This is a genomic window from Streptomyces sp. NPDC056347 (assembly GCF_042262625.1).
Classification (GTDB): domain Bacteria; phylum Actinomycetota; class Actinomycetes; order Streptomycetales; family Streptomycetaceae; genus Streptomyces.
The window spans coordinates 1-53,572 of the sequence record NZ_JBHJQP010000027.1 but is presented as its reverse complement, the minus strand read 5'-3'; the positions used below and the strand labels follow the sequence as shown (position 1 = coordinate 53,572).

Annotated in this window: 47 protein-coding genes; 12 read left to right on the top strand and 35 right to left on the bottom strand. The window is 72.6% G+C overall.

The annotated features are described in order from the left end of the window. Positions 1-370: 370 nt before the first annotated feature. A complete protein-coding gene (locus ACFCV8_RS09685; RefSeq protein WP_376684741.1) occupies positions 371-1,174 on the top strand; it encodes an SGNH/GDSL hydrolase family protein in 804 nt (267 codons plus the stop codon). Between the two features lie 142 nt (positions 1,175-1,316). Here ACFCV8_RS09685 and ACFCV8_RS09680 read toward each other — a convergent pair whose 3' ends face one another. Together ACFCV8_RS09680 and ACFCV8_RS09675 are read right to left on the bottom strand one after the other, a co-directional pair. Further along, on the bottom strand, positions 1,317-1,745 hold the full coding sequence (locus tag ACFCV8_RS09680; protein ID WP_376684740.1) for a nuclear transport factor 2 family protein: 429 nt from the start codon (positions 1,743-1,745) through the stop codon (positions 1,317-1,319). A 41-nt stretch (positions 1,746-1,786) separates the two neighbouring features. Continuing rightward, positions 1,787-2,623, bottom strand: coding sequence for a class I SAM-dependent methyltransferase (locus ACFCV8_RS09675; RefSeq protein WP_376684739.1), 837 nt, complete (start codon positions 2,621-2,623; stop codon positions 1,787-1,789). A 70-nt stretch (positions 2,624-2,693) separates the two neighbouring features. Between ACFCV8_RS09675 and ACFCV8_RS09670 the strand changes: the two genes are divergently transcribed. Both ACFCV8_RS09670 and ACFCV8_RS09665 read left to right on the top strand, forming a co-directional pair. Further along, positions 2,694-4,592, top strand: coding sequence for a S9 family peptidase (locus ACFCV8_RS09670; RefSeq protein ID WP_376684738.1), 1,899 nt, complete (start codon positions 2,694-2,696; stop codon positions 4,590-4,592). A gap of 90 nt (positions 4,593-4,682) precedes the next feature. Further along, positions 4,683-5,519, top strand: a complete 837-nt coding sequence (locus ACFCV8_RS09665; RefSeq protein ID WP_376684737.1) for an SURF1 family protein — start codon at positions 4,683-4,685, stop codon at positions 5,517-5,519. Between the two features lie 34 nt (positions 5,520-5,553). On the opposite strand, the gene ACFCV8_RS09660 is transcribed toward ACFCV8_RS09665, so the two are convergent. The 7 genes from ACFCV8_RS09660 to ACFCV8_RS09630 all read right to left on the bottom strand — a co-directional run bounded on the left by ACFCV8_RS09660 (position 5,554) and on the right by ACFCV8_RS09630 (position 12,223). After that, positions 5,554-6,888, bottom strand: coding sequence for a hypothetical protein (locus tag ACFCV8_RS09660; RefSeq protein ID WP_376684736.1), 1,335 nt, complete (start codon positions 6,886-6,888; stop codon positions 5,554-5,556). Then, positions 6,885-7,460, bottom strand: a complete 576-nt coding sequence (locus tag ACFCV8_RS09655; protein WP_376684748.1) for a SigE family RNA polymerase sigma factor — start codon at positions 7,458-7,460, stop codon at positions 6,885-6,887. Before ACFCV8_RS09655 ends, ACFCV8_RS09660 begins: the two co-directional genes overlap by 4 nt. Positions 7,461-7,827: 367 nt before the next feature. Further along, the gene (locus ACFCV8_RS09650) at positions 7,828-8,892 is read right to left on the bottom strand and encodes an aspartate-semialdehyde dehydrogenase (RefSeq protein ID WP_376684735.1); all 1,065 of its coding nucleotides are present in this window, start codon (positions 8,890-8,892) and stop codon (positions 7,828-7,830) included. Next, positions 8,889-10,160, bottom strand: a complete 1,272-nt coding sequence (locus ACFCV8_RS09645; RefSeq protein ID WP_376684734.1) for an aspartate kinase — start codon at positions 10,158-10,160, stop codon at positions 8,889-8,891. Before ACFCV8_RS09645 ends, ACFCV8_RS09650 begins: the two co-directional genes overlap by 4 nt. A gap of 259 nt (positions 10,161-10,419) precedes the next feature. Next, entirely contained in the window at positions 10,420-11,079 is a 660-nt protein-coding gene (locus ACFCV8_RS09640; RefSeq protein WP_376684733.1) for a DUF5063 domain-containing protein, read from the bottom strand. Between the two features lie 153 nt (positions 11,080-11,232). Further along, the gene (recR, locus tag ACFCV8_RS09635; RefSeq protein WP_266417409.1) at positions 11,233-11,832 is read right to left on the bottom strand and encodes a recombination mediator RecR; all 600 of its coding nucleotides are present in this window, start codon (positions 11,830-11,832) and stop codon (positions 11,233-11,235) included. A 55-nt stretch (positions 11,833-11,887) separates the two neighbouring features. After that, entirely contained in the window at positions 11,888-12,223 is a 336-nt protein-coding gene (locus ACFCV8_RS09630) for a YbaB/EbfC family nucleoid-associated protein (RefSeq protein WP_376684747.1), read from the bottom strand. A gap of 346 nt (positions 12,224-12,569) precedes the next feature. Between ACFCV8_RS09630 and ACFCV8_RS09625 the strand changes: the two genes are divergently transcribed. Beyond that, positions 12,570-13,421, top strand: a complete 852-nt coding sequence (locus tag ACFCV8_RS09625) for an SLATT domain-containing protein (RefSeq protein ID WP_376684732.1) — start codon at positions 12,570-12,572, stop codon at positions 13,419-13,421. Between the two features lie 22 nt (positions 13,422-13,443). Here the strand turns inward: ACFCV8_RS09625 and ACFCV8_RS09620 are convergent, their stop codons facing one another. The 3 genes from ACFCV8_RS09620 to ACFCV8_RS09610 all read right to left on the bottom strand — a co-directional run bounded on the left by ACFCV8_RS09620 (position 13,444) and on the right by ACFCV8_RS09610 (position 16,362). After that, positions 13,444-14,094, bottom strand: coding sequence for a hypothetical protein (locus tag ACFCV8_RS09620; protein ID WP_376684746.1), 651 nt, complete (start codon positions 14,092-14,094; stop codon positions 13,444-13,446). Positions 14,095-14,190: 96 nt separating this feature from the next. Further along, on the bottom strand, positions 14,191-14,889 hold the full coding sequence (locus tag ACFCV8_RS09615; RefSeq protein ID WP_376684731.1) for a GntR family transcriptional regulator: 699 nt from the start codon (positions 14,887-14,889) through the stop codon (positions 14,191-14,193). A gap of 117 nt (positions 14,890-15,006) precedes the next feature. Next, positions 15,007-16,362, bottom strand: coding sequence for an aspartate aminotransferase family protein (locus ACFCV8_RS09610; protein ID WP_376684730.1), 1,356 nt, complete (start codon positions 16,360-16,362; stop codon positions 15,007-15,009). A 232-nt stretch (positions 16,363-16,594) separates the two neighbouring features. Here ACFCV8_RS09610 and ACFCV8_RS09605 point away from each other — a divergent pair, with 232 nt between their 5' ends. Both ACFCV8_RS09605 and ACFCV8_RS09600 read left to right on the top strand, forming a co-directional pair. Next, positions 16,595-18,520, top strand: coding sequence for a protein kinase (locus ACFCV8_RS09605; RefSeq protein ID WP_376684729.1), 1,926 nt, complete (start codon positions 16,595-16,597; stop codon positions 18,518-18,520). Between the two features lie 271 nt (positions 18,521-18,791). Beyond that, positions 18,792-20,780: an Ig-like domain repeat protein gene (locus ACFCV8_RS09600; protein ID WP_376684728.1), complete on the top strand. Its 1,989-nt coding sequence runs from the start codon at positions 18,792-18,794 to the stop codon at positions 20,778-20,780. 146 nt (positions 20,781-20,926) lie between these two features. Here the strand turns inward: ACFCV8_RS09600 and dnaN are convergent, their stop codons facing one another. Further along, positions 20,927-22,078 carry a DNA polymerase III subunit beta gene (dnaN, locus tag ACFCV8_RS09595; protein ID WP_376684727.1) on the bottom strand — a complete coding sequence of 384 codons (1,152 nt, stop codon included), beginning with the start codon at positions 22,076-22,078 and terminating at the stop codon, positions 20,927-20,929. Positions 22,079-22,414: 336 nt separating this feature from the next. On the opposite strand from dnaN, the gene ACFCV8_RS09590 reads away from it, so the two are divergent. After that, positions 22,415-23,893 carry a helix-turn-helix domain-containing protein gene (locus ACFCV8_RS09590; protein ID WP_376684745.1) on the top strand — a complete coding sequence of 493 codons (1,479 nt, stop codon included), beginning with the start codon at positions 22,415-22,417 and terminating at the stop codon, positions 23,891-23,893. A gap of 97 nt (positions 23,894-23,990) precedes the next feature. Here ACFCV8_RS09590 and ACFCV8_RS09585 read toward each other — a convergent pair whose 3' ends face one another. The 6 genes from ACFCV8_RS09585 to ACFCV8_RS09560 form a co-directional block, all read right to left on the bottom strand. Beyond that, positions 23,991-24,881 (bottom strand): glycoside hydrolase family 19 protein, encoded by an 891-nt coding sequence (locus tag ACFCV8_RS09585; protein WP_376684726.1) that lies wholly within the window; start codon positions 24,879-24,881, stop codon positions 23,991-23,993. Positions 24,882-25,177: 296 nt separating this feature from the next. Then, complete coding sequence (locus ACFCV8_RS09580; protein ID WP_376684725.1) at positions 25,178-26,050, bottom strand: glycoside hydrolase family 19 protein; 873 nt, start codon at positions 26,048-26,050, stop codon at positions 25,178-25,180. A 159-nt stretch (positions 26,051-26,209) separates the two neighbouring features. Further along, positions 26,210-26,662 (bottom strand): hypothetical protein, encoded by a 453-nt coding sequence (locus ACFCV8_RS09575; RefSeq protein WP_376684724.1) that lies wholly within the window; start codon positions 26,660-26,662, stop codon positions 26,210-26,212. A gap of 110 nt (positions 26,663-26,772) precedes the next feature. Next, on the bottom strand, positions 26,773-28,194 hold the full coding sequence (locus ACFCV8_RS09570; protein WP_376684723.1) for an ATP-binding protein: 1,422 nt from the start codon (positions 28,192-28,194) through the stop codon (positions 26,773-26,775). Positions 28,195-28,200: 6 nt separating this feature from the next. Continuing rightward, on the bottom strand, positions 28,201-28,887 hold the full coding sequence (locus ACFCV8_RS09565; RefSeq protein WP_376684722.1) for a response regulator transcription factor: 687 nt from the start codon (positions 28,885-28,887) through the stop codon (positions 28,201-28,203). A gap of 129 nt (positions 28,888-29,016) precedes the next feature. Beyond that, positions 29,017-30,300, bottom strand: coding sequence for an adenylosuccinate synthase (locus ACFCV8_RS09560; protein ID WP_376684721.1), 1,284 nt, complete (start codon positions 30,298-30,300; stop codon positions 29,017-29,019). A gap of 186 nt (positions 30,301-30,486) precedes the next feature. Between ACFCV8_RS09560 and ACFCV8_RS09555 the strand changes: the two genes are divergently transcribed. Beyond that, positions 30,487-31,341 (top strand): diacylglycerol kinase, encoded by an 855-nt coding sequence (locus ACFCV8_RS09555; RefSeq protein WP_376684720.1) that lies wholly within the window; start codon positions 30,487-30,489, stop codon positions 31,339-31,341. A gap of 153 nt (positions 31,342-31,494) precedes the next feature. On the opposite strand, the gene ACFCV8_RS09550 is transcribed toward ACFCV8_RS09555, so the two are convergent. Continuing rightward, positions 31,495-31,941 carry a GbsR/MarR family transcriptional regulator gene (locus ACFCV8_RS09550; RefSeq protein ID WP_376684744.1) on the bottom strand — a complete coding sequence of 149 codons (447 nt, stop codon included), beginning with the start codon at positions 31,939-31,941 and terminating at the stop codon, positions 31,495-31,497. A 245-nt stretch (positions 31,942-32,186) separates the two neighbouring features. Here ACFCV8_RS09550 and ACFCV8_RS09545 point away from each other — a divergent pair, with 245 nt between their 5' ends. The 3 genes from ACFCV8_RS09545 (at position 32,187) to ACFCV8_RS09535 (ending at position 35,193) form a co-directional block, all read left to right on the top strand. After that, on the top strand, positions 32,187-33,107 hold the full coding sequence (locus ACFCV8_RS09545; RefSeq protein WP_376684719.1) for an ATP-binding cassette domain-containing protein: 921 nt from the start codon (positions 32,187-32,189) through the stop codon (positions 33,105-33,107). Beyond that, positions 33,104-34,753, top strand: coding sequence for an ABC transporter permease (locus ACFCV8_RS09540; RefSeq protein ID WP_376684718.1), 1,650 nt, complete (start codon positions 33,104-33,106; stop codon positions 34,751-34,753). Before ACFCV8_RS09545 ends, ACFCV8_RS09540 begins: the two co-directional genes overlap by 4 nt. A gap of 110 nt (positions 34,754-34,863) precedes the next feature. Then, entirely contained in the window at positions 34,864-35,193 is a 330-nt protein-coding gene (locus ACFCV8_RS09535; protein WP_376684717.1) for a hypothetical protein, read from the top strand. A gap of 118 nt (positions 35,194-35,311) precedes the next feature. On the opposite strand, the gene ACFCV8_RS09530 is transcribed toward ACFCV8_RS09535, so the two are convergent. From ACFCV8_RS09530 to ACFCV8_RS09460, 15 genes are all read right to left on the bottom strand, one after another. After that, positions 35,312-36,541 (bottom strand): cytochrome P450, encoded by a 1,230-nt coding sequence (locus ACFCV8_RS09530; protein WP_376684716.1) that lies wholly within the window; start codon positions 36,539-36,541, stop codon positions 35,312-35,314. A gap of 175 nt (positions 36,542-36,716) precedes the next feature. After that, on the bottom strand, positions 36,717-37,370 hold the full coding sequence (locus ACFCV8_RS09525) for a response regulator (protein ID WP_376684743.1): 654 nt from the start codon (positions 37,368-37,370) through the stop codon (positions 36,717-36,719). Positions 37,371-37,465: 95 nt separating this feature from the next. After that, a complete protein-coding gene (locus tag ACFCV8_RS09520; RefSeq protein WP_376684742.1) occupies positions 37,466-38,794 on the bottom strand; it encodes a sensor histidine kinase in 1,329 nt (442 codons plus the stop codon). A 225-nt stretch (positions 38,795-39,019) separates the two neighbouring features. Next, positions 39,020-39,895 (bottom strand): alpha/beta hydrolase family protein, encoded by an 876-nt coding sequence (locus tag ACFCV8_RS09515; protein WP_376684715.1) that lies wholly within the window; start codon positions 39,893-39,895, stop codon positions 39,020-39,022. A 96-nt stretch (positions 39,896-39,991) separates the two neighbouring features. Then, positions 39,992-41,200: a kynureninase gene (gene kynU / locus ACFCV8_RS09510; RefSeq protein WP_376684714.1), complete on the bottom strand. Its 1,209-nt coding sequence runs from the start codon at positions 41,198-41,200 to the stop codon at positions 39,992-39,994. Next, the gene (locus ACFCV8_RS09505; protein WP_376684713.1) at positions 41,193-42,041 is read right to left on the bottom strand and encodes a tryptophan 2,3-dioxygenase family protein; all 849 of its coding nucleotides are present in this window, start codon (positions 42,039-42,041) and stop codon (positions 41,193-41,195) included. Before ACFCV8_RS09505 ends, kynU begins: the two co-directional genes overlap by 8 nt. A 185-nt stretch (positions 42,042-42,226) precedes the next feature. Beyond that, positions 42,227-42,640 carry a DUF3151 domain-containing protein gene (locus tag ACFCV8_RS09500; RefSeq protein ID WP_376684712.1) on the bottom strand — a complete coding sequence of 138 codons (414 nt, stop codon included), beginning with the start codon at positions 42,638-42,640 and terminating at the stop codon, positions 42,227-42,229. A gap of 54 nt (positions 42,641-42,694) precedes the next feature. Next, positions 42,695-44,260, bottom strand: a complete 1,566-nt coding sequence (locus ACFCV8_RS09495) for an MFS transporter (RefSeq protein ID WP_376684711.1) — start codon at positions 44,258-44,260, stop codon at positions 42,695-42,697. A gap of 166 nt (positions 44,261-44,426) precedes the next feature. After that, positions 44,427-45,617: a MalY/PatB family protein gene (locus ACFCV8_RS09490; protein WP_376684710.1), complete on the bottom strand. Its 1,191-nt coding sequence runs from the start codon at positions 45,615-45,617 to the stop codon at positions 44,427-44,429. A gap of 102 nt (positions 45,618-45,719) precedes the next feature. Further along, positions 45,720-46,751, bottom strand: coding sequence for a class II fructose-bisphosphate aldolase (gene fbaA / locus ACFCV8_RS09485; RefSeq protein WP_376684709.1), 1,032 nt, complete (start codon positions 46,749-46,751; stop codon positions 45,720-45,722). Between the two features lie 199 nt (positions 46,752-46,950). Then, complete coding sequence (pyrE, locus tag ACFCV8_RS09480; RefSeq protein WP_376684708.1) at positions 46,951-47,490, bottom strand: orotate phosphoribosyltransferase; 540 nt, start codon at positions 47,488-47,490, stop codon at positions 46,951-46,953. A gap of 69 nt (positions 47,491-47,559) precedes the next feature. Next, complete coding sequence (locus tag ACFCV8_RS09475; protein WP_376684707.1) at positions 47,560-48,360, bottom strand: aldose 1-epimerase; 801 nt, start codon at positions 48,358-48,360, stop codon at positions 47,560-47,562. A gap of 24 nt (positions 48,361-48,384) precedes the next feature. Next, the gene (locus tag ACFCV8_RS09470) at positions 48,385-49,302 is read right to left on the bottom strand and encodes a carbon monoxide dehydrogenase (RefSeq protein ID WP_376684706.1); all 918 of its coding nucleotides are present in this window, start codon (positions 49,300-49,302) and stop codon (positions 48,385-48,387) included. An 86-nt stretch (positions 49,303-49,388) separates the two neighbouring features. Continuing rightward, positions 49,389-50,987, bottom strand: coding sequence for a polyamine aminopropyltransferase (locus tag ACFCV8_RS09465; RefSeq protein WP_376684705.1), 1,599 nt, complete (start codon positions 50,985-50,987; stop codon positions 49,389-49,391). Between the two features lie 83 nt (positions 50,988-51,070). Continuing rightward, the gene (locus tag ACFCV8_RS09460; protein WP_376684704.1) at positions 51,071-51,592 is read right to left on the bottom strand and encodes a DUF2617 family protein; all 522 of its coding nucleotides are present in this window, start codon (positions 51,590-51,592) and stop codon (positions 51,071-51,073) included. Between the two features lie 780 nt (positions 51,593-52,372). Between ACFCV8_RS09460 and ACFCV8_RS09455 the strand changes: the two genes are divergently transcribed. Further along, a complete protein-coding gene (locus tag ACFCV8_RS09455; RefSeq protein WP_376684703.1) occupies positions 52,373-53,542 on the top strand; it encodes a pyridoxal phosphate-dependent aminotransferase in 1,170 nt (389 codons plus the stop codon). Positions 53,543-53,572: the final 30 nt, after the last annotated feature.

The window sequence follows — 53,572 nt, the reverse complement described above, 5'->3', positions numbered from 1 at the left end:
ATCCAGTAGCGCCCGCCGTGGCGCAGGACCGGCCGGGAGCCGGCGGCCGGGGTGAGCGGTGCCAGGACGGTGGATCACCACCCCGTACGCCGCACTGGATCACCACCCCGCACAACGTGACGCTTCACCACTCCGCACACGGTGGCCGGAACCGCACGCCGTGGTGAGTCACTGACACACCTCCGCACCACCCCCGCCCGAGGCCCGGACGGGGGTTTTTCTACGCGCGGAGCTATGACACCCGAACGATCATTCGGGCATATCAGACTAGTTCTTTCGCAGCTATTACCGGCCGGTACTGATTGCTGCTAGAAACGTGGCGCTCGATCAACCCCCCACCCACCCCCCACATTTCGGAGGGCTGACAGCCATGTCAGTACGGAGATTCCGGGCGTCCGCATCCATTCTCGTTCTCGCCGCCCTGGCCGCCCTGGGCATCGCCCAGCCGGCCTCGGCGAACGCCTCGGCCGCCGGCGGGTATGTCGCCCTCGGCGACTCGTACTCCTCCGGCGTCGGCGCCGGAAGCTACACGTCGGACAGCGGTGACTGCCGCCGCAGCACCAAGGCCTACCCCTACCTCTGGGCCGCCGCCAACTCACCCTCGTCCTTCGCCTTCGTGGCCTGTTCGGGCGCCACCACCAGCTCGGTGGCCTCGACCCAGCTGGGGGCGCTCAGCTCGTCCACCGGGCTGGTCAGCGTCACCGCGGGCGGCAACGACGTCGGTTTCGCCGACGTCATGCAGGACTGCGTGTTGTCCGGCGAGTCCGCCTGTCTCAGCAGCATCTCCACGGCCGTCTCCCGGATGAACAACTCACTGCCGTCCGGACTGAGTTCCCTCTACACCTCGATCCGTTCGCGGGCCCCGCAGGCCCATGTCGTGGTGCTGGGCTATCCGCGCTTCTACCAGCTGAGCGGCAGCTGCATCGCCGGCCTCACCGAGAAGGAACGGTCCGCCATCAACAACGCGTCGGACGTCCTGAACGGGGTCATCGCCAAGCAGGCCGCCAACGCCGGGTTCACCTTCTCCAGCGTGGTCGACGAATTCACCGGGCACGAGCTGTGCTCCGGAGACGCGTGGCTCAACAGCGTGACGCTGCCGGTCTACAACTCGTACCACCCCAAGGCCGCCGGTCAGTCCGGCGGTTACCTCCCGGCCCTCCGCTCGGCCGCGTAGGACGCGGACGACAGAGGTACGACGTGCGGCGGGCCTCCCCGGGGGCTTCCAGAGGCTCCCCCCGGGCCCCAAGGCATCCCCGGGACCCCAGGGCCTCCCCCGAGGCCCGCCGCACCGCCGTCACGAAGCAGCCCGACGGGGCTCAGCACCGTTCGACCAGATGATCACGGTCCGCCGGCGACTCGTACGGCTCCGGCCGGAAGTCGGTGATCCCGCTGATCCGCCCCGTCTCGTCGAACGCGAAGAAGTGAAGGGCCAGCAGCTCCTCGGGCGCCGCGGATCCCCCCGCCGCCCCGGAGCCGGCCGCCGCGTCCGTGGTGGAGCGGGTACGGACGGCGGCCCGTCTCGCCCCGGCATCGGCCACCACACGCTCGACGCGCACGCTCCGGGCCCCCATGAGCGCCCGGCTGAACCGGAGATACGGCTCCTTCCCGCGCACGCGCTCACAGGTCTGCGGCAGCTCGTACAGCACGTCGTCGGCCAGGGTGGCGGCGAAGGCGTCCCAGTCGCGGGCCTCGGCCGCGCTCCAGTACGTCTCCACCACGGCGCGCAGATCGGCAGTCGTCGTCATGGTTCCGAGTGTGGACCCCGGCACTGACAATCGGCCCGGGTTCAGGAACCGGCGGCCCTGGACGCCTTGATGGAGTACATCAGCGGGATGCGCGGCCGGTCGGCGGGGAAGCGGTAGAAGCCGTCGTCCTGCCGCTTCAGCGTGGGGAAGCGGGCGAAGAGCGAGGCGTCGTGCTCGTGCAGGAACTCGATCCGCAGCCCGGCGGCGGCCAGCGCCGAGACGACCTCGCCGACCGGGTGCGTCCACTCGACGCTGCGGTTGTGGACGGTGGGCGCGTCGAAGTCCGCGTACGTGCCCGGGGTCTCGTCGACCCAGGCGTCGCGGCTGAAGTAGTCGTACGCGACCCTCGTCCCGGTCTCGTCGTCCAGACAGTCCGTCACCGGGTGGAACTCGGCGATGTAGAGGAAGCCGCCCGGTGCCACGAGCGAGGCGGCGGTCTCGGCCCAGCGGCCGATGTCGGGCAGCCAGTTCAGCGCACCGGTGCCGGTGTAGACGATGTCGTACGAGGAGTCGGGGACGGCCTGTGCGGCGTCGTAGACGTCGGCCGCGACGAAGGACGCCCGGTCCTGGGAGAACTCCAGCTCGCGGGCGAGGGAGCGTGCGGTCTCGACGGCCGGTTCGGAGAAGTCCAGTCCGACGACCCGGGCGGCGCCGTGCCGGGCCCAGGCGAGGGTGTCGACCCCGATGTGGCACTGGAGGTGCAGCAGTGATCTGCCGGTGACGTCCCCCACCTCGGCGAGCTCGAAGTCGCGCAGGGCCTCCTTGCCCGCGCGGAAGGAGGCGAGGTCGTAGAAGTCGCTCCCCACGTGGATGGGGACGCGCTCGTCCCAGTGCGCGCGGTTCGCCTCGTGCCAGTCGGTGGGCGTCGGTAGATGCATGCCCCGGAGGTTATCCACAGGCTGGGGGCGATGCGAACGAATTGTCGGCGTTCCCGCGCAGAATGGGGGCATGACTGAGACCACTGGCTCGACGACATCCGCTTCCTCCCAGGCCGCCGACGCGCAGGCCGCCGACGCCCGGGCCGGCGCTTCCGCGCCGACGTGGGAGCAGCGTTTCCGGGCACCGCGGGTGTCGTTGCCCGACTGGGCGGAGGACGCCCCCGACCGCGCGCTGTTCGTTTCCAACGCGACGGGCACGTACGAGCTTTACGCGTGGGACCGCGCCACCGGTGAGCAGCGCCAGGTGACCGACCGGCCCAACGGCACGACGGACGGGGCGCTGACGCCGGACGGGGAGTCGATCTGGTGGTTCGACGACACCGACGGGGACGAGTTCGGGGTGTGGATGCGCCGGCCGTTCCACGGCGGCGAGGGGGCCGGTGCCCCGGCCGACGAGCCCGCGGCGCCCGGTCTGGGTCCCTCGTACCCGGCCGGACTCGCCATCGGCCGGGACGGTACGGCGGTGATCGGCCGCTCGACCGACGAGGACGGGACGACGGTCCATGTCGTGCGGCCCGGAGAGCCCGCGGTGGAGATCTACCGCCACCGCGAGTCGGCGGGCGTCGGCGACCTCAGCCAGGACGGGACGCTGATCGCCCTGGAGCACACCGAGCACGGCGACGCGATGCACTCCGCGCTGCGGGTGGTCCGGCCGGACGGGACGACGGTCGCGGAGCTGGACGACACCGAGGGCGGTACGAAGGAACTGGGCCTGAGCGTGCTGGGCTTCGCGCCCGTGGCCGGGGACACCCGGCTGCTGGTGGGGCATCAGCGGCGGGGCCGCTGGGAGCCGATGATCTGGGACCCGACGACGGGTGAGGAGACGGAGCTGGCGATCGGCCTGCCCGGCGATGTGGTCGCCGAGTGGTACCCGGACGCCTCCGCGCTGCTGGTCGTGCACGCCTTCGAGGCCCGCAGCGACCTGTGGCGGTACGAGCCGGGGACGGACGGCGGTCCCGTCCGGGTGGAGACGCCCGCCGGTTCGGTGTCGGGGGCCACGGCCCGGCCGGACGGCTCGGTGGAGTACCTGTGGTCCTCGGCCGCGCAGCCGCCGGTCATCCGGTCCACCTCGGGGGCCGTGGTGCTCGATCCGCCGGGTCCGAAGGCGCCGGAGTCGGTACCGGTGGAGGACGTGTGGGTGGACGGGCCCGGCGGCCGGATCCACGCGCTCGTGCAGCGGCCCGCCGCCCCGGCCGAGGGGCCGTTCCCGACGGTGTTCGAGCTGCACGGCGGCCCCACCTGGCACGACAGCGACGCCTTCGCCTCCGGCCCCGCCGCCTGGATCGACCACGGCTACGCGGTGATCCGGGTCAACTACCGCGGTTCCACCGGGTACGGCCGCGCCTGGACCGACGCGCTGAAGCACCGGATCGGTCTGATCGAGCTGGAGGACGTCGCCGCGGTCCGGGACTGGGCGGTGGAGTCCGGCCTCGCGGACCCGGCGAGGCTGGTGCTGTCCGGCGGGTCCTGGGGCGGCTATCTGACCCTGCTCGGCCTCGGTACGCAGCCGGAGCACTGGGCCCTCGGCCTGGCGGCGGTCCCGGTCGCCGACTACGTCACGGCGTACCACGACGAGATGGAGGACCTGAAGGCGATGGACCGCACCCTGCTGGGCGGTACGCCGGAGGAGGTGCCCGAGCGCTTCGAGGCGTCGTCCCCGCTGACGTATGTCGACGCGGTCCGGGCGCCGGTCTACATCTCGGCGGGCGTCAACGACCCGCGCTGCCCGATCCGCCAGATCGAGAACTACGTGGACCGGTTGAAGGGGCGGGACGCGGCGCACGAGGTGTACCGGTACGAGGCGGGGCACGGCTCGCTCGTCGTCGAGGAGCGGATCAAGCAGGTCCGTCTGGAGCTGGACTTCGCCCGGCGCCACCTGGGCGGGGCGGCGGAGCCGTCCGGCGCGTAGCGGACCCGGCCGGGCGTGCCGGGTGACGGCAGGGGGTTTCGGGCGGTACCCCGCTCCGGGCGGGCGGAGCGGGGACCGTACCGTGGAGGGGTGTACCGGTTCCTGCTGACCCCGCGATGGTGGGGGATCAACCTCTTCGTCGTGCTGGCCATTCCGTTCTGCGTGTTCATGGGCACCTGGCAGCTCGGCCGCTTCGAGGACCGCGTGCAGACGCACGACGCGGCCGAGAAGCAGCCCGCCCCGGGCACCCGGGCCGCCAAGCCGATCGACGAGCTGCTGCCCGTGAGCACGGTGACGTCCGGCCGCCCCGCCACCGCCACCGGCCGGTACGCCGACCAGTTCCTGGTGCCCGGCCGGAAACTGGACGAGAAGACCGGCTTCTACGTCCTGGGCATGCTCCGTACGGACAGCGGCAAGGCGTTGCCGGTCGTACGCGGCTGGTTGCCCGGCGAGCCCGGCCGCACCGCCGTGCCCGCCGCGCCGACCGGCACGGTCACCGTGACCGGCGACCTCCAGGCGTCCGAGACCCCGAGCACCCAGGGGGTCGACACGCGGGGCGGGCTCCCCGACGACCAGCTGGGCATGATCAGCGCCGCGTCCCTGGTCAACCTCGTCCCGTACGACGTCTACGACGCGTGGGTGACGGTCCAGAGCACGGGCGGCCAGGGGAGCGGGGCCGAGGCGCTGCGGCCCGTACCGGCGGCGGTGGCGCAGGGCACCGGGCTCGACCTGAAGGCGTTCCAGAACCTCGGCTACACCGGCGAGTGGTTCGTCTTCGCCGGGTTCGTGCTCTTCATGTGGTTCCGGCTGGTGCGCCGCGAGGCCGAAGCGGCACGCGACCAGCAGCTGGGCCTGGTCACGGAAGCCGAGCCGGAAACGGGGCCGGAAGCCGGGGCAACCGCGGGGGCCTCGTCCGGGGCCGTCTGAGGGCACGTACGCGGCGCGTGCGCCGCGTACGTGGTCAGGATGCCGGAGCCAGTACCCCGGTCCGGTAGATCGTGCCCGAGCACGCGTTGGAGATCGTCGCCTGCGCGACCGGCGCCCCGGCCTCCGGCGTGTGCGTCACGGCGACGCTGCCGTCCTGCGTCCCGCCGCCGCCGCTGTCCTCGCTGCCGAACTGCGCGGCCGCGGCGGAGTTCCCCTCGCCGCTGCCCGCTCCGGCCGCGGCGGAACCGCCCGCCCCGCCCCCGTCCTCGGTCGGCGTCGGGCTCGGCGAGGCTCCGGTGACCGGGCAGGTGTCCTTCGGCACCCAGGCGAACTTCACCTCGTACGACATCGACGGCTTCAGCAGCACCGTCCGCTGCTCCTGCGAGGGGTCGGGCAGCCCGGACGCCGCGTCGCCCGCGGTGTGCTGGACGACCGCGATCCTGCTCGGGTCGGCCGCGCCGGCCGCCTGGAAGCCCACGCTGCCGCCGGTGCTCACCGAGCACTCCGTGCCGGAGACGTTGGAGATCCTGAAGGTGCCGTAGACCGTGCCGTCGGCGCCGGCCGCGCCGGTCTCGGCCGAGGCGACGCCGAGCTGCCCCGGATCGCAGCTCGGCATGGAGTCCGCCGAAGGGCCGTTCGGGTCGGCGGTGCCGCCCGACAGCCCCCCGTCGCCGTCCGGACCGCTGCTGTCCGCCGGGCCGTCGGCGCTCCTGGGCCGGTCCGGGTCGCCGTCGCCCTGCCCGTCGGTGGCGCCGTTGACGTTCCGGCCGTCGGCCTGCGCGCCGCTGTCGGCGCCGTTGCCGCCCTGCGCCTGCTCGCCGTGCCCGGCTATCGCGGGGTTGGCGGTGTTGGACCCGTCCGAGTTCGCGACGTGCACGAAGGCGGGCACGGCGGTGCCGAGGAGCAGCGCCGCCGCGGCCATGCCGACGACGGCCTGCCGCCGCTTGGCCCGCCGGACGGGGACCGCGCGCTTGAGGTGGTCGAGCGTCCCGGCGGCGGGCTCGAGATCGATGACGGCGCCCCGCAGCATGCGGCGCAGCGCGTCCTCGTCGAGGTCCGCGCCCTCGCCCTCCGTCTTCGGGGCGTCGCCCGGCCCCGGGCCGAAGAGCCCGCGCAGGTCCCGCACCTCCCGCAGATCACGCAGGTCGCTCAGGTCCCGCGAATCACTCGGGTCCTGCGGATCACTGGGGCTGCCCAGGTCCTCGCTCCCGGCAGAAGCGGAACCAGCGTCCCCGTCCGGCTCGGCGGAATCAGCAGCCCCGCCCGGCTCGACAGGACCGGCGGTTCCGGTCGGCTCGGCAGCGCCGGCCGCCTCCCGTTCGTGTTCGTGTTCGGGGTTGTTCCCGTTCCCGTACGCGCGGCCGCTCATGCCTGCGCCTCCATCACGACACGCAGCGCGGCGATCCCGCGGGAGCCGTAGGCCTTGACCGAACCCAGGGATATCCCCAGCGTCTCGGCCACCTGAACCTCCGTCATGTCCGCGAAGTACCGCAGCACCAGCACCTCCCGCTGGCGCCGTTGCAGCCCCCGCATCGCCTTGATCAGCGCGTCCCGCTCCAGCTGGTCGTACGCCCCCTCCTCCGCGCTCGCCATGTCCGGCATGGGCTTGGAGAGCAGCTTCAGCCCGAGGATGCGGCGGCGCAGCGCGGAGCGCGAGAGGTTGACGACGGTCTGGCGCAGGTACGCGAGCGTCTTCTCCGGGTCACGTACCCGGTTGCGCGCCGAGTGCACCCGGATGAACGCCTCCTGCACCACGTCCTCACAGGAGGCGGTGTCGTCCAGGAGCAGGGCGGCGAGGCCCAGCAGCGACCGGTAGTGGGCCCGGTAGGTCTCGGTGAGATGGTCGACCGTTGTTCCGGCAGCCACGCCGTCCTCAGCGCCCTCGCGCTGCGAGGGGAGCCGGGTGGAGCGGGCTGCGGGCATGGGCGCGATCACCGGCATGCCGCCGGGCGCGCGGGGCCGCCGGAGCGGGCGCACCGAAGCGCCGCGCAACGGGCCCACCACTGTGATGTCGAGAACCTCTGCCACGCCAGTTGGACACATTTCCCCCCGTCAGGGTTGTACGCGCGCGGCGCCGCGTTCGCCGCTGTGCGACATGCCCTCATACGTACCTGCTCTTCCCCGAAGACCCCGGATGCCCCGTATGTGCGCCCCGCCGCGCCAGAGGTGACGACAGAGACGCACCTTCCCGGGCCAGTGGTTGCAGCAGGCCGAAAGTCATCGTCGGACACCGCGACACCCGAGCTCAAGAGGTTCAGAGTTTCAACTTACTCACAGAGTGTTCACAGACCGTACAAAAATGGTTCGATCAGGACCGGGGGAATTCCGCTGCCACCGATTCGGCGATCTGAGCGACGTTCAGTGCCGCTCCCTTGCGGAGGTTGTCGCCGCAGACGAACAGCTCCAGGCCGCGCGGATCATCCAGTGACCTGCGCACTCTTCCGACCCAGGTCGGGTCGGTGCCGACGACGTCGGACGGGGTCGGGAAGTCACCCACCGCCGGATTGTCGTACAGGACCACGCCCGGCGCCGTCGCCAGGATCTCGTGGGCCCGGTCGACCGCGATCTCGTTCTCGAACCTGGCGTGCACGGACATCGAGTGCGTCGCGACGACGGGTACGTACACGCAGGTCGCCGCGATCCGCAGGTTCGGCAGGTCGAGGATCTTGCGGCACTCGTCGCGTATCGCCAGCTCCTCCGACGACCAGCCGTCCCCGGCCTCCGTCCCGGCCCAGGGCACCACGTTGAGCGCGACGGGCGCGGCGAAGGGGCCGGTCTCCGCGTCGCCCAGGACCCGGCGCACATCGCCCGGCGTCGTGCCCAGCTCCGTACCGGCGACCAGCGACAGTTGTTCGCGCAGCGCCGCGACGCCGTCCCGGCCGGCCCCGCTCACCGCCTGGTACGAGGAGACGACCAGCTCCCGCACCCCGAACTCGGCGTGCAGCGCGCCGACCGCGACGATCAGCGCGAGCGTCGTGCAGTGGGGGCTCGCGACGATGCCGCGTGGCCGAATCCGTACGGCGTGCGGGTTGATCTCGGGGACGACCAGGGGAACGTCCGGATCGAGCCGGAACGCGGCGGAGTCGTCGACGACCACCGCGCCCTTGGCGGCGGCGATCGGCGCCCACCGCGCGGAAACGTCTTCGGGCACCAGGAACAGCGCCACGTCCACGCCGTCGAAGACGCCCTCGGTGAGTTCGAGGACCTCGCTCTCCTCGCCGCGTACGACCAGTTTGCGACCGGCCGAACGCGGCGAGGCGACCAGCCTCACCTCGCCCCAGACGTCCGCGTGCTGCGAAAGGATCTGGAGCATGACGCCGCCGATCGCCCCGGTCGCGCCGACGACCGCGAGCGAGGGGCGGCGGGCGGTCATCGGCCGGTGCCTCCGTAGACGACGGCTTCGTCGGAGTCGCTGTCGAGGCCGAAGGCGGTGTGCACGGCGCGCACGGCCTCGTTGACGTCGTCGGCGCGGGTGACGACCGAGATGCGGATCTCTGAGGTCGAGATCAGCTCGATGTTGACCCCGGCGTCCGACAGCGCCTCGAAGAAGCCCGCGGTGACCCCCGGGTTGGTCTTCATACCGGCGCCGACCAGCGAGATCTTCGCGATCTGGTCGTCGTAGCGCAGCGACTCGAAGCCGATGGTGCCGCGGTTGCGCTCCAGGGCGTCGATGGCCTTGCGGCCCTCGGCCTTGGGCAGGGTGAACGAGATGTCGGTCAGCCCCGTCGACGCGGCGGAGACGTTCTGCACCACCATGTCGATGTTGATCTCCGCGTTCGCGATCGTGCGGAAGATCGCGGCGGCCTCGCCCGGCTTGTCCGGCACCCCTACGACGGTGATCTTGGCCTCGGAGACGTCATGGGCGACTCCGGAGATGATCGCGTGCTCCACCTTCTGGTCCCCTTGCGGCTCGTTGCTGACCCAGGTGCCGCGCAGTCCGGAGAAGGACGAGCGGACGTGGATCGGGATGTTGTAGCGGCGTGCGTACTCGACGCACCGGTGCAGCAGCACCTTGGAACCGGACGCGGCCAGCTCCAGCATGTCCTCGAAGGAGATCCAGTCGATCTTCCGGGCCTTCTTCACGACCCGCGGGTCGGCGGTGAAGACACCGTCCACATCGGTGTAGATCTCACAGACCTCGGCGTCCAGCGCGGCCGCGAGCGCGACGGCGGTGGTGTCGGACCCGCCGCGGCCGAGGGTGGTGATGTCCTTCTTGTCCTGGGACACGCCCTGGAACCCCGCGACGATCGCGATGTTCCCCTCGTCCAGCGCCGTACGGATACGGCCCGGCGTCACATCGATGATGCGCGCTTTGTTGTGGACCGAGTCGGTGATGACGCCTGCCTGGCTGCCCGTGAACGACTGGGCCTTGTGGCCCAGGTTTTTGATCGCCATCGCCAGCAGGGCCATGGAGATCCGCTCTCCGGCGGTCAGCAGCATGTCGAACTCACGCCCGGCAGGGATCGGGGAAACCTGCTCGGCGAGATCGATCAACTCGTCCGTCGTGTCGCCCATCGCCGACACCACGACAACCACCTGGTTGCCATTCTTCTTGGCATCGACGATTCGCTTGGCGACGCGCTTGATGCCCTCGGCATCGGCTACGGAGGAGCCTCCGTACTTCTGCACGACAAGGCCCACGTGCGCTCCTCGCTCAGTCCATTACTGCGGTCGACTCAGTCTAACGAGCGGTCCGAAAACGCCCCGTTGATACCACATGGTGAGATGTTCTGCTCAACCAGCGATCATCGGCGCGTCGTACCGGGCCGCTCGTACGTCCCGGCCGCCCGCCGCACGCCCTCGCACTCCCGCACGCGCCCCACCCCACGGTGGGCCCGGGCGCCGGGGCCATCCGCCGCCCGGCATCGCCGCCGAACGCCCAAGCGGGGCGTCAGCACCGCTACTGCACCGGGCGCAGGCCCAGCGGGCCCGCGATCTCCTCGGCCATGACGCGGCCCGCCTCCTCGGCCAGCTCGTCGTCCAGGGTCTCCGAGTCGGTGTCCAGGCCGTCCAGCTCCTGGAGGGGCTGGTTGAGGCGGATGTGGGCGATCAGGGACTGGAGGGCGCGCAGGGCGGCGGAGGCGGTGGAGCCCCAGTTGGAGAAGTAGGAGAACTGCCACCACCACAGGGCCTCGGTGGTGCGGTCCTCCTCGTAGTGGGCCAGGCCGTGGCGCAGGTCGGTGACCAGGTCGGCCAGGTCGTCCGAGATCCGGGCCGGGACCGGGGCCTTGCGGGGCTCGTACGGGTCGAAGACCTCGGAGTAGACGTCGATCGGCTCCAGGAGGGCGGCGAAGCGCTCGCGCAGCCCGTCCGCGTCCGGCTCCGCGCCCAGGTCCGGCTCGTAGCGCTCGTCGGGGACGATGTCCTCGTACGCGCCGAGCCTGCCGCCCGCCAGCAGGAGCTGGGAGACCTGGAGCAGCAGTACGGGGACGGCCTCCTCGGGCTCCTCGACCCTGGACACCTCGGTGACCGCGACGATGAATGTCTTGATCTGGTCGGCGATCTGGACGGCGAAGTCGTCCGGGTCCTGCGTGACGGAGTTCAGCGTGGCGTCGGACATCGAGGGGACCTCCCGTGGGGCACGGTCGCAAACGGTGAGTAGAACATAGCGTCGCTGAACGTAAAGCCGTGGTGAGTCGCGGGACCGGTCGCGCAAACGGCCAGCGGAAGAACACCGAAGGACGCAACGGCCCCGGCGGCTCCGGCAGCACTGTCAGACATCGAGCAGGCGCCTCCCCTCGAAGGCGCGGCCCAGAGTCACCTCGTCCGCGTACTCCAGGTCGCCGCCGACCGGCAGACCGCTGGCCAGCCTGGTGACCCGCAGGCCCATGGGCTTGACCATCCGGGCGAGGTACGTCGCGGTCGCCTCGCCCTCCAGGTTGGGGTCGGTGGCCAGGATCAGCTCCGTGATCGACCCGTCGGCGAGGCGGGCCAGCAGCTCGCGGATGCGCAGATCGTCCGGGCCGACGCCCTCGATCGGGCTGATCGCACCGCCCAGCACGTGATAACGGCCACGGAACTCGCGGGTCCGCTCGATCGCGACGACGTCCTTGGGCTCCTCGACCACACAGATCACCGAGGGGTCGCGGCGCGCGTCCCGGCAGATGTTGCACTGCTCCTGCTGCGCGACGTTGCCGCAGACCGAGCAGAACCGCACCTTGTCCTTGACCTCCAGGAGCGCGTGGGCGAGCCGGCGCACATCGGTCGGCTCGGCCTGGAGGATGTGGAAGGCGATCCGCTGCGCGCTCTTGGGACCGACGCCGGGCAGCCTGCCCAGCTCGTCGATGAGGTCCTGAACCACGCCTTCGTACAACGGGAACGCCTTCCTTTCCTACCTGCGTCGTCTGGTCTCTCGGTGGGCGCGGGGCTCAGAAGGGGAGGCCGGGCACGCCGCCCAGGCCCTGGGCCAGCGGGCCCAGCTTCTGCTGCTGGAGCACCTGCGCGTTCTCGTTCGCCGCCTGGACCGCGGCAACGACGAGGTCGGCGAGCGTCTCGGTGTCCTCGGGGTCGACCGCCTTGGGGTCGATCACCAGGTTGCGGAGCTCTCCGGAGCCGGTGACGGTGGCCTTCACGAGACCGCCGCCCGCCTGGCCGTCGACCTCGGTCCTGGCCAGCTCCTCCTGGGCCGCGGCGAGGTCCTGCTGCATCTTCTGGGCCTGCTGCAGCAGCTGCTGCATATTGGGCTGCCCGCCACCGGGAATCACGGTCACTCCTGGCAATTCGACGACAAAAAGCTTCGGTATGCCGAGCCTACGTGCTCCCCGGACAACGTGCTCCACTCACTCACGCGCAACTCTTTCGGGTGAGTTTCAGGCACCCCCTGTCGCGCCCATATACCTGATCACAAGCCCCGCACAACCGGGAATAACGCGTTTTCTACCCCATGGCCCACCATTCGGCGGTAGGAAGGGCATACACATCAGGACACCCAGGCGCACCGATCGTCACGCAAAGTTACCCGAACGGTACTGTCGGCCACGCCGGAGAGCAGTGAGCACCCGCCGTCTCGCCCATCGCCACGTCAGGCGTCGCTACGCAGAGGAGTACCCGGTGAGCCAGCCGGAGATGCAGCCCGAGGGGCCGTCCCGCAAAGAGCCCGACGCCGGCTCCGGCTCACACGGCCGCGAGCGCCGGGAAGTCCGGAAAGTCCGAGAAGTCCGGGAAGCTCGGGAAGGCCGGGGAAAGCGCAGGGAGCGGGGCCGGGGCGAGCGGGGCCGGGGCCGCGATCTGACCGCCGCGCCGTTTCCGCCCGGTGACTGGGGCGAGCCCGCCGACCGCCTCGACGAGGTGTACCGCTGGGTCGAGGCGGACGCGCTGCGCACCGCCGAGTGGTATCTGGGCGACCGGGTACGCAAGCGCCGTGCCGCCAGGACGCTGCGGACGGGCACCGCGCTCGGGGCGGCCGCGGGCGCCGCGCTCCCGCTGCTCGATCTGACCGGGGCGCTGCGCGGGGCGGCGGGCTGGGGCTACCTGTCGTTGCTGCTGGCCGCCGCGTGCATGGCCTGCGACCGGTACTTCGGACTCACGTCGGGCTGGATAAGGAATCTCGCCACCGCCCAGGCCGTGCAACGGCGGCTCCAGGTACTCCAGTTCGACTGGGCGTCGGAGTGCGTACGGGAAATGCTCGGGCCGACGGAGGGGACGGCCAGCGAGGCCGCCGAGCGGTGCCTGGGGGTGCTGCGGCGGTTCTCGGAGGACCTCACGGAGCTGGTGCGTACGGAGACGGCGGACTGGATGGTGGAGTTCCGGGCCGGGCCCGCGCCGATGGGGATGCAGGCCCTGTCGTCGAACGCCGGGAACACCGCGCGCCCGGACCCGGGGGCGTTGCCGGGGCGGTTCCCGTTGCAGACGCTGGCCCGGCCGAACATGCCGCGCCAGCGCCCTCCGGAGTCCCCCCGCTGACTCCGGGCCGGAACGGGACGGGCTAGCCGAAGACGATCATCGAGCCCTGGGCGAGGCTCCGGGTCGCCGCCGCGTGCAGCCCCAGCCAGACGTGCCGTTCGCGGGCGAACGGGCTGTCGTCGTACGGCATCGGCGCGGCCGGCTCCTCCAGGGAGGTCGGTGCGGCGGGCGGCAGCGGGGCGAGCGGCGGGTTCGCCGGGTCGATGCCGATGGACGGGGCGACGTACTCCAGCTCCCGCAGCAGCCCGTGCGAGGAGCCGAGCGGGCCGCCGCCCTCCAGCAGGTCGTCGGCGGTGAGCGGGGCGGCGAAGTCCACCGGGACGTACGCCCCGGCGTGGTCGTAATGCCAGACCAGGTGGGACTGGCGGGCCGACTCCTCGAACATCTCCAGCAACTGCTCGTAGTCACTGCCCAGTTCACCGACCGGGGTGACGGCGAGGCCGCTGAGCTGGAGCAGGAGGGCGCGGCGCAGGAAGTGCAGCGCGTCGTAGTCGAAGCCCGCGACGGGGGCGACGTCGCCGGTCAGGCCCGGCATGTAGGCGTACACCGGTACGGGCGGCAGTCCGGCCTCGCCCAACGCCTTGTCGTAGACGGCGATCTCTTCGGCGAACGGGTTGTCGGGGCTGTGGCACAGCACATCGACGAGGGGGACCAGCCACAGGTCACAGGCCACGAGGTCTCGCTCTCCCACGGGGTGCGCATCGGAATGTTCGGGATGGTCGGGACAGCGTAATGCGGTGCGCGCGCCGCGCACAGTGGCCCTGCGGCCCTACGCCCTTTCCGCCGCGAGCCGGTCCGCCCAGCCCAGCGCGTGGTTCTGGTAGTCGTCCAGCACCGTGCGCACCGCGCCGGGGTCGCCGAGCACGATCGCCGCGACCAGGTCCTCGTGGCCGTGCCAGAGCGCGTCCCGGTCGCGGGTGTCGTGGCGCAGGTAGGGCACCGCGAACACCCAGGTCTGCACGCGGAGCCGGTGCAGGAACTCGTTGATGTACGCGTTGCCCACGAGCGAACCCAGCTCGCGCCAGAACCGCAGGTCGTAGCCGATGAGAATGTCCAGGTCGCCGCCCCGGGCCGCCCGTGCGGCCTCCTGGGCCCGGCGGCGTACGGAGACCAGGCAGTCGGGGTACTCGACCGGCGGGGGCGCGGCCGGGAGCCCGCCGCCGAAGTAGACGCTGCGGACCACGCCGTCGATGACCAGGCTGCGGGCCTCGACCAGGGACCGGTAGTCGGCGACGGTGAACTCCCGTACCCGGAAGCCGCGGTGCTGGTCCGTCTCCAGCAGCCCCTGGGCGGAGAGATCGAAGAGCGCCTCGCGCACGGGGGTCGCGGACACCCCGTACTGCTCGGCGATCTGTTTGACCGTGAACTCCCGCCCCGGCTGGAGGCGTCCGGCGAGCACCTCGTCACGCAGCGCGTCGGCGATCTGCTGCCGCAGTGTGCTGCGGGTCACAGCTCCGCTCGCGCCCATGGCGCCCCTCCCCGTTCTTCTTGCCTGCGGTCACCTTAATCCAGGGTCGCGGTGCCCGTATCCGGGCAGAAGGCGCGGAGAGGGGCGGGGAGGGGCGCCGTGACGTCGGCGCCGGTGTCACGCAGTGTGCTCGTCGGCCACCGAGAGCGCCGCGTCGAGGGCCGCGAGGCCTTCCTTGGCCTCGGCCTCGGTGATGTTGCAGGCGGGTACGGCGTGGGTGCGGTTCATGTTGATGAAGGGCCACAGGCCGTTCTTCTTGGCCGCCGCGCCGAAGGCCGCCATCGGGGCGTTGGCCTCGCCGGTCGCGTTGTACGGGACCAGCGGTTCGTGGGTCTCCTTGTCGCGGACCAGGTCCAGCGCCCAGAACGCGCCGAGGCCGCGGACCTCGCCGACCGACGGGTGGCGCTCGGCGAGTTCGCGCAGGCCGGGGCCGAGGACCGTCTCGCCGATGCGGGCGGCGTTCTCGACGACCTTCTCGTCCTCCATCACCCCAATGGTGGCGACGGCGGCGGCGCAGGCCAGCGGGTGACCGGAGTACGTGAGTCCGCCCGGGTAGGGGCGGGTGTCGAAGGTCGCGGCGATCTCGGCGGAGATCGCGACGCCGCCGAGCGGCACGTAACCGGAGTTGACGCCCTTGGCGAAGGTGATGAGGTCGGGCACCACGTCGAAGTGCTCGGCGGCGAACCACTTGCCGGTGCGGCCGAAGCCCGCCATGACCTCGTCGAGGATGAAGACGATGCCGTAGCGGTCGCAGATCTCGCGGACGCCCGTGAGGTAGCCGGGCGGCGGCGTCATGATGCCCGCGGTGCCGGGGATGGTCTCCAGGATGATCGCGGCGACGTTGGCGGCGCCCTCGTAGGCGAGGGTGTCCTCCAGGTGCTGGAGGGCGCGGGCGCACTCCTCGGCCTCGGTCGTGGCGTAGAACGGCGAGCGGTAGAGGAACGGCGCCCAGAAGTGGACGACGCCCGCCGAGCCGTTGTCGGACGGCCAGCGGCGCGGGTCACCGGTCAGGTTGATCGCGGTGGAGGTGGCGCCGTGGTACGAGCGGTACGCGGCGAGCACCTTGGTGCGGCCGGTGTGCAGCCGGGCCATCCGGACGGCGTTCTCGACGGCCTCGGCACCGCCGTTGGTGAAGAAGATCTTGTCCAGGTCGCCGGGGGTGCGCTCGGCGATGAGGCGTGCGGCCTCGGAGCGCGCCTCGATCGCGAACGCGGGGGCGAAGGTGGCGAGTTTGCCCGCCTGCTCCTGGATCGCGGCGACGACGGTGGGGTGCTGGTAACCGATGTTGGTGTAGACGAGACCGCTGGTGAAGTCGAGGTAGCGGTTGCCGTCGTAGTCCCAGAAGTACGCCCCCTCGGCGCCGGCGACGGCGAGCGGGTCGATCAGGCCCTGGGCGGACCAGGAGTGGAACACGTGCGCTCGGTCGGCGGCCTTGACGGCTGCACCGGCGGCGGGGTCGGCATGAGGGGTCATGCGGCGAGCGTAGAACGTGCCGGGAGCGGCCCGACATGACCAGGTTGTATGGCGTGGGGCGTTCCGCTGTGCAGGGTGTCGGGTCGCCACGAGCGCACCGGGGACGCCCTGAACCGCAACCGCCCCGGCCGTGCTCCGCGTGCATCCCTATGATCGAGCGGGCATCGGGCGGGCCACGCCGGGCCCGGCCGGGCAGAGGGCCGATTCCTGGGGGAAGGACGTGTCAGCGTCAATGCAGAGCCTGACACCGCAAGATCCGCGCGCCATCGGCGCCTACCGGCTGCTGGGCCGGCTCGGCGACGGGGGCATGGGCCAGGTCTATCTGGCCCGGTCCGAGCGGGGCCGGACCGTCGCGATCAAGCTGGTACGCGGTGAGCTGGCCGAGAAGCAGGAGTTCCGCGACCGCTTCCGCCAGGAGGTGCGGGCCGCCCGCCAGGTCGGCTCCGTGTGGACCGCCCCGGTGCTGGACGCGGACACGGAGGCCGCCGTGCCGTGGGTCGCCACGGGGTACGTCGCCGGGCCCTCGCTGCACGCCACCGTGACCGGCCGCGCGGGCGCCCCGAAGGCGTCCTCCGGGGCGTACGGGCCGCTGCCGGAACGCTCGGTGCACATCCTGGGGTCCGGGCTCGCCCACGCCCTCCGGGCCATCCACGCGGCCGGGCTCATCCACCGCGACCTCAAGCCCTCCAACATCCTGCTGACGATCGACGGGCCGCGTGTCATCGACTTCGGCATAGCCCGCGCCTTCGACACGGCGACGGACGGCGGGGTCACCCGTACCGGCGCCCTGGTCGGCTCGCCCGGGTTCATGGCGCCCGAGCAGGTGCGCGGCGAGCGGGTGACCCCGGCGTGCGACGTGTTCTGCCTCGGCACGGTACTGGCGTACGCCTCGACCGGCCGCCTCCCGTTCGGCACGGCCGACAGCCGGGTGCACGCGCAGATGTTCCGGATCGCGGAGGAGGACCCGGACCTGACCGGTGTCCCGGTGGACCTCGTCGATCTGGTGCGGGACTGCCTGCACAAGGACCCGGCCGCCCGTCCGACGACGGACGCGATTCTGGACCGGCTGTCCGTCGCGGACTCGACCGAGCCCTGGCTGCCCGGCGCGCTGATCGCCCAACTCGGCCGCCACGCGGTCGAGTTGCTGGACTCCGAGGACCCGGAGGACCCGAGGGCCCCCGAGGAAGCCGCAGGGCTCCCGGGCCCCGCGGGCCGCTCGGAGCCCCCGGCCCTTTCGGGCTTCGCGAACCCCGGCAAGTCCGAGGGCCCGGAGGACCTTTCGGGCTTCCCGGGCGAGCAGCCCCAGGAGCACCCGCGGGACGTCCCGGCCCCCGGCTACGGGTACGGCCACCCGCAGCAGACCCCGGCCCCGGGTTACGGCTATCCGCAACCCGCCCAGCCGCACCCCGTCGAGGGGTTCGGCCCCCCGCGCCCCGGTGGCGGATTCGGCCCCCCGCAGCCCCCCGCCGGGTACGGCTACCCGCCGCAGCACCAGCAGGCGCCGTACCCGCCCACCGGTTTCGGCCCCACCCCTCCCTTCGGCCCCACCCACAACGGAGCCCCCCATCCCGAGCCCGAACCGGCCCGCCGGAGCAAGGGCGCGACCATCGCGCTCGTCGTCGTCGCCGTACTCGTGGCGATCGGCGCGGGCGGCTCGGTCTACACGCTCATGAACGAGAAGCCGGCCGGGTCGGACGCAGGCCCCACCGCCGCCCCGCCCGCCGCGGGCGATCCGTCCGGCGGCTCCTCCCCGCCGGGCTCCTCCCCCGGTGCCGGTACCGGCGGGAAGAACGGCGACGGCCCCGTCCCCCCGGGCTATCTCGGCACCTGGTCCGGCACCATCGACAACGCGGCCGGCCGCTCCACCCGGAAGCTCGTCATCGAGCAGGGCGCGGTCGGCGCGAGCATCCTGACCCTCACCGCCGAGGGCCCGCTCGGCACCGGCGGCTCGTACCGCTGCGTCTTCCGGGCGAGCCTCTCCGCGGCGCCGTCCCGGGGCGGGCCGGTCAGGATCGGCCCGTCCACGGTCGAGGTGGGCGAACCGATGACGTCCTGCACCCCGGGCGGCGCCACGACGCTGACCCTGCTCCCGGACGGCACCCTGCGCCGCGAGAACAACGGCAGCGGCGAACGGCTCACCTACACCAAGGACGATTAGCGGACCGGGCCGCGCGGCCCCGGCCCGGTGTCGCCGTGCCCGCGTCGAGCAGCAGCGACGCACGGACCGACCGGCCCGGGGCCCGGCCGTGTTCCTCGCGTGTGCGGGCCGGGCGGAGTGGTTCGCGGGGGCAGGGCCGGTGATGCGGACCTCGTCCCCGCAAATGTGTACGACCTGTGGACGTACATGTCATACCCTGCGGATGTGGGGCCGCATCCCTTCTCTCGTCAATGGATGCCTCGGCCCCCTCTTACCGTGGGGGTAAATCATTTTGCGTACGCGCAGAATCTCGACCGCGACCACGCTCGCGGTCCTCTTCAGCTCAGTGGTTCTGGTCGGCGGGGCGGCGAATCCGGCCGCCGCCGACTCCAGCAAGGTCATTCCCGCCGCTTCGGTCGGCGATGTCGTCGCGGACGGTGTGCACCACCGGGTCTTCATCAGTGACCCGACCACCGGGAAGATCCTCGCCACCGACTACAGCGGCAACGTGGTCGGCACCATCCCGTCCCTGCCCGGCGTAACGGGCCTCGAACTCTCCGCCGACTCGGGCACGTTGTACGCCGGGGTGCCCGACGCCGACGCGATCGCGGTGATCGACACCGCCGCTCTGGTGGAGTCCGCCCGGTACGCGACCGGCCCGAACACCAAGCCCACCCACCCGGCACTGGCGGGCGGCAAGCTCTGGTTCGGTTACGGGGCGGCGACCGAGGGCAACATCGGCTCGCTCGACCTGTCCGGCCAGGAGCCGGTCGTCACGCTGGACCAGGACCCGGACGGCACCTGGTACTCCGCCCCGACCCTGGCGTCCGCGCCGGGTGCGCCGGGCACACTGGCCGCCGGGATCGAGGGGCAGAGCCCCGCCCAGATCGCCGTGTACGACGTCGCCTCGGGAACGGCCTCGCGCACCGCGCAGCTCCGTACCGACGGCAGCAACCTGCGCGACCTGGCGCTGACCCCGGACGGCTCGCAGGTCGTCGTGGCCAGCGGATACCCGTACAAGCACCAGGGTTACAAGACCTCGGACCTGACGCTGGGGACCTCGTACCCGTCCAACGCGTACCCCAACGCCGTGGACATCGCGCCGGACGGCACGGTCGCCGCGGGCATCCAGGGCTGGTACGACCCGGACGTGTACGTCTACAAGCAGGGTTCCACGACGCCGATCCGGACGTACGACTTCCCCAACACCGGGAACTCCAGCGCTTCGGACGAACTCGTACCGGCCGGGCTCGCCTGGGCGCCGGACAGCAGCCGTCTGTTCGCGGTCTCCGAGAACAGCTACGGCGTCCGCTCGCTGCGGGTGCTCACCGACGCGGTGAAGTCCCCGACGACGGTCACCGTCAAGGCCCCGGCGAAGTCGCCGCTGAACAAGAAGCTGACCATCACCGGCAGGGCGGGCTCGACGGGCGCGTTCCCGGCGGGTTCCAAGGCCACGGTCACCCGTACCGACATCGACTCGCCCAAGGGCAAGGCGCTGCCCGCGGTAACGCTGAAGCCGGACGGCAGCTTCTCCTTCACCGACACCCCGACCTCGGGCGGCCAGGTCACGTACAAGGTGACGTACGCGGGCGACGCGACCCACTCCGCGGGCTCCGGCTCCGCCAAGGTCGCCGTGCCCCGGACGGTCCCCACGCTGACGCTGAACCGCAACAAGGCGCTGTACTCGTACGGGGCCGACGTGACGTTCACCGCGCACCTCGGCACGACGTACAAGAACCGCACCGTCGAGCTGTGGGTGGACCCGTTCGGCGCGGACAAGCCGAAGAAGCTGGTGAAGACCGGCAAGGTCAACTCCAAGGGCAACCTGTCGACCGTCGTCGACATGACCCGGGACACCACGGTCACCGCGGTCTTCAAGGGCGACGGCCGGTACGCGGGCAAGACGGTCAAGTCGACCGCGTACGCCAAGGTGAAGGTCTCGACCTCCATCTCCAAGCACTACAAGACGGCGAAGATCGGCAAGACGTCGTACAAGTACTTCCACAAGAAGACCAACCCGGTCTTCACGACGTCGATGACGTACTACAAGAACCGCGCCCACAAGCTGACGCTCCAGCTGAACTACCAGGGCAAGTGGTACGACGCCGGCTCGGACTACTTCATGCTCGGCACGGGCGGGAAGACCATCGTCACGCTGCAGGGCACCCATGACACGGGGTACCGGATGCGCGTGCGGGCCTCGTACGTCAACGGCAGCTCGGGCGACACGGTGAACTCCACCACGCACGGAGCCTGGCAGTACTTCTACTTCACGAAGTAGCCGGCCGTCGGGCGGCTGCTCGATCGCGGGGCCGGGTGAACCACCCGGCCCCGCACCCGTGCCCGCCTCCGCCCCCACCCCGGCCCGGCCCGCCGCGAACCTCGCCGCCGCGTCAGAGCGTCCGTCGAGCCAGCAGGAGACATGACTCAGAGCAGTGGCTTGACCGACATCAGCAGGTGCTGATGGTCCGCCCCGCGGTGCGCGCTGTCCGGGGCGGAAGTGTCTCGGTGCGGGGATTCCTGGTCCGCGGTCCGGCCGGTGATCATCGCGCGCTGGCCGGGGCCCATCAGCTCGAACCGGACCGCCGGGGCGTCGAACGAGCCCAGGGCGTCCATCAGATAGCCCGGGTTGAACGCGACCGTCAGCTCGTCGGCGCCGTCCCACACGGCGGGCAGTCGTTGGGAGGCGACATCGTCCTCGTAACCCGCCTGGAGCAGCACCGAGTCGCCGGAGAACGTGAGGTGGAGCGGGCTGCCGCCGTCCGCTACCACGGCGACCCGCTTGACGGCCGCGAGCAGCGGCACCCGGTCCGTCCCGGCGGTGACCGCGCCCGTCATCGCGAACAGCTTGTCGTGGCGCGGCAGCCGCCCGTCGAAGAGGCGCACCGTCGTCCGCGTACCGGCCTGCTCGAACCCGGCCGAACCACCGTCCAGCGCGATCCGGACCATGCCGTCCGGGGCGAAGGAACGGGCGATCTCCGTGAGTCTTCGGGCGGGCACCACGACATCGGCCGAGATCCCGTCACGGCCGGGCTTCCAGCCGAACGTACGCACCGCGAAGCGGTAGCGGTCCGTGGCGGCGAGGGTCATTGCGTCGCCGTCCAGCGCGAGCCGGATGCCGGTCAGCGTCGGCAGCGTGTCGTCCCGGCCCGCCGCCACGACCACCTGGGAGACGGCCGCGGCGAACAGCGCCGCGTCCACCTCGCCGAGCACCTCCGGCAGCACGGGCAGGGCCGGGTAGTCGTCGAACGGCAGCACCGAGAGGCCGAATCGCGCCCCGCCGCCGGTCAGCGAGAACCGCGAACCCTCCACCGCGCACTCCACCACCCGCTCGGGCAGCACCCGGCAGATGTCGAGCAGGCGGCGGCCCAGCACCAGAACCCGACCGGGCCGTATGGTCTCCGCCTCCACCTCGATGCGGGCGGAAGCCTCGTAATCCAGGCCGGAGACGCTCAGCCGGCCGTCGGCCGCCTCCAGCAGCAGCCCGCCCAGCACCGGAACGGGCGAACGCGTGGGAAGCACCCGGGCGGCCCAGGCCACGGCATCGGTCAGGGCGTTGCGTTCTATACGGAATTCCATGCCGCCCGACCCTAGAAGGCGGCACTGACAACCGGAGAGAAAAGAGAAAACGGCTGCGGCCGACGACAGCGGCCACCCCCGTGAGCCGCGGCCGCCGTCCCCCTGCCCCCTCCCCCGAGGGGTGTGCCGCAACCGTGTTCGGACTTTAAGTCGTCGAGTACAGAGCCGGAAGATTCACTTCGCACTGTGTGGACCGCTACAGGTATCAGCACGCACAATCAAACCGGCAGCCTTCGTTCCGCTTAGCGGCGGAACGGTCTCGGCTGATCGCTGTGGTCGCTTCGGGCGGATGGAGGACGTGTGCGCGCGCGGGAACGGGCCGATGACGTCATGCGGATGTACCGGCTGGCCCGGTCGGGCGGCTCTCGGGAACTCCTGCACTGGGTGTCCGGCCGGGCAGCGGGCTGGGCCGGGCTGCTCGACGGGGACGGAACCGTACTGCACGGCGTGAACCGGGGCGCGGAGGGCACGGGCGCCGAGGCGGCCGCGCTGGCGGGCGCGTACGCCAAGGACATCTCCGGGCTCGACGCCCGCGCCTTCTCCTTCGACCACGAGCGGCACACCGCACTTCTCTTCCCGCTGGACGGCCCGCCGGACGCCGCCGCGCCGATCCTCGCCGTGGTCGCGCCGAGTCCGCTGCCGGACGGGCTGGCCCATCTGCTCTCCGACGCGGCGATGCCGCTCGCCCTGTGCTGGACGGCGGAGGCCGTGGAGCGCAAGCGGCGCCGGGTGGACCTCGCGGAGTCGCGCAGCCGGGAGGCGGTACTGCACCTGCTCATGACGGGCCAGCTGTCGATAGCGCACCAGGTGGCGGGCGCGCTGCGGCCCCCGCTGCCGGACCCGGTCCGGCTGTACGTGGTGGAGTGCGCGAGCGGGCGCCGGGACGAGGTGGCGCGGATCTGCACGGAGCTGTCCGGCGGCCGGTCCTGGATCGTCCGCTGCCCGGTCTACGCCCGCCACCTGATCCTGATCGTCCCGGCCGACGCGGACCCGGCCGAGCAGCGGCTGGGCCTGCGGGTCGCCGAGGTGGTGCCCGAAGCCGTCGTGGGCGTGAGCGCGGATCTGCCGCTGCCCGACACCGCGACCGGGTACCGCCAGGCCTTCCACGCGCTGGCGGTGGCCCGCGCCCTTCCGGAGCGGCATGCCCGGTTCGGCTCGGCGCCCGATCCGGCGGTGGCCTCCGGGGCGGCGGGGGCACGGTGGGCGGACCGGCTGCTGAACCCGCTGCTGACGTATCTGCCGCGGCGCGGCCAGGACCCGGGCAGCCAGGAGCTCTCGGCGACGCTCGCGTCCTGGCTGGCCTTCTCCTCGCACGCCACCCAGCACCTGAAGATCCACCGCAACACCCTGGCCGCCCGGCTCCGGCTGATCGGCGAACTCCTCGGCCTCGACCTGAACCAGGTCGGCGACCAGGCCGTCCTCGACCTGGCCCTGCGCATCCGCGCCACCCCCGCGCTGCCCCGCGACCCCCGCTGGGACGAGCGGCCGGCCGAAGGGCCGCCCACCCTCGACGAGCTCCTGCGCGCCCCGGCCGTACGCGAATGGGCCACCCGGCAACTGCGCCCGCTCACCGGCCCCGAGGCCCCCCGCAACACCGTCGACCCGCTCGGCACCCTCCGGGTCTGGCTGGACCACGGGGCCCAGCTCGCCCCGGCCGCCGAGGCCCTGGGCATCTCCGTACCGGGTATGCGCAAACGCCTCACCCGGCTCGAATCCGTCCTGGGCCGCTCGCTGCTCCAGGCGCCCAGCGCCCGCTACGACCTCTGGCTGGCCTTCCGGTCCCTGGACGCCGAGGACACGGCCCCTCTCCCGTGAACCGAGAAGGGGCGCGCCCGGCAGGAGCCGGACACGCCCCCGTCGGGTGGGGTCGTGCGTGCGCCGCGTGTACGTCGTACGCGCGGCGCCGATGCGGTCAGCAGCTCAGGTTGTCACCGGGCGTGGTGCCGAGGATCGCCACGAACGCCTTGTAGCGGTCGATCCGGCTCTGGACCTGGGCGGGGTTGCCGCCGTTGCACTCCAGGGTGCCGTTGATGGAACGGATGGTCTCGCCGAACCCGGCGCCGTTCACCATGGCCTGATGACCGGTCATGGTGCCGGGACCGTTCTGGGTGTTCCAGTACCACAGGCCGGTCTGCCAGGCGATCGAGGCGTTCTGCTCGACGAGGTACGGGTTGCCCAGCAGGTCGATGCCGAGCGCGTCACCGGCCGCCTTGTAGTTGAAGTTCCAGCTGAGCTGGATCGGGCCCCGGCCGTAGTACGCGGCCTGGCCGGCCGGGCAGCCGTAGGGCTGGGAAGTGTCGCAGTAGTGCGGGTAGTTGGACGTGTTCTGCTCGACCACGTACACCAGACCGCCCGTCTCGTGGCTGACGTTGGCGAGGAACGCCGCCGCCTCCTGGCGCCTGACGGTGTCGCTGCCGGTGTTCGCGAAGGCCGGGTAGGCGCTCAGCGCCGCGGTCAGCCCGCTGTACGTGTAGAACGAATTCCGGTTCGGGAACATCTGGTTGAACTGCGCCTCGCTGACGACGAAGCCGGACGGGGTGCCCGGGTCCGTACCGCCGCCACCGCCGCAACTGCCCTGGTCCGCCCAGACGTCGGAGCTGCCGGGGGTCTCGTTCTGGGTCCACCACTTGGCGGACCAGTTGTGTCCGTTGTAGGAGGCCGACATGCCGCCGGTGTAGACGGAGGAGGAGTTCCAGGGGGCCGCGCAGTCGGCCGCCGCCGCCGCGGTGGTCGCGGGAAGCGCGACGAGCAGCGCGACGACCGTGCCGAGCGCGGCCAGCAGGCCCATGATGCGTCTGATCATGCGATCACTCCTTCGGTGCGGCGCAACGAGCCGGACGGTGCACCGCCAGGGGGGTTGACGGTCACTGAAGCGTCGGTGGTCTGAACCTGTCAAGGTCTGGACCATTAGGGAAAGTGTTCGCAAGGAAGCGCGCACGGGCGGGGCCGACGGCGCACCCGCACCGTCGACCCCGCTCTCAACAGGGGTGATTCCGGAGTCAGTTCATCCGGATCGGGTGACGCGACACGGACGGGCCCGAAGGTAAAACCTCCGGGCCCGTCCAGCATGCGGGACGCCCGCGATCGGTATCCGGACCGTCAGCAGCTCAGCCGGGAGCCCGGGGCCGTACCGAGGACGCCGGTGATCCGCTCGTACGCGGCGACCCTGGCCGCGACCGAGGCGGGGTTGCCGCCGTCGCACTCCAGGGCACCGTTGAGCGAGCGGATCGTCTCGCCGAATCCGGCGCCGCCCACCATCGCCTCGTGCGAGGTCATCGTGCCGGGACCGTTCTGGGTGTTCCAGTACCAGAGCGCGGTCTGCCAGGCGACGGACGGGTCCCGCTCGACCAGCCAGGGGTCGTTCAGGAGGTCGAGACCCAGGGCGTCGCCCGCGGCCTTGTAGTTGAAGTTCCAGCTGAACATGATCGGGCCGCGGCCGTAGTACGCCTTCTGCCCGGCCGGGCACCCGTACGGCCGGCTGTAGTCGCACTTGCGCCAGTAGTTGTCCTCGTTGATCTCCTTCACGTACCGGAGTCCGACCGACTCGAAGTCCGCGTGCGTGAGGAAGGCCGCGGCCTCCTGGGCGCGGGTGGTGGGGGTGCCGGTGTTGGCGAAGCGCGGGTAGGCGTGCAGGGCGTCGATCAGGCCCTGGTACGTGTAGAAGGGATTGCGCTCCGGGAAGATCGCGTCGAACTGCGCCTCGCTGATGACGAAGTCCGAGACTCCGCCGGTGCAGGCACCCCGGTCGGCCCAGACGCTCGTGGCGCCCGGATTCTCGTTCCGCGTCCACCACTCGGCGGTCCAGTTGCGGCCGTGGTGCGAGACGGTGCCGCCCCGGGTGTAGGCGGTCGAGGAGTTCCACAGCGGCGCGCACCGCGTGGTCGGCTCGTCGGCGGAGGCGGAGGCGGTGGCGGCGGAGGCGGTGGCGGTGGCGGGGAGGAGGGCCACTGCGGCGACGACGGAACTCAGCACGGTCAGGAGGCTCTTGATGCGTTTCAGCGCTGCTCACTCCTTCGGCGGGGCACGCCGAGCACCTCAGCGGGCCGTCGGGACGTCCCGCCACTCAAACCCCGCTGGTCTGGACCTGTCAAGGTCCAGACCATTGGGGTTCGGGTGCTCCGGAGGGGGAGTTCAGGTGACGTGCACGCGCACGATGGGCGACATGGTCTTGCCGTGTGTCACCCGCAGCTGCTGTTCGCCCTTGTGGTGGAGCTTCACGTGCACGGCGTACACACCGCCGTGCCGGACGGTGGCGCTGGCGTGCAGCGGGGTCCACTTGCCGTTGCTGTTGAGGTGACGCACCCCGAGCCTGCTGCCGGTCTTGATGTCCATCGTCTTGCCGGAGATGACCACGCTGCCGCCCGCCTTCACGGAAGTGGGCTTGGCGTGTGCGGTGATGGACGCCGTCTTCGTCGGAGTCGGTGTCGCCGCCGCGACGGTCGTCGGATGGACGGTCGGCAGGGTCGCCGGGGCCGCGATCGCCGCCCCCGCTCCGCCGGCGAGCATGGCCGCGCACACCGCTCCGACCGCCGCCGCACGGCCGCGCGTCCTCAGGCCCTTCTTCGTGGAGACCTTCGCGTTCATGGATGTTCACCTCGCACTGAGTGCTTCCGGCGCTCCGGTGCGCCGATGCCTCCAGGGTGCGCGGCGGTGGGTGAGGCGAACGTGTACGCCGGATGTGAGTACTGACATGTTCAGGGCCCGGGTGCCCCCGGCGGGGTCAGCGGGAGCTCCAGCCGGACTCTCGCGCCGCCGCCCGGTGCGTTGTCCGCGGTCGCGGTGCCGCCGTGCGCCTGCGCGATGGATCGCACGATGGCCAGCCCCAGGCCCGCGCCGCCGCCGTGTCTGCTGCGGGCGGCGTCGGCGCGGGCGAACCGTTCGAAGGCCCGGGGCAGGAAGGCCCGCGGGAAGCCCGGGCCGTGGTCGCGGACCTCGATGACCGCGCGGGCCTGCGGCCCCGGGCCGGTGACGGTGAGCGCGACGTCGACCTCGCTGCCCCGGGGCGCGTAGCGCAGGGCGTTGTCGAGGAGGTTGTCGACGGCCTGCCGCAGCCGGTCGGGGTCGGCGGTCATCGTGACGTCCTCGTCGGCGCGGAGCCGGACCCGTACGTCGGCGGGTGCGGCGCGGGAGGCGGCGGCCCGTACCGCCGAGGCCAGCAGCCCGGCCGGGTCCATCGGCTCGGGCCGCACCACCGGCCGCCCCTCGTCGGTGCGGCTCAGCAGCAGCAGGTCCTCGGAGAGCCGGATGAGCCGGTCGGTGTCCGCCGCGGCGGCGGCCACCGCGGCGGCCAGCTCCTCCCGGGTGCGGCCGGGCTGCGCCGCCAGCTCCAGCTCGGCCTTGAGCGCGGTCAGGGGGGTGCGCAGTTCGTGTCCCGCGTCGGCGGCGAATCCGCGCTGCCGGGCCAGGGCATCGGCCAGCCGGTCCAGCACGTCGTTCATGGTGACCGCGAGGGTGGCGATCTCGTCGCGGGTGGCGGGCACGGGCAGCCGGGCCCCGGTGTCCTGCTCGGTGATCTCCGCGAGCCTGCCGCTCATCCGGTGCACCGGGCGCAGCGCCGAACCGGCCAGCCAGTACGCGGCGAGCCCGGCGGCGAGCACGGCGGGCGGTCCGCCGAGCAGCAGCGCGTCACGGGTGTGCGCGGTCGCGGTGTCCACGAGCCGGGTGCTGGAGCCGACCAGGACGACGACGTCGTGGCCCGCGTTGGTGGCCGGGACGGCGAGCATCCGGTAGTGCTGGCCCTGCACGGAGGTGGTGAACCAGACCTCCTCCCGGTTCCCGGTCCGGGCCTGCGCCGGGTCGGCCAGCGGGGTGCGGCCCGCGCCGTCGGTGTAGGCGAGCAGCCGCCCGTCCGGGGCGAGGACCTGGGCGACCTTCTCGGCACCGGCGCCCGTGTCGTGGTCCGCGTCGGCGGCGTGCGCGGAGGGGGGCGGGAGCGGCGGGAGGGGGCCCGCCACGTCCAGCCGGACCGCCTCGGCGTCGGCCTGGGCACGCAGGGAGTCGGCCAGGGAGGCGTCGAGACCGGCGCTCAGGCGGTTCAGGAAGAGGAGTCCGGCGGCGGCGATGACCAGGGCGGTGCCGAGGGCGAAGATCAGGGCGAGCCGCCTGCGCAGCGGCATGCCCGCTCAGCCGCCCCGTACGGCCCCGGCCCGCAGCCGGTAGCCCGCACCGCGGACGGTCTCCAGGTGGGACGGCTCGTCCGGCCGGTCGACCTTGCGGCGCAGATAGGCCACGTACTGGTCGACGACGTTGGAGACCCCGTCGCAGGGGAAGTCCCAGACGTGCTCCAGGATGCGGGTCCGGGTCAGTACGTCGCCGGGGTTGCGCAGGAAGAGCTCCAGCAGCGCGAACTCCTTCGGCGAAAGCCGCAGCTCCCGGTCGCCCCGCCACACCCTGCGGCTCGCCGGGTCCAGGCGCAGATCGCCCACGGTGATCAGGGCGGGTCTCGGGTGGGCGCCGCGGCGGACCAGGGCCCGCAGCCGGGCGAACAGCTCGGCGAAGCTGAACGGTTTGGCGAGGTAGTCGTCGGCCCCGGCGTCCAGGCCGTGCACCCGCTCGCCGACCGAGCCGAGGGCGGTGAGCACGAGGACGGGGGCCCAGCAGCCGTCCGCCCGCAGCCGGCGGCAGACCTCGAAGCCGTCGAAGCCGGGCAGCATGACATCCAGGACGATCAGGTCGTAGGGCACCTCGGCGGCCTGCCAGACCGCGCCGGGGCCGTCCGCGGCCACGTCGACCGCGTACCCCTCCTCCGTCAGCCCGCGCCGCAGCAGCTCCGCCGTGCGGACCTCGTCCTCGACCACCAGCACCCGCATGTCTCCACGGTAGGAGCATCCCGGGGCCGCCACATGTCGTGGCAACGGCGAAGGGGCCGGGGCGACTGGCTCGCCCCGGCCCCTCTCCCGCCTCGTGCGCCGCAGGAAGGAGCGCCGGAGGAAGGAACGTCAGAGGAAGGAGTTGATCTCGATGGTCTCGGTGCGGCCGGGGCCGACGCCGATCGCGGAGATCGGGGCGCCGGACATCTCCTCCAGCGCCTTCACGTACGCCTGCGCGTTCTTCGGCAGGTCGCCGAAGGTCTTGGCCTTCGTGATGTCCTCGGACCAGCCCGGCAGCATCTCGTAGACCGGCTTCGCGTGGTGGAAGTCGGTCTGGCTGTAGGGAAGCTCCTCGACGCGCTTGCCGTCGATCTCGTACGCCACGCAGACCGGGATCTGCTCCCAGCCGGTCAGCACGTCCAGCTTGGTGAGGAAGAAGTCGGTGAGGCCGTTGACCCGGGTCGCGTACCGCGCGATGACCGCGTCGAACCAGCCGCAGCGACGGTCACGGCCGGTGGTGACACCGCGCTCGCCGCCGATGCGGCGCAGCGCCTCGCCGTCCCCGTCGTGCAGCTCCGTGGGGAACGGGCCGGCGCCGACGCGGGTGGTGTACGCCTTGAGGATGCCGATGACCCGGCTGATCTTCGTCGGGCCGACCCCGGCGCCGGTGCAGGCGCCGCCCGCGGTCGGGTTCGAGGAGGTGACGAAGGGGTACGTGCCGTGGTCGACGTCGAGCAGCGTGCCCTGACCGCCCTCGAAGAGGACGACCTTCCCCGCGTCGATGGCGTCGTTCAGGATCAGCGTCGTGTCGGCGACGTAGGGCTTGATCCGGTCCGCGTACTGGAGCATCTCCTCGACGATCCGGCCGGACTCGATCGCGCGCCGGTTGAAGACCTTGGCGAGCAGCTGGTTCTTCTGCTCCAGCGCCGCCTCGACCTTCTGCTCCAGGATGGACTCGTCGTAGAGGTCCTGGACGCGGATGCCCACGCGGTTGATCTTGTCGGCGTAGGTCGGGCCGATGCCGCGGCCGGTCGTACCGATCTTCCGCTTGCCGAGGAACCGTTCCGTCACCTTGTCGACGGTGACGTTGTACGGAGTGATCAAATGGGCGTTGCCGCTGATCAGAAGCTTGGACGTGTCCACGCCTCGATCGTTCAGCCCACTCAGCTCGGAAAGCAGGACGGCCGGGTCGACGACGACACCGTTTCCGATGACCGGGGTACAACCCGGCGAAAGGATTCCGGAGGGGAGGAGATGCAGTGCGTACTTCTGGTCACCGACCACCACCGTATGACCGGCGTTGTTGCCGCCCTGGTAGCGCACCACGTAGTCCACGGATCCACCGAGGAGGTCGGTGGCCTTTCCCTTGCCCTCGTCACCCCACTGAGCACCGAGCAGCACAAGTGCGGGCACAGGCGTACACCCCTTCCGGGCGGGGCATGTCCAAGGTCAGGGGGCGTACGTGAATGTCGTACATGCCGTACGACGATGTACGACACGGCCTGAACCGTCGAACCGGTTGCCCCGGAATAGACGAAGCCCCTGGCGCAATAGCGCAAGGGGCTCTTGCACCAAGATGCTACCCGAGGAAGGACCGAGGTGTCGGCTGCCCAGCCCCCCGGCGACGGTGCGCACCAGCTGCTGGTGGTCATCGACCCGGTCGCCCGCCGGACCGACGGCGAGTCCGTACGTATCGCGAAGGACGTCCTGAGCGCCGGTTCGCACGCCAAGATCTGCCTGCCCGACGGGCCCGAGGAATTTGCCCGCGCGCTCGCCCGTCGGGGTGGCCGGCGGCCGGTGGTGGTCGGCGACGACCGCGCGCTGCGGCGGGCCGTGGCCCAGCTGCACCGGGAGCGCGAGCCGGCCGGCGGCGCGCTCGCGCTGGTCCCGGTGGGCCACGCCGGCACGCTGGAGCTGGCGCACGCGCTCGGGGTGCCCCGGAGCGCGGTGGCGGCGGCCCGCGCCGCGCTGGACGGCGCCGTGCGGCGGCTGGACCTGCTGGTGGACGACAGCGACGGGGTGGTGCTGGACGCGCTGCGCATCCCGGCCCCGAACGTCCTGCCGGACGTGGCGGCCGCGCACACCGGGGTCACCGCCGTCTGGGACACCTGCCGCAACCTGGTGCGCACGCTGGTGCACCCGGCCCCGGCGGCGCCCGCCGCCCCGCCGCCCGTGCACCGGCTGCGGGTCGAGGCGGACGGGGCCCTGCTGAACGGACTGGACCGGCCGGTCGAGTCGGTGACCGTGACGTCGCGGGGCGGCGGGGGGCTCGCCGAGGTGGTGATCCGGCCGCCGTCGGCCGCTCCGGAGACGACGGAGGCGAAGGCCGTGACGGTCTCGGGCGCCGACTTCCGCTACCGGGCGGACATACAGGTCGGCGGCCCGGTCCGGACACGGACCTGGACGGTACGGGAAGGGGCCTGGGGGCTGATGCTGCCGGCCGGGGAGCGGTGAGGCGGGGACGGGCGGGCGGCGGGAGCAGCAGCGCGCCGGAGCCTCGGCCGGTCGCGTGCCCCTCGCGGAGCGGGGGCGGGGGCGGGGCGTGAGCAGGGACGCAGTGACGGCTCAGCCGCTCGCGCGGGGCGGGAGCGGGCGCGAGGTGACGGCTCAGCCGGTCACGCCCCCCTCGCGGGGCGGGAGGCCGAGTGTCTTGCGGTGCTCGCGCCAGCGCTCCATCATCCCGCCCAGCTCCGCCTGGAGGAACTCGAAGAACGCCACGGTCTCGGCGAGCCGGGAACCCGCCGGGGTGTCCTCGCCCAGGACCCGGACGCCGTCCCTGAGCGCGCTCTCCCAGCGGGTCAGCACCCGGTCCCGGTTGGCGAAGGTGGTGTACCAGACCTCGTCGTGCAGGCGGTACCGGTCGCGGCGCGAACCCGGCTCGCGCTCGCGCCCGACCATGCCGACCTGCGTCAGGTAATTCACCGCCCCGGACACGGCGGCCGGGCTGATCTGCAGCGCGAGGGCCAGTTCGGCCGAGGTCAGGGACCCGTCGTCGTCCGCGAGGAGCGCGGCGAAGACCCGGGACGCCATCCGCTGCATCCCCGCCTCGGTCATCTCTGCCGCGAACCGCTCCACGAACCGTGACACGGCCTCCGCGTCACGATCCCGCCCGGACCCCGCATGTGTCCCCCGCTCGGGCCCCGGCTGCGTCTTCCGCTCGGGCCCCGCCTGTGTCTTCTGCTCGGTCTCGCTGGTCATGAACCGATCGTCTCCCCTGTTCCTCCGGCTCCCGCCATGACATCAACTTTATACGCTTCCTTAACTTCACAAATTTGTGAAAGTAGCGTACGTTCGGAAACATGACTAGGGCGATCACGGTGGCCGGACTGCACAAGTCGTTCGGCCGGACACATGCGCTGGACGGCCTCGACCTCGCGGTCGAGACCGGCGAGGTCCACGGCTTCCTCGGCCCCAACGGCTCGGGGAAGTCCACCACCATCCGGGTGCTGCTGGGTCTGCTCCGGGCCGATTCCGGCGCCGCCCAGCTGCTCGGCCGCGACCCGTGGCGGGACGCGGTGGAGCTGCACCGCAGAATCGCGTACGTCCCGGGGGACGTCACGCTGTGGCGCAACCTCTCCGGCGGCGAGGTGATCGATCTGTACGGCAGCCTGCGCGGCGGGCTGGACGCGGCGCGGCGGGCCGAACTGATCGACCGCTTCGAGCTGGACCCGACCAAGAAGGGCCGGACGTACTCCAAGGGCAACCGCCAGAAGGTCGCCCTGGTCGCCGCGTTCGCCTCCGACGTGGACCTGCTGATCCTGGACGAGCCCACCAGCGGGCTCGACCCGCTGATGGAGGAGGTCTTCCAGGAGTGCGTCGCCGAGGAGCGGACGCGCGGGCGCACGGTGCTGCTCTCCAGCCACATCCTCAGCGAGGTCGAGACGCTCTGCGACCGGGTCAGCATCATCCGCCAGGGGCGGACGGTGGAGACCGGTTCGCTGGCCGAGCTGCGCCACCTCACGCGGACGAGCATCACGGCCGAACTGGCCGGTGCGCCCGACGGGCTGACCCGGCTGCCCGGGGTCCACGACCTGGACGTCCAGGGGCTCCGGGTCAGCCTCCAGGTCGACACGGACAAGCTGGACGGCGTGCTGCGGGCGCTCACCGCCTCCGGCGTACGGACGCTGACGAGCACCCCGCCCACGCTGGAGCAGCTCTTCCTGCGCCACTACGCGGCGGACGCCCCCGGGGAGGCCCCCGAGGAGGTGACCGCGCGATGAGCACCGTGACCACGACGACCGCCCCGGTCGGCGCGGGAAGCCGGAGCGGGCACCGAAGCGGTGCCGGTACCCGCCGGTTCGCCGGGACGGGGACGCTGCTGCGGCTCGCCCTGCGGCGCGACCGGATCATGCTGCCGGTCTGGGTGCTGGCGCTCGGCGGCTCCTTCTCCTCCGTCGCCGGTTCGATCGACTCGCTGTACGACACCGCCGCCCGGCGCGCCGACCTCGCCGCGTCGATGAACGCGAACAGCTCGCTCCGGGCGATGTACGGACCGGTCTTCGACGACTCGCTCGGCGGGCTGGTGAGCTGGCGGATGGCCTCGCTCGGGGCGGTGCTGGCAGCCGTGATGAGCCTGATCGTCGTCGTCCGGCACACCCGGGAGGAAGAGGAGACCGGCCGTCAGGAGATGCTCTCCGCCGCGATGGTGGGGCGCCGCGCCCCGCTGACCGCCGCGCTCCTCACCGCGCTGATCGCCGACGCGGCGCTGGCGCTGGTGATCGCGGCGGGCCTGGCGGGTTCCGGGGCGGGCGGGGCCGGGGCGGTGGCACTGGCGCTGGCGGTCGCCGGGACCGGCGCGCTGTTCGCCTGCACGGCCGCGATCGCCGCTCAGCTCACCGAGAGCGCCCGTCTGGCCAAGGGGCTCACGGCGGCGGTGATCGGTGCCGCGTTCGTCCTGAAGGCGGCGGGCGACTCGGCGGCGGACGACGGCTCGTCCACGCCGACCTGGCTCTCCCCCATCGGCTGGGCGGAGAACGTCCGGGCGTACGGGGACGAGCGCTGGTGGGTGCTGCTCCTGTTCGCGGCGGCGGTCGCGGGCCAGGCCGCCCTCGCCTACGTCCTGGCCGGGCGGCGCGACCTCGGCATGAGCTTCCTGGCGACGAGACCGGGGCCGGCGCGGGGACGGATCCGCACGGCGTGGGGCCTCGCGCTGCGGCTCCAGCGCGGGGCGCTGACCGGGTGGGCGCTCTGTTTCGCCGTGGTCGGTACCGCGTTCGGCGGGCTGGCCGACGGGGCGGCCGATCTCGTCGGCGACAACGAGCGGACCAGGGAGATCATCGAGCGGATGGGCGGACAGTCCGGCCTGACCGACGCGTTCCTCGCCGCGATGGTCTCGATGCTCGGGATGGTCGCGTCGCTGTACATCGTCGCGTCGGTGCTGCGGCTGCACGGCGAGGAGACCGCCGGGCGCGCCGAGCCGGTGCTGGCGGGCGGGGTCGGCCGGACGGGCTGGGCGGCCGGTCATCTGGTCATCGCCTTCGGCGGCGCGGCCCTGCTGATGACGGTCGGGGGGCTCGGCCTCGCGGCGGGCTACGGCCACGGCCTCCCGGCGGTGCTGGGTGCGGCGCTGGTGCAGCTCCCGGCGGTCTGGCTGCTGGGCGGGGTGGCGGTCCTGCTGTACGGGGCGGCGCCGAAGGCGGCGGTGGCGGCCTGGGCGGTCGCCGGGGTCTGCCTGGCGCTGGGATGGCTCGGGCCCGCGCTCGGCCTGCCGCAACCGGTGATGGACCTGTCCCCGTTCACGCACCTGCCGAGGCTGCCGGGCGGTGCGGGAATGGCGTGGGGGCCGGTGCTCGCGCTCACCGCCGTCGCGGTGGCCCTGGTCGGGGCGGGGGCGGCGGCCCTGCGCAGACGCGACGTACTGAACTGAACTGAGCCGGGTCGGGTCCGGTCCTGCCCTGCCGGGCAGGGGCGGGGCGGGGCGGGCCGGGCACCTCGGCGGGTGCAACCTCGCCGGGGTTCCCCCGCGTCACCCTGTCCATGGAGAACCGAAGCGAAGCATTCCGTGGTCTCGCCGGATGTCTGACCGTCGCCGCGGGCGGGATCGCCGGAATGCTGGCCTGGGCGCCGTACGGCAGGCACGGCCTCCTCAGCGGCTTCGAGGGCGCCAAGGAGTGGAACGTGCTGTGGCTCGGGCTCCCGGTCATGACGTTCGGCGGCGTCGCGGCCGGGCTCACCCTCGTCGCCCTCGCGGGGCGGAAGTGGCGGCGGGCGGCCGGGGCCGCGGCGGCGCTCGCGGCCCTCGCCGGATTCGGGGTGGCCTTCGACGTGCTGGAGGGCCCGCCACTGGCCTGCGGTCCCGGATGCTGAAAGCGGGGCCGGTCAGGGCGGGGGCCATCAGAACAGGGTCACTCAGAACGGGGTCCGTCAGGACGGGCAGGCCGGGGCGCCGGAGCCCCGGCCCCGGCCGCCCGTGCGTCACGTCACGTCACAGTTCGACGCGGAGTTCCTTCGGGCCCCTGATCACGTAGCCCGGGTTCCACTCCGGCTCGGCGGCCAGGCGCAGACCCGGGGCGCGGCGCAGCAGCTCCCCGAAGGACGCGGCCAGCTCGACCCGGGCCAGCGGGGCGCCCAGGCAGAAGTGGATGCCCGCCCCGAAGGTGATGTGCGGGTTGTCCCGGCGGGCCAGGTCCAGGGTGTCGGGGTCGGTGAAGCGAGCGGGGTCGCGGTTGGCCGAACCGAAGAGCAGGGCCACCTCCGAGCCGCGCGGAATGACCGTGCCGTCGATCTCGATGTCGTCCAGCACCCAGCGTTCGAACATCTGCAAGGGGGTGTCGTAGCGCATCAGTTCCTCGATCGCCGTCGGCAGCAGACCGTGGTCGGCGCGCAGGGCGGCCAGCTGCTCGGGGTGACGCAGCAGCGTCCACCAGCCGTTCACTGTGGTGTTGACGGTCGCCTCGTGCCCGGCGTTCAGCAGCAGCACGCAGGTGGAGATCATCTCCTGCTCGGTCAGCCGCTCGCCCTCGTCGTGGGCGGCGATGAGCGCGGAGATCAGATCCGTACCGGGGTTCTCGCGCCGCTGCGCGATCAGCTCGCGCAGGTACGCGGAGAAGTCGAGCGAGGCGCGGACGGCGGCGCGGGCGGTCTCCTCGGACGGGTTCAGCTCGAACATCCCGACGATCGCCGCCGACCAGGGCCGCAGCAGGCCCCGGTCGGACTCCGGGACGCCGAGCATCTCGGCGATGACGGCCACCGGCAGCGGTTCGGCGACGGCCGTGAGCAGATCGCCGCCGCCCGCCTCGACGAAGGAATCGACCAGTTCGGCCGCCAGCCGCCGTACGGTCGGGACGAGCCCTTCGACCGTACGCGGGGTGAACGCCTTGGAGACCAGTCGCCGGATACGGGTGTGGTCGGGGGCCTCCAGATCGAGGAGCCCCTGCCCGTTCAGGGTGTGGAAGGGCTCGTGCGCGGCGGGCGGCGGGGTGCGGCCGAACTCCTCGTGGGTGAAGCGGTGCAGATACGTACGCCCCAGCCTCCGGTCGCGCAGCAGCGCGGACACATCGGCGTAGTGCGGGACGAGCCACTGGTCGGTCGGCTCGAAACGGTGCACCCGGCCGGTGGCGCGCAGCGCGGCGTAGGCGGGATACGGGTCGGCCACGAAGGCCGGGGACCAGGGGTCGAAGGGGGCATCGGCGACGGAACGGGGAGAAGGGTGCATGCCCGGACGCTAACCGCACCCCGCCGGGGCCGACCACCCGCCCCGGGGCCCCGGCGGATACCGAGGGACCGACCCGTACGTCCGACGCGGCTCGGCTCGGCTCGGGCCCCGGCTCGCGGTGGCCCCGGCTCGCGGTGGCCCCGGCCCTCCGTTCGCGTTCGGCCCCGGTCCGGGTTCAGGACGGGGTGACCAGCCGGGCCTCGTACGCGAAGACGGCCGCCTGGGTGCGGTCCCGCAGCCCCAGCTTCACCAGGATGCGGCTCACATGCGTCTTGATGGTGGATTCCGCGACCACCAGGTACGAGGCGATCTCGGCGTTGGACCGGCCCTGCGCGATGAGGACCAGCACCTCGGTCTCGCGCTCCGTGAGGTCGCCGACCCGGGCCAGCGCCGGTGAGCGCGGCGCCTCCGCGAGCTTCGAGAACTCGTTGATCAGCCGCTTGGTGACGGTCGGGGCGAGCAGCGCCTCCCCGGCCGCCACCACCCGTACCCCGTCGGCGAGCTGGCGCGCGGAGGCGTCCTTGAGGAGGAAGCCGGACGCTCCGGCGCGCAGCGCCTGGTAGACGTACTCGTCGAGGTCGAAGGTGGTCAGCACCAGGACCTTGGCGTCCGCGTCGGCGGCGACGATCTCGCGGGTGGCCTCGATGCCGTTCAGTTCCGGCATCCGGATGTCCATCAGGACCACGTCGGGGCGGAGCGCCGCGACCTGTGCGATGGCCTGCCGCCCGTCGACCGCCTCGCCGACGACCTCGATCCCCGGCATGGCGTTGAGCAGCACCGAGAAGCCCTCGCGGACCATCATCTGGTCGTCCACGATCAGCACCCGGATCGGCGGATTGACGGACGAGGAGGATGAAGAGAACGAGGAGGACGAAGAGGATGAGGATGAGGGTGACGAGGAGGACGGGACGCCCGCGGTGCCGCTCATGCCGTGCCCGCCCGTCCCGCCGCCGCGCCGTTCGCCGCGCCCGCCGACGCCGGGCCCGTCTTGTCGAGCACCACCGTGGGCGTCCCGTCCTGCTCCCGCGGCTCGGGCCCGCCCTGCACGGGGATGAACGCGGCTATCTCGTAACCGCCCTCGCCGGTCGCCCCGGCCGTCATCTCCCCGTTCAGCATCGCGACCCGCTCCCGCATCCCCGTGATCCCGTGCCCGGCGCCCTGCGAGGGCTGCACCGGCCCGGTCGGCGGCCCGTTGACGATGCGCAGCCCGACCCCGCCCAGCACATAGCCGATCTCCACCCGGGCGCCGGCCCCTGGCGCGTGCCGCAGCGTGTTGCTGAGGGCCTCCTGGATGATCCGGTACGCCGACAGCTCGACGCCCTGCGGCAGTTCCCGTACCGCGCCGGTGATCGTCTTCTCGGTCTCCAGGCCCGCCTCGCGCACATTGGCGAGGAGCCCGTCGAGCTGGGCGAGGGTGGGCTGCGGGGCGTCCGGGGCCTGGTAGTCCTCGGCCCGTACGACGCCGAGGACCCGGCGCAGCTCGGTGAGGGCGGCGACGGCGTTCTCCCGGATCGTGGCGAAGGCCTGTTCCAGCTCGGGCGGCGGGTTCTCCACCCGGTACGGTGCGGCCTCGGCCTGGATCGCGACGACCGACATGTGGTGGGCGACCACGTCGTGCAGCTCCCGGGCGATGGTGGTGCGCTCCTCCAGGAGGGTGCGCCGGTCGCGTTCGACGGCGGTCACGGTGCGCTGCACGGTCACCTCGCGCTCCGCGTCCCGCCGGGTCTGCACCAGGGCGACCACGAGCAGGGCGAACGCCGAGACCACGCCCATGGCGACGGTGGTGGTGCCGGGCCGCCAGACCAGGTTCTCCATGAACGTGCCGAGCAGCATCGTCAGGCCCCACATCCAGGCCGCGGTACGCGGCCGGGTCCGGGCGGCGACCACGACGAGCACGACGAGGTGCGCGAAGAAGGTGGTCGGCCCCCAGGGCCACTCGTGGTCGCCGAAGAACGCGGTCACCGGGGTCATCGCGAGCGAAACCCAGAACGCCCCGACCGGCCTGATCAGCGTCATCGCCACGGCGACGGCCGGGAGCAGCGTGAGCAGCTGGGTGATCGGGAAGTTCGACCGGGACATCCCGGCCAGGAAGACCGCGAGCGCGGTCAGCGCCACCAGCGCGTGCGGGGTCCACACGGCGCGGTCCCGCATCCGCCGGGGCAGGTGGCGGATCACCGGCCCGTCCTCCCGCAGCGGGGCCATGGGGCGGTACGCGAACGCGTCGTGGAAGAGGGCCTGCCGGAGGCCGCCCATCGCCCCCGCGGCCATCCGGTACTCCGGGCTTCTGCTCTTGGTCTCGGTCACGCCACCACGGTAGGCGGCGGCCCGGGGCCCGGTCGTCCGCAGTGATACGGATTCCGGGCCGTCCGTCGCAAGTACTACCCGCGCCTCCGCAGCCGTCCGTTCCGCCGACGCGAAGCGGAAGCACACCCCCCGCGCACGTCGCCCGAACCCCACGCGCCCCGCCCGTGCCCCCGCTCACCAGGCGAGTTGGGCGATCTCCTCCGCCACCACCGCGCAGGCGTCCGCCGCCGGATCGATCAGCGGGAAGTGGCCGACGTCGGGCAGCAGCGTCAGCCCCACCGTCTCGCCGGCCCGCGCCGCCGCGTCGACGTACGCCTCCGCGACCGCCGGCGGCACATCGGTGTCCCTGGTGCCCTGCACCACGGTGGTCGCGATGCCGGTGGGCAGCAGCACGGCCGGGTCGGTGTGGCGGGCCCGCTCCTCGAACTCCGCCCCGCCGCCGAGGAACTGGCCGACCGCCCCGGAACACACGTCCAGCGCGACGGACGTGGTGAAGTCCGCGATCGGGGCGAGCGCGACGACCCCCCGCAGCTCCGGCGGCCCGGGCAGCCGCCACGGCGACCCAGCGGGCAGTACGTGCCGGGCGGCGGCCCACAGCGCCAGGTGCCCGCCCGCCGAGTGCCCGGTGACGACGGTCCGCCGGACGTCGGCGGCCGGGAGTTCCCGGGCCAGCAGCGACGGCAGCGCGTCCATCGCCGCGGCGACGTCGTCGAGGGTCTCCGGCCAGCGCCCCGCGACCGGTTCCGTGCCCCGCTGCCCCGGAATCCCGCCCCCGCGCCGGTACTCGACGCTCGCGACGGCGAACCCGCGACGGGCCAGGAAGTCCGCGAACGGCGACACATGGCCGCGGTCGTACGGCGCCCGCCACGCCCCGCCGTGCAGCACGACCACGACCGGCGCCCCGGTCCGCCCGTCGCGCGGGGCGTAGAAGTCGACCAGCTGGTCGGGGTGGTCGCCGTAGGCGGCGCAGGCGTCGGGGGCGACCGGTGGATGCGAGAAGGCCGACTCGGCCTCGGCGGCGTCCCGATCGCGCGCGGCGGAATCCGACATGCTGCCCCAACCTCCGGTAGCTGAGCCCGAACCGGCCCGACCTGCGGGGACGGTACCAGCACACAAGGTTCCCGTCCCCGCACGGCGCCCGCCGCTCTACGCCGCCGCCGGTACGCCGTCCAGCACCTCGGCCAGCACCCGCGCCGCCCGCTCCACGTCCGCGAACCCGACGTACAGCGGGGTGAACCCGAATCGCAGCACGTCGGGGCGGCGCAGGTCCCCGACGACGCCCCGCGCGATCAGCTCGGCCATCACCGGCTCCGCCTCCGCGCAGCGCAACGCGACCTGACTGCCGCGCTCCGCGTGCGCGGCCGGGGTCACCGAGTCGACCCGGCCCTGCGGCACGTACGCGGCGACGCACTCCAGGAAGAAATCCGTCAGCGCCAGCGACTTGGCCCGCACGTCCTCGACCGACACCCCGTCCCACACCTCGAGCGAGGCTTCGAGCGCCAGCATGGAGAGGATGTCCGGAGTGCCGACCCGGCCCCGCACCGCGCCGTCGGCCGGGGCGTACGCGGCCGTCATGCCGAACGGGTCGGCATGCGAGGTCCACCCCGGCAGCGGCGAGTCGAACACCGCCTGATGGCGCTCGGCGACGTACAGATAGGCGGGCGAACCGGGCCCGCCGTTCAGGTACTTGTACGTGCAGCCGACCGCCAGGTCCACCGCGTGCGCGTCCAGCCCGACCGGCAGGGCGCCCGCGCTGTGGCACAGGTCCCAGACGGCGATCGCGCCCGCCGCGTGCGTGGCGGCGGTCAGCCCGGGCAGGTCGTGGAGCCTGCCGGTGCGGTAGTCGACGTGGTTGAGGAGCACGGCCGCGGTACGGGGGCCGAGTGCCCCGGGGACGTCGGCGGGGGCGACCGGGACGAGCCGGTGACCGGTCATCCGGGCCGCGGAGGCGGCGATGTACCCGTCCGTCGGGAAGGTCGTCGCGTCCACCAGGATCTCGTCGCGGCCCTCCGGGGCCAGCCGGGTCGCGGCGACGACGGCCTTGAAGACGTTCACGCTGGTCGAGTCGGAGACGACGATCTGTCCGGCGGCGGCCCCGACGAGCGGGGCGATCCGGTCGCCGATCCGCTCCGGCGCGGTCCACCAGCCGCTCTCGTCCCAGGAGCGGATGCGCAGCTCGCCCCACTCCCGGGTGAGGACCTCCTGCACCCGGGCGGGTACGTGGGCGGGCAGCGCGCCGAGCGAGTTGCCGTCGAGGTAGACGGTGTCGTCGAGGACGAACAGTTTCCGCGCACCGGCGAGCCGGTCGGCGGCGTCGAGCGCGGCGGCCCGCGCGGCGAAGGAGCTGTCAGACATGGCTGCGCGCCGTCCACAGCTCGGGGAAGACGTTCTTCGTGGCCCGCTTCTCCAGCCAGGCGACCCCGGCGGAGCCGCCCGTGCCGGTCTTCGAGCCCATCGCCCGCCGGGTGGCGACCAGGTGGTCGTTGCGCCAGCGCCACACCAGCTCGCCGACGTCGGTGAGCGCCTCGCCGAAGCGGACCAGGTCCTCGTGGCGTTCGGGCTCGGCGTAGATCTCCGCCCACACGGCCTCGACCTCGGGGGACGGCTCGTACCTGCGGGTCAGGTCGCGGGTGAGCACGTCCTTCGGCACGGGGAAGCCGCGCCGGGCGAGCAGGGCGAGCGTCTCGTCGTACAGGCCCGGCTCGGCCAGCGCCTTCTCCAGCTCGGCGTGGACCCGGGGGGCGCCGCGGTGCGGCACCAGCATGGACGCGGACTTGTCGCCCAGCAGGAACTCCATCCGCCGGTACATCGCCGACTGGAACCCGGAGCCCTCGCCGAGGGCGCCGCGGTAGGAGTTGAACTGGGCGGGGGTGAGCTGGGCCAGCGGGGTCCAGGAGGCGTTGAGCGCCTCCAGCTCCCGCACGGACCGCTTGAGCGCGTCGCGCGCCACGGTCAGCCGGTCCTCGCGCAGGGCGTGCGCGGCGGTCTCCCACTCGTGGACTATGACGGTGAACCACAGTTCCATGACCTGGGTCGTGACCAGGAACACCATCTCGCCCGGATCGTCGGAGCGGGGGTGCTGGAGGTGGGTCAGGACATCCGCCTGGACGTAGTCCTCGTACGGAGTCGTTCCCGCGAAGTCGAGGTGCGGGGTCTCCGCACCGGTGGCTTCGGGGTCGGGGTGGATCGTCGACATCGCTGTCTCCTCGACACAAGCTTCCGGGTAGCGGTCCGCCCCTTCCGTGAGGTGATGGAGCTCCGGTCCCCTGTTGGCATCCTACGAACAACACGGACCCCGTGGGCAACCGCTCCCCACGGGGTCCGTTGAACGGCAGTGCCTACCGGCGATACCTCCTGGCAGTACCTACCGGCCGGGCCCGGCTAGCCGAGGGTCTCGGCGGCGGTCGGCGAGGAGTCGCGCAGGAAGGCCGTGCAGCGCTCGTACTCCTCCTGCTCGCCGATCTCGCGGGCGGCCCGCGCCAGGGCGTGCAGGGCGCGCAGGAAGCCGCGGTTCGGCTCGTGCTCGAAGGGCACCGGGCCATGGCCCTTCCAGCCGGCCCGGCGCAGCGCGTCGAGCCCGCGGTGGTAGCCGGTGCGGGCGTAGGCGTACGACTCGACGGTGCGGCCGCCCTCGAACGCCTCGTCCGCGAGCTGCGCCCAGGCCAGGGAGGAGGTCGGGTACTTCGCGGCGACGTCGGCGGGGGCCGTGCCGTTCGCGAGCAGCTCGCGCGGCTCCGGGTCGTCGGGCAGGTGGGTCGGGGGCGGGCCCCCGAGCAGGTTCTCGTGGATCGACATGGGTTCAAGTGTGCCTGGCACATGCGTGCCGGGGTACCCGGCGGTCGGCGGCGGTCAGCCGGTCCCGTCCTCCGCCTTCCCCGCGTCCTCCCGCCCGCCGCCCGGTCCGTCCCCCCGCCCGTCCTCCTCGGGCGTGGGTTCCAGGGGCGGGGCGGCGATCCCGCAGTGCACCGCGCATTCGGGCCGCGCCCGCTCCTCGGCCGCGGGAGCGGGCGTACGCACCGTCGCCCAGGCGATCCCCGCCCCCAGCACGAGCAGCCCGGCGCACATCGGCATCGCCCGGTGGAAGGTCGCGGCGAACTCGTCGGCGTTCCGGTACGCCTCCGGACCCATCCCCGCGAGCAGCGGCAGCGCGGCCACCGCGATCAGCCCGGCGGCGCGGGCGGCCGCGTTGTTGATCCCGCTGGCGAGTCCGGCCCGCGCGGTGTCCACGGAGGCCAGCACGGTCGCGGTGAGCGGGGCGACCAGGGTGACCAGCCCGACGCCGAGCACCGCGACCGCCGGAAGGACGTCGGCGAGGTAGCCGGGGACGGAAGCCGACCCGGGCCCGATCCGCAGCATCAGCAGCATGCCCGCGGCGGCGATCAGCGGCCCGACGGTGAGCGGGATGCGGGGCCCGATGCGCTGCCCGAGCTCGCCCGAGGCGGCCGAGAAGAGCAGCATCAGCACGGTCGACGGCAGCAGCGCCGTACCCGCGCCGAGCGCCGAGTACCCGGCCACCACCTGGAGCTGGATCGCGGCCAGGAAGAAGTAGCCGCCGAGCGCCGCGTACACACAGAGGGTGATGACGTTGACGGCGGTGAACTGCCGGGACTCGAAGACCGAGGGCGGCAGCATCGGCTCCGCCCGGGTGCGCTCCACCCGTACGAAGACCGCCCCGAGCAGGACGCCGCCGACGGCCGCCCCGATCACCGTCCCGGAGGCCCCCTGCCCCGGCGCCTCGATCAGGGCGTAGGTCACCAGGGCGAGGGCGAGCGCCGCGAGCACGGCACCCAGCACGTCGAACCGCCCGCGTGCGTGCGGATCACGCGACTCCGGTACGTGGCGCAGCGCCACCGGCACGCAGACCGCGGCGAGCGGCACGTTGAGCAGGAACACCCACCGCCAGCCCGGCCCGTCGACGAGCCAGCCGCCGACGAACGGCCCGACGGCGGCCCCGACCCCGCCGAGCCCCGACCACAGCCCGACCGCGCGGGCCCGGTCGTCGGGGTGGAAGCTCGCCTGGATCAGGGCCAGCGAACCGGGGGTGAGCAGGGCCCCGCCGACGCCCTGGAGAGCGCGGGCGGCGATCAGGACGGCGGCGTTCGGGGCCAGGCCGCACAGCGCGGAGGCGGCGGCGAACCAGACGACGCCGACGACGAAGACCCGCCGCCGCCCGTACCGGTCGCCCAGGGAGCCGCCGAGGAGGATCAGCCCGGCGAGGGTGAGCATGTACGCGTTGACGGTCCACTGGAGGGCGGCCAGGTCGGTGCCGAGGTCCTTGCCGATCCGGGGCAGGGCGACGTTGATGACGGTGGAGTCCAGCATGACCATGCTGGAGCCGAGGACGGTGGTGAGGACCACCCGGCGTCCCGCGGCGGAGGCGACACGGATGGCCCCCGGCCCGGCTGCGTCAGACATACGAGCAGCATCCCCGTTCCGCCCCGCCCGTGCCATCGGAACGGCGATTCGCCGCCAGGTCCTACGCCGGTGCGCCCTGCGCCGACACGTCCCGCGCCGTCCCGTCGTACTCCGGTGCGCCCTGCGCCGACACGCTCCGCGCCGACATGTCCGATGCCGCCCCGCCCTACCCCGCCACGCCCCGCGCCGTCCGGCCCGTCACCGCCCGCACGCCCCGGATCAGCGCCTCCACCCCGGCGGCGGCCTTGGCGCGCGGGCACCCCACGTTCAGCCGTACGAAGCCCTCCGCGCCGTACACCCCGCCGGGCATCACCGCGACCCTCTCCCGCTCGATCAGTACCCGCTGGAGCTCCGCGTCGCCCTCGACGCCCGCCGGGCGCAGGTCGATCCACGCCAGGTAACCGGCCTGCGGGGGCCGCCAGCCCAGCTCGGGAAGCTCCTCGCCCAGCCGCCGCGCGACCAGCTCCAGGTTCCCGGCGACGTACTCCCGGGCCTCGTCCAGCCATTGCGCCGACTCCCGGTACGCGGCGATGTGCGCGGTCAGCGACAGCACCGCCGGGGAGGCCAGCCCCTCGGCGGTCTCCATCCGCCGCAGGAACTCCGCCCGGTCGGCCGGGTCGCCGACCAGCCCGTACGAACCGGTCAGGGCCGGGAAGTTGAACGCCTTCGACGCGGAGGTGACCAGCGCCCAGCGGGTGGCGCCCGCCACCCGCGTCCACGGCACGTGTATTCGCCCGCTGTGCACGAAGTCCGCGTGTATCTCGTCGCTGATCACGGCGACCCCGTGCCGGGCGGCCAGCGACGCGAAGCCGCGCAGCTCGTCCTCCGTCCACACCCGGCCGGTCGGGTTGTGCGGCGAGCACAGCACCAGGACCTTGCTGTCGGGGCGGGCCAGCTCGCGCTCCAGCGCGTCCCCGTCCCCCACCGGCACCCCGCGCAGCTCCCGCCGCAGCCCGGTGACCGCCTTGCGGAAACCGTCGTACGTGGGGGTGTGGACGACCACGCCCTCCCCCTCCGCGGTCCACATCTGGAGCAGCTGCGAGAGCTGGCTGAGCACCGAGGGCCCGTACACCAGCTGCCCCGTGTCCACCTCCGTGCCGTGCCGGGTCGCGTACCAGTGGGCTATCGCCGAGCGGAAGTCGTCCTGCCGCCAGTCCGTGTAGCCGAACACCCCGTGGTCGAGGCGGGAGCGCAGCGCGTCCAGGACCTGCGGGGCGGTCCGGAAGTCCATGTCGGAGATGGTGAACGGCAGCAGCCCGTCCACCCCGAACCGGTCGGCGACCCCGTCCCACTGGACGCACCAGGTGCCCCGGCGGTCGACGACGGCATCGAAGTCATAGCGCGCGCTGGAACCCACAGCGACCCCTCCACGGATGACGTATGTGTGTGTCTGTCGGACATGCCGTGGGCCCGGCACCCCACGGGATACCGGGCCCACCACAGCACTTCGTACCAGCTGCTACTTCAGCTTGGTACCGGTGGAACGCAGGTTGGCACAGGCCTCCGTGACGCGCGCGGCCATGCCCGCCTCGGCGGACTTGCCCCAGCTGCGCGGGTCGTAGGCCTTCTTGTTGCCGACCTCGCCGTCGACCTTCAGCACACCGTCGTAGTTGCGGAACAGGTGGTCCACGATCGGACGGGTGAAGGCGTACTGGGTGTCGGTGTCGAGGTTCATCTTCACGACGCCGTTCTCCAGCGCGGTGGCGATCTCCTGCTCGGTGGAGCCGGAGCCGCCGTGGAAGACGAAGTCGAAGGGCTGGCTGCCGGCGGGCTTGCCGTACTTGGCGGCGACGCCCTCCTGGAGGTCCTTCAGCAGCTCGGGGCGGAGCACGACGTTGCCCGGCTTGTAGACGCCGTGGACGTTGCCGAAGGAGGCGGCCAGCAGGTAGCGGCCCTTCTCGCCCAGGCCGAGCGCCTCGGCGGTGCGCAGCGCGTCGTCGACGGTGGTGTACAGCTCGTCGTTGATCTCGTGCGAGACGCCGTCCTCCTCGCCGCCGGTCGGGGTGATCTCGACCTCGAGGATGATCCTGGCGGCGGCGGCCTTGGCCAGCAGCTCCTGGCCGATGGCCAGGTTGTCGGTCAGGGTCTCGGCCGAACCGTCCCACATGTGGCTCTGGAACAGCGGGTTCTCGCCCCGGGCGACGCGCTCGGCGGAGATGTCGAGCAGCGGACGCACATAGCCGTCCAGCTTGTCCTTCGGGCAGTGGTCGGTGTGCAGCGCGACCGAGATGCCGTACTTGGCGGCGACGATGTGGGCGAACTCGGCCAGGGCCACGGCGCCGGTGACCATGTCCTTGTTGTACTGGCCGCCCAGGAACTCGGCCCCACCGGTGGAGATCTGGACGATGCCGTCGCTCTCCGCCTCGGCGAAGCCGCGCAGCGCCGCGTGCAGGGTCTGGGTCGACGTCACATTGATGGCCGGGTAGGCGAACTTCCCCGCCTTCGCCCGGTCGAGCATCTCGGCGTAGACCTCGGGGGTTGCGATGGGCATCTGACCGCTCCTTGGGATATGCGGGTGTGCGTGCTGGTTCCCTGACCTGGGGGCGACGTCATCGTCGCCCCCATCTTCCCAGACTCTCGCTCCGGCTCCACCCGGCCCATGGGCCGCGCTCCCCGGCGGCCGGGCGCGGGCATGCGAAAGGGGTGGGGTGTTTCACGTGAAACACCCCACCCCTGAAAGAAACCGCAGGTCAGGCCAGGTCCAGATCGGCGACCGAGTAGACGTGGACGTACGGGAGACCGGCCTCGGCAATCGCCGGGGCCGCACCGCGCTCCACGATCACGGCCACGGCCACGACCTCGCCGCCGGCCTCGCGGACCGCCTCCACGGCGGTCAGCGGCGAGCCGCCGGTGGTCGAGGTGTCCTCGACCACCAGGCAGCGGCGGCCCTTCACGTCCGTTCCCTCGATACGGCGCTGCATCCCGTGCGCCTTCTGCGCCTTGCGGACGACGAACGCGCCCAGCTCCTGGCCGCGCGCGGCGGAGGCGTGCAGCATCGAGGTGGCGACCGGGTCGGCGCCCAGGGTCAGTCCGCCCACGCAGTCGTAGTCCAGCCCGGCGGTGGCGTCGAGCATCACCTGACCGACCATCGGAGCGGCCTTGCCGTCCAGCGTGATGCGGCGCAGGTCGATGTACCAGTCGGCCTCAAGACCCGAGGAGAGGGTCACCTTGCCGTGTACCACGGCCTTGTCCTTGATCTGCTGGAGCAGCTCAGCACGTACGTCAGTCATGGTTACGAGCTTAAGCGGCACACCGGACGCCGACTTTCACGCCGCCTCCCCGGGCCCCGGCGCCGCCGGTCACAGCCGGCGCCAGCTCCAGGTCGTCGCGATCTCCAGCGGGTCGATCGGGGTCACGTACCGGGGCGCGGTGTTCAGCCCGTTGGGCGGGCCGGACTGCGGCTCCACGCAGACCGCCGCCTCCTGCTCGTCGTAGATCACGACCCACTCGGTCCGGCTCTTCACGGTCAGCTCCAGCTGCTGCGGCCAGGTGAGCGTCACCTCCACCCCGTCCGGCATCCCGAAGCAGTCGTCCCAGGGGCCGTCCAGCGGCGGGATGCGGCGGCCGGTCGGCAGATGGTCCGCACCCCGCTCCTCCTGCCAGGCCGCGTCGAACGAGAGCTGTACGTCCTTGCCGTCCTCGCCGAGCCTGCGCAGGAACCACGGGTGCCAGCCGGCCTGCGCCGGGAAGGAGTCGCCGTACGTCTCGATGCCGAAGGCGAGCGTGAGCGCGTCCTCGGTCAGCTCGAAGGTCTGGGTCACCCGGCCCGGGTACGGCCAGGGGTCGGCGAGGTCGTAGTAGAACGACGCCTCCCGTTCGCCCACCCGGGCGGTGCGCCAGGCGGTGTCCCGGCCGGTGCCGTGGATGGCGTGCGGCGGGGCGTTCACCGGCAGCCGGTGCGGGACGTCGCCGTTGCGGAACAGGCCGTTCCCGGTCCGCCCGCACCACGGCACCATCGGGAAGCAGCCGTACTTCTCCCCCTGCCTCAGCAGTTCGGTACCACCGATCCGCAGGCTGTCGATGCGACAGCCGTTGGCGGGGCTCACGGTCAACTCTGCGTCGCCGACGGACAGCCGGACATCCTTCTCGCTGCTACTCACCCGACGAGGTTACTGGCGCCGCCGCTACCGCCGCCGCCTCAAGGCCCTGGTCACCACCACCGCGGAGGCCAGCGCGAACGCGGCGGCCGGGACGACCCAGCGGAGCGCTGCGCCCGCGTTGGCCGAATCGGGTGACGGTACGGGGGCGTACCGGCCGCGCGGCGGCGCGTGGTCGACCTCCTCGGCGCTGCGGCCGATCATGGTGCGCCGGGCGTGCGCGGCCTCGGCCGGGGGCTCGTCGGGGACGGTGAACTCGACGTCGGACACCGGATCGAGCGAGGGCGCCGGTACGGGGGCGTCGAAGACCGCGCCGGTGCCCGGCGGGTTGCCGCCCTCGTCCGCGGGCGCTTCCGCACCCTCCGCCGGGGCGTCGTCCGCCGGGGCCGTCCCGGTCGTGTCGGCCTCCTCGGCCGCCTCCTCGATGGCCTGCTCCACGGCCTCCCCCACGGACCGCTCGGCCGCCCCGGCCCCGCCGTCGGCCTCACCACCGCCCGCCAGCGTCTCCGTCACGAGCTGCTGGGTGAACCGGTCCAGCAGCCGCCCGGCCGCCGCGAGCGCCGCCGCCGCGTCCAGCTCCAGGATCCGGCCGTCACCGTCCGCCGTCCCCGCGAAGCCGATCGCCGTGCCGCCGTCCCGCGCGGTGAGCCGGACGGTGAGCCGCAGCCGCACCGAACCGCCGCCCCGGGCCTCGGCGCCCTCGCCGGTCACCAGCACCACCGCGTCGCCGTCCTCTTCCCCGCCCGTCCCGTCCGTGAGCCGCAGCGCGCCCCGGTACGTGATCGTGTGGCCGTCCACCCTGATCCTGAGCCGGCCGGACAGCGGGTCCGCGGACGCGTCGGCGTCCTGCTGAAGCCCCGGCACGCAGCGCGCGACGCGGGCGGGGTCGCCGAGCGTCCGCCGGAGGGACGGGACCGGAACCGGTACGAACACCTCATGCTCCATGGAAACCGAGCCTACTCAGCCCCGGCCGCCACGTCAGCGGTTCACCACCGAGCCACCGCCGGGCGCCCGCCCCCGACCCCGGTCCTTCAGCGCTCCTCCCAGTACCTCGGGTGCACCAGCGTCGACGGCGGCAGGCCCGCCGGCCGGGCCCGGTCCGCCTCCCGCCCCGCGTCCACCAGCGCCCGCCCCGTCATCGACCGCAGCACCGGCGCCCCCGCGGCGAGCCCCAGCCCCGGCCGCTCCCCCCGCCCGGCCAGGACGAACCCCCAGCCACGCGCATCGCGCTGCCGGTGGGTGGCCCGGTCCGGCCCGGCCGTGGAGTCGGAGAGCCGGCCGCTCATCCAGTACGGGCGGGTACGCAGCCCCGCCGCCCGCATCGACGCCTCGACCGTCCAGTACGTACGCGGCCGGGACAGCGGCGGTCCCCCGTGCACCACCAGCCGCCCGCCGGGCGCCAGCGACTCGGCGACCAGGCCGTAGAACTCCGCCGAGTACAGCTTGGTGCTGTTGGAGATCCCCGGATCGGGCAGGTCCGAGACGATCACGTCGTAGCGCCCGTGCCGCGCCCGCAGCCAGTTGAAGGCGTCCGCGGTGACCGCCGTGACCCGGGGATCGCGGTAGGCGTGGCCGTTCAGCTCCGAGAGCAGGCGGTCGTCGCGGGCCAGCCGGGTGACGCCCGCGTCCAGCTCGACCACGGTGACCTCGCGTACGTCGTGGTAGCGCAGCACCTCGCGGGCGGCGAGACCGTCACCACCGCCCAGGACCAGCACCCGGGTGTGCGGTCCGTTCATCGCCGGGTGCACCAGCGACTCGTGGTACCGGTACTCGTCGCGCGCGCTGACCCGCAGCCGCCCGTCCAGGTACAGGTTCAGGGAGTCGCGGGCCGCCCCCGTCAGCACCACCTCCTGCACCGCGGTCTGCTCGGCGACCCGCACCCCGTCCCCGTACACCGCGCGCCGCGCCGCCCGCTCGAAGTCGCCGACCAGCACGGTCGCGACGGCCAGCACCACGATCACCGCCACGTTGAACAGGATCAGCAGCCGGCGGGAGCGCCGGGTGAGGTCCCGGCGGAACACGCACAGCACCAGCGCCCCGCCCGCCGCCGCGTTGACCGCGCCGGTGAACAGCGCCCCGGTCAGCTGGCCGAGCACCGGCAGCAGCAGGAACGGGAACGCGAGCCCGCCGACCAGCGCACCCACGTAGTCGGCGGCGAAGAGGTCCGCCACCGCACCGCCCGCGTCCTGCCGGTCCACCCGTTGGATCAGCGTCATCAGCAACGGGATCTCCGCACCGATCAGGACGCCGATCGTGAGCGAGAACCCGACCAGGGCGTACCGCGACTCGCCGACCCAGGCGAACGTCGCGTACAGCACCAGCGCCGAGGAACCGCCGACGAGCGCGAGAGCCGCCTCGATCAGCCCGAACCCCTCCGCGGCCCGGCTGCGCAAACGTTTCGCGAGAAGCGACCCGATGCCCATCGCGAACACCATCACGGAGAGCACGACCGATGCCTGGGTGACCGAATCACCGATCAAGTAGGAGGCGAGCGCGACGAGTTCGAGTTCGTACACCAGGCCGCAGGCGGCGCAGACGAAGACCGCGGCGAGCACGAGACACCGACCGGTCCTCGGCCGTACGGGAAGACACGCCGCGCCCCCTCGCAGCGACACCTGCTGGTCGATCATGACCCGAACGCTACGTCACGAAGCTGTGGCAGCCTGTCACCCACAAGGGTGTAAATGGCGTGTTCACAACGGAATGGGGCCGCTCAGCGGGCCACCGCGGGCATCCGCACCCCCACCCGCGTACGCGTCACCACCAACTGCCCCTCCTGCGGGTACGCGTGCCAGGTGCGCCACCGCACCTGCCCCTCGGTCCGCTGGGCCAGCATGGCGGTGAAGGCGTGCGGACTGCCGGGAAACGTCCCGGCGAGCCCGTGCGGATGATCGGCCACCAGCGCGAGCAACTCCTGTGCACGCCCCGCGAACGAGCCCTCCGAGAGGGTCTCGACGCGTGCCGCGAACTCGTACTCCCACTCCCCGAGCCGCTTGGAGACACCGAGCGGGAGCGGGGTGCTGCTGCCGGGGATACAGGCGACGGTTTCGGAACAGGTCCCGCGGTCCTCTTCCAGGAGCACCTGGTGGGAGGCGCCGAGCAGGCGCATCTGCAGTTTGGCGCCGGCGAGATCCAGGTCGAGCACGGCCAGCGCGGGAAGCGGTTCACGCCCCAGCGCCCAGGCGAGGTCGGCAGCACGGGTGTCTGAATAAGCAGTCTGGAGGGTCGTGAGCATGGGTCGGCTCCGCAAGAAAGCATGGACGCATGGACAGGGGGACGCCCCCCTAGCGCGCTGCTCGTGGGAGGTGGGTAGCGCCCGATCAGGTCCAACTCGGGTCCTAGGGCTGAAAGTTCTCTCAACCGAGGGAACCACGAATAGTTCGCATCCACAGCGTTTTTACCCAACTTGCCGGGGTTTCCATCCCCTCGGGGGCCTCTCGGATCATCTGTTCACGGACGACCCACGAAATCGCCCAACAAAAAGGTGCCCGGCGGGAGTTCACCCGCCGGACACCTGTCGATCGCGCCCCGTGCGCCCGTTCAGCTCCCGCCGCCGCAGCCGCCCCCGCCACCGCACGAGGACCCCCCGCCACAGGAGTGCCCCCCGCCGCACGAATGCCCTCCGGAGTGCCCGCCCGAGTGACCGCCGGAGCTCCCGCCGGAGTCGGCGGACCCCGACCCGCAGGACGTACCACCGCCGGCGGCGCTGCTGCTTCCGGCGTTGTTGTTCCCGGCCCACCAGCTCCTGTTCGCGGAACGGCCACCGCCCATGCCCCGGCGCGCGCTCCAGATCCGCGCCGCCTTCCGCCGCCGGGCCCTCTCCACCAGCAGCACCACGACCAGCACGACCACGACGATCGCCGCTATGACCACATCCATGGCTCCATGTCCTTCCGTTCCCCCGGAGCGAGCTCCCCCGCTCGCCCACGCTTCACACGTGGAGGGGGAATGCCCCGCCCCCGAACGGCCAAAGCAGACTTGAGCAACTCCAGAGCTTCCGCGCAGGATGACAGCCATGACACAGGGACGACCGTTGCTCAACCGCCGCCTCGCCGGATTCGGCACGACGATCTTCGCGGAGATGTCGGCGCTCGCCGTACGCACCGGCTCCATCAATCTCGGCCAGGGCTTCCCCGACACCGACGGCCCCGAGGAGGTCCGCGAGGCCGCGGTCCGGGCGCTGCGGGAGGGGAAGGGCAACCAGTACCCGCCGGGCCCCGGCATCCCCGAGCTGCGCACCGCGATCGCCGACCACCAGCGGCGCTTCCGCGGACTGACCGTCGACCCCGACACGGAGGTCCTGGTCACCGCGGGCGCGACCGAGGCGATCGCCGCGGCCATGCTCGCGCTGCTGGAGCCGGGTGACGAGGTGATCGCCTTCGAGCCCTTCTACGACTCCTACGCGGCCTGCATCGCGATGGCCGGGGCGAAGCGCGTACCGCTCACCCTGCGCGCCCCGTCCTTCCGCCCCGACCTGGACGAGCTGCGGTCCAGGATCACCCCGCGGACCCGGCTGCTGCTCCTGAACACCCCGCACAACCCGACGGGCACGGTCCTCACCCGCGAGGAGCTGACCGCGATCGCCGAGCTGGCCGTGGCGCACGACCTCCTGGTCGTCACCGACGAGGTGTACGAGCACCTGGTCTTCGAGGGCGAGCACATTCCGGCGGCCTCGCTGCCCGGCATGCGCGAACGCACCGTCTCGGTGTCCTCCGCCGGAAAAACCTTCTCGTACACGGGCTGGAAGGTCGGCTGGGTCACCGCGCCCGCCCCGCTCGTCGCCGCCGTCCGCACCGCCAAGCAGTACCTGACCTACGTCAGCGCGGGCCCCTTCCAGTACGCGATCGCCGAGGCGCTGCGCCTGCCGGACACGTACTTCGACGGCTTCCGGGCCGACCTGCGGCGCAAGCGCGATCTGCTCGGCGAGGGACTGCGGGCGGCCGGGTTCGAGGTCCACCGGCCGCAGGGCACCTACTTCATCACCACCGACATCTCCCCCTTCGGCGAGAAGGACGCCCTCGCCTTCTGCCGTACGCTCCCCGAGCGCTGCGGGGTCGTCGCCGTACCCAACTCGGTCTTCTACGACGACCCGGAGGCGGGCCGCAGCCAGGTCCGCTTCACGTTCTGCAAGAAGGACGAGGTCCTCCGGGAGGCGGTCGACCGCCTGAGCCGGCTGGCTCCCTGAGCCGGACCCCGGCACGACAGGCGTCGGCCC

Coding starts and splice junctions, on each gene's coding strand:
- ACFCV8_RS09470 (WP_376684706.1), bottom strand. CDS start 49,302: ATGGAGCATGAGGTGTTCGTACCGGTTCCGGTCCCGTCCCTCCGGCGG.
- ACFCV8_RS09545 (WP_376684719.1), top strand. CDS start 32,187: ATGACTAGGGCGATCACGGTGGCCGGACTGCACAAGTCGTTCGGCCGG.
- ACFCV8_RS09550 (WP_376684744.1), bottom strand. CDS start 31,941: ATGACCGAGGCGGGGATGCAGCGGATGGCGTCCCGGGTCTTCGCCGCG.
- ACFCV8_RS09515 (WP_376684715.1), bottom strand. CDS start 39,895: ATGTCGGATTCCGCCGCGCGCGATCGGGACGCCGCCGAGGCCGAGTCG.
- ACFCV8_RS09460 (WP_376684704.1), bottom strand. CDS start 51,592: ATGCTCACGACCCTCCAGACTGCTTATTCAGACACCCGTGCTGCCGAC.
- dnaN (WP_376684727.1), bottom strand. CDS start 22,078: ATGGAATTCCGTATAGAACGCAACGCCCTGACCGATGCCGTGGCCTGG.
- fbaA (WP_376684709.1), bottom strand. CDS start 46,751: ATGCCCATCGCAACCCCCGAGGTCTACGCCGAGATGCTCGACCGGGCG.
- ACFCV8_RS09570 (WP_376684723.1), bottom strand. CDS start 28,194: ATGCCGCTGCGCAGGCGGCTCGCCCTGATCTTCGCCCTCGGCACCGCC.
- ACFCV8_RS09505 (WP_376684713.1), bottom strand. CDS start 42,041: ATGTCGACGATCCACCCCGACCCCGAAGCCACCGGTGCGGAGACCCCG.
- ACFCV8_RS09540 (WP_376684718.1), top strand. CDS start 33,104: ATGAGCACCGTGACCACGACGACCGCCCCGGTCGGCGCGGGAAGCCGG.
- ACFCV8_RS09495 (WP_376684711.1), bottom strand. CDS start 44,260: ATGTCTGACGCAGCCGGGCCGGGGGCCATCCGTGTCGCCTCCGCCGCG.
- ACFCV8_RS09455 (WP_376684703.1), top strand. CDS start 52,373: ATGACACAGGGACGACCGTTGCTCAACCGCCGCCTCGCCGGATTCGGC.
- ACFCV8_RS09660 (WP_376684736.1), bottom strand. CDS start 6,888: ATGAGCGGCCGCGCGTACGGGAACGGGAACAACCCCGAACACGAACAC.
- ACFCV8_RS09650 (WP_376684735.1), bottom strand. CDS start 8,892: ATGACCGCCCGCCGCCCCTCGCTCGCGGTCGTCGGCGCGACCGGGGCG.
- ACFCV8_RS09685 (WP_376684741.1), top strand. CDS start 371: ATGTCAGTACGGAGATTCCGGGCGTCCGCATCCATTCTCGTTCTCGCC.
- ACFCV8_RS09465 (WP_376684705.1), bottom strand. CDS start 50,987: ATGATCGACCAGCAGGTGTCGCTGCGAGGGGGCGCGGCGTGTCTTCCC.
- ACFCV8_RS09500 (WP_376684712.1), bottom strand. CDS start 42,640: ATGTCGATCCACGAGAACCTGCTCGGGGGCCCGCCCCCGACCCACCTG.
- ACFCV8_RS09520 (WP_376684742.1), bottom strand. CDS start 38,794: ATGGGCGGCCTCCGGCAGGCCCTCTTCCACGACGCGTTCGCGTACCGC.
- ACFCV8_RS09680 (WP_376684740.1), bottom strand. CDS start 1,745: ATGACGACGACTGCCGATCTGCGCGCCGTGGTGGAGACGTACTGGAGC.
- kynU (WP_376684714.1), bottom strand. CDS start 41,200: ATGTCTGACAGCTCCTTCGCCGCGCGGGCCGCCGCGCTCGACGCCGCC.
- ACFCV8_RS09655 (WP_376684748.1), bottom strand. CDS start 7,460: ATGCCGGTGATCGCGCCCATGCCCGCAGCCCGCTCCACCCGGCTCCCC.
- ACFCV8_RS09565 (WP_376684722.1), bottom strand. CDS start 28,887: ATGCGGGTGCTGGTGGTCGAGGACGAGGTCCGCACGGCGGAGCTGCTG.
- ACFCV8_RS09575 (WP_376684724.1), bottom strand. CDS start 26,662: ATGAACGCGAAGGTCTCCACGAAGAAGGGCCTGAGGACGCGCGGCCGT.
- ACFCV8_RS09590 (WP_376684745.1), top strand. CDS start 22,415: ATGTACCGGCTGGCCCGGTCGGGCGGCTCTCGGGAACTCCTGCACTGG.
- ACFCV8_RS09605 (WP_376684729.1), top strand. CDS start 16,595: ATGCAGAGCCTGACACCGCAAGATCCGCGCGCCATCGGCGCCTACCGG.
- ACFCV8_RS09640 (WP_376684733.1), bottom strand. CDS start 11,079: ATGTCCGACGCCACGCTGAACTCCGTCACGCAGGACCCGGACGACTTC.
- pyrE (WP_376684708.1), bottom strand. CDS start 47,490: ATGACTGACGTACGTGCTGAGCTGCTCCAGCAGATCAAGGACAAGGCC.
- ACFCV8_RS09675 (WP_376684739.1), bottom strand. CDS start 2,623: ATGCATCTACCGACGCCCACCGACTGGCACGAGGCGAACCGCGCGCAC.
- ACFCV8_RS09610 (WP_376684730.1), bottom strand. CDS start 16,362: ATGACCCCTCATGCCGACCCCGCCGCCGGTGCAGCCGTCAAGGCCGCC.
- ACFCV8_RS09670 (WP_376684738.1), top strand. CDS start 2,694: ATGACTGAGACCACTGGCTCGACGACATCCGCTTCCTCCCAGGCCGCC.
- ACFCV8_RS09535 (WP_376684717.1), top strand. CDS start 34,864: ATGGAGAACCGAAGCGAAGCATTCCGTGGTCTCGCCGGATGTCTGACC.
- ACFCV8_RS09530 (WP_376684716.1), bottom strand. CDS start 36,541: ATGCACCCTTCTCCCCGTTCCGTCGCCGATGCCCCCTTCGACCCCTGG.
- ACFCV8_RS09585 (WP_376684726.1), bottom strand. CDS start 24,881: ATGATCAGACGCATCATGGGCCTGCTGGCCGCGCTCGGCACGGTCGTC.
- ACFCV8_RS09615 (WP_376684731.1), bottom strand. CDS start 14,889: ATGGGCGCGAGCGGAGCTGTGACCCGCAGCACACTGCGGCAGCAGATC.